Annotated in this window: 53 protein-coding genes and 2 tRNA genes (2 of these 55 only partly in view); 31 read left to right on the forward strand and 24 right to left on the reverse strand. The window is 67.0% G+C overall.

Annotation, left to right across the window (positions count from 1 at the left end; genetic code table 11):
* The 7 genes from SKC41_RS27060 to SKC41_RS27090 form a co-directional block, all read right to left on the reverse strand.
* Positions 1-96: the beginning of a class I SAM-dependent methyltransferase gene (locus tag SKC41_RS27060; protein ID WP_330980772.1), read on the reverse strand. Its footprint begins 624 nt before the window's first position; only the first 96 of its 720 coding nucleotides appear in the window; its start codon is at positions 94-96; the stop codon falls past the left edge of the window.
* A 2-nt stretch (positions 97-98) separates the two neighbouring features.
* Positions 99-410, reverse strand: a complete 312-nt coding sequence (locus SKC41_RS27065; RefSeq protein ID WP_330980773.1) for a lycopene cyclase domain-containing protein — start codon at positions 408-410, stop codon at positions 99-101.
* Positions 407-730: a lycopene cyclase domain-containing protein gene (locus SKC41_RS27070; protein WP_330980774.1), complete on the reverse strand. Its 324-nt coding sequence runs from the start codon at positions 728-730 to the stop codon at positions 407-409. Before SKC41_RS27070 ends, SKC41_RS27065 begins: the two co-directional genes overlap by 4 nt.
* Entirely contained in the window at positions 727-1,680 is a 954-nt protein-coding gene (locus SKC41_RS27075; RefSeq protein WP_330980775.1) for a phytoene/squalene synthase family protein, read from the reverse strand. Before SKC41_RS27075 ends, SKC41_RS27070 begins: the two co-directional genes overlap by 4 nt.
* Positions 1,677-3,203: a phytoene desaturase family protein gene (gene crtI, locus SKC41_RS27080; protein WP_330980776.1), complete on the reverse strand. Its 1,527-nt coding sequence runs from the start codon at positions 3,201-3,203 to the stop codon at positions 1,677-1,679. Before crtI ends, SKC41_RS27075 begins: the two co-directional genes overlap by 4 nt.
* A complete protein-coding gene (locus SKC41_RS27085) occupies positions 3,200-4,246 on the reverse strand; it encodes a polyprenyl synthetase family protein (protein ID WP_330980857.1) in 1,047 nt (348 codons plus the stop codon). The genes crtI and SKC41_RS27085 overlap by 4 nt, the downstream gene beginning before the upstream one ends.
* Positions 4,247-4,632: 386 nt before the next feature.
* Positions 4,633-5,982, reverse strand: a complete 1,350-nt coding sequence (locus SKC41_RS27090) for a TIGR01777 family oxidoreductase (protein ID WP_330980777.1) — start codon at positions 5,980-5,982, stop codon at positions 4,633-4,635.
* A gap of 64 nt (positions 5,983-6,046) precedes the next feature.
* Between SKC41_RS27090 and SKC41_RS27095 the strand changes: the two genes are divergently transcribed.
* Entirely contained in the window at positions 6,047-7,021 is a 975-nt protein-coding gene (locus SKC41_RS27095; protein WP_330980778.1) for an SDR family NAD(P)-dependent oxidoreductase, read from the forward strand.
* A gap of 3 nt (positions 7,022-7,024) precedes the next feature.
* On the opposite strand, the gene SKC41_RS27100 is transcribed toward SKC41_RS27095, so the two are convergent.
* The 3 genes from SKC41_RS27100 to SKC41_RS27110 are packed head-to-tail and all read right to left on the reverse strand — an operon-like array spanning position 7,025 to position 10,685.
* A complete protein-coding gene (locus SKC41_RS27100) occupies positions 7,025-8,269 on the reverse strand; it encodes a glycosyltransferase family 4 protein (RefSeq protein WP_330980779.1) in 1,245 nt (414 codons plus the stop codon).
* Complete coding sequence (locus tag SKC41_RS27105) at positions 8,266-9,861, reverse strand: glycoside hydrolase family 57 protein (protein WP_330980780.1); 1,596 nt, start codon at positions 9,859-9,861, stop codon at positions 8,266-8,268. Before SKC41_RS27105 ends, SKC41_RS27100 begins: the two co-directional genes overlap by 4 nt.
* A complete protein-coding gene (locus SKC41_RS27110; RefSeq protein ID WP_330980781.1) occupies positions 9,858-10,685 on the reverse strand; it encodes a class I SAM-dependent methyltransferase in 828 nt (275 codons plus the stop codon). Before SKC41_RS27110 ends, SKC41_RS27105 begins: the two co-directional genes overlap by 4 nt.
* 228 nt (positions 10,686-10,913) lie before the next feature.
* On the opposite strand from SKC41_RS27110, the gene SKC41_RS27115 reads away from it, so the two are divergent.
* Both SKC41_RS27115 and SKC41_RS27120 read left to right on the forward strand, forming a co-directional pair.
* Entirely contained in the window at positions 10,914-11,705 is a 792-nt protein-coding gene (locus tag SKC41_RS27115; protein WP_330980782.1) for an electron transfer flavoprotein subunit beta/FixA family protein, read from the forward strand.
* 41 nt (positions 11,706-11,746) lie between these two features.
* Positions 11,747-12,703 (forward strand): electron transfer flavoprotein subunit alpha/FixB family protein, encoded by a 957-nt coding sequence (locus tag SKC41_RS27120; protein ID WP_330980783.1) that lies wholly within the window; start codon positions 11,747-11,749, stop codon positions 12,701-12,703.
* 73 nt (positions 12,704-12,776) lie between these two features.
* Here SKC41_RS27120 and SKC41_RS27125 read toward each other — a convergent pair whose 3' ends face one another.
* The 3 genes from SKC41_RS27125 to SKC41_RS27135 form a co-directional block, all read right to left on the reverse strand.
* Positions 12,777-13,028 carry an acyl carrier protein gene (locus tag SKC41_RS27125; protein WP_330980784.1) on the reverse strand — a complete coding sequence of 84 codons (252 nt, stop codon included), beginning with the start codon at positions 13,026-13,028 and terminating at the stop codon, positions 12,777-12,779.
* Positions 13,025-14,686, reverse strand: coding sequence for a fatty acyl-AMP ligase (locus tag SKC41_RS27130; RefSeq protein ID WP_330980785.1), 1,662 nt, complete (start codon positions 14,684-14,686; stop codon positions 13,025-13,027). The genes SKC41_RS27125 and SKC41_RS27130 overlap by 4 nt, the downstream gene beginning before the upstream one ends.
* A 72-nt stretch (positions 14,687-14,758) precedes the next feature.
* The gene (locus SKC41_RS27135; RefSeq protein ID WP_330980786.1) at positions 14,759-16,003 is read right to left on the reverse strand and encodes an aminotransferase class I/II-fold pyridoxal phosphate-dependent enzyme; all 1,245 of its coding nucleotides are present in this window, start codon (positions 16,001-16,003) and stop codon (positions 14,759-14,761) included.
* 296 nt (positions 16,004-16,299) lie between these two features.
* Between SKC41_RS27135 and SKC41_RS27140 the strand changes: the two genes are divergently transcribed.
* The 5 genes from SKC41_RS27140 to SKC41_RS27160 all read left to right on the forward strand — a co-directional run bounded on the left by SKC41_RS27140 (position 16,300) and on the right by SKC41_RS27160 (position 20,667).
* The gene (locus SKC41_RS27140; protein ID WP_330980787.1) at positions 16,300-17,160 is read left to right on the forward strand and encodes a GNAT family N-acetyltransferase; all 861 of its coding nucleotides are present in this window, start codon (positions 16,300-16,302) and stop codon (positions 17,158-17,160) included.
* Positions 17,157-17,987, forward strand: a complete 831-nt coding sequence (locus SKC41_RS27145; RefSeq protein ID WP_330980788.1) for a lysophospholipid acyltransferase family protein — start codon at positions 17,157-17,159, stop codon at positions 17,985-17,987. The genes SKC41_RS27140 and SKC41_RS27145 overlap by 4 nt, the downstream gene beginning before the upstream one ends.
* Positions 17,988-18,021: 34 nt before the next feature.
* Positions 18,022-19,209 carry a cysteine desulfurase family protein gene (locus SKC41_RS27150; RefSeq protein WP_330980789.1) on the forward strand — a complete coding sequence of 396 codons (1,188 nt, stop codon included), beginning with the start codon at positions 18,022-18,024 and terminating at the stop codon, positions 19,207-19,209.
* Entirely contained in the window at positions 19,206-20,282 is a 1,077-nt protein-coding gene (mnmA, locus tag SKC41_RS27155) for a tRNA 2-thiouridine(34) synthase MnmA (protein WP_330980790.1), read from the forward strand. Before SKC41_RS27150 ends, mnmA begins: the two co-directional genes overlap by 4 nt.
* A 109-nt stretch (positions 20,283-20,391) precedes the next feature.
* Positions 20,392-20,667: a DUF4190 domain-containing protein gene (locus SKC41_RS27160; RefSeq protein ID WP_330980791.1), complete on the forward strand. Its 276-nt coding sequence runs from the start codon at positions 20,392-20,394 to the stop codon at positions 20,665-20,667.
* A gap of 33 nt (positions 20,668-20,700) precedes the next feature.
* On the opposite strand, the gene SKC41_RS27165 is transcribed toward SKC41_RS27160, so the two are convergent.
* Positions 20,701-21,309, reverse strand: a complete 609-nt coding sequence (locus SKC41_RS27165; protein WP_330980858.1) for a sensor domain-containing protein — start codon at positions 21,307-21,309, stop codon at positions 20,701-20,703.
* Between the two features lie 136 nt (positions 21,310-21,445).
* Here SKC41_RS27165 and SKC41_RS27170 point away from each other — a divergent pair, with 136 nt between their 5' ends.
* The 5 genes from SKC41_RS27170 (at position 21,446) to SKC41_RS27190 (ending at position 28,781) form a co-directional block, all read left to right on the forward strand.
* Positions 21,446-22,471 (forward strand): methionine synthase, encoded by a 1,026-nt coding sequence (locus SKC41_RS27170; RefSeq protein ID WP_330980792.1) that lies wholly within the window; start codon positions 21,446-21,448, stop codon positions 22,469-22,471.
* Between the two features lie 45 nt (positions 22,472-22,516).
* Entirely contained in the window at positions 22,517-24,613 is a 2,097-nt protein-coding gene (gene ligA, locus SKC41_RS27175; protein WP_330980793.1) for an NAD-dependent DNA ligase LigA, read from the forward strand.
* Between the two features lie 36 nt (positions 24,614-24,649).
* Positions 24,650-25,258 (forward strand): TetR/AcrR family transcriptional regulator, encoded by a 609-nt coding sequence (locus SKC41_RS27180; RefSeq protein ID WP_330980794.1) that lies wholly within the window; start codon positions 24,650-24,652, stop codon positions 25,256-25,258.
* Between the two features lie 164 nt (positions 25,259-25,422).
* Complete coding sequence (locus SKC41_RS27185; protein ID WP_330980795.1) at positions 25,423-25,869, forward strand: MmpS family transport accessory protein; 447 nt, start codon at positions 25,423-25,425, stop codon at positions 25,867-25,869.
* Positions 25,866-28,781, forward strand: coding sequence for an MMPL/RND family transporter (locus SKC41_RS27190; RefSeq protein WP_330980796.1), 2,916 nt, complete (start codon positions 25,866-25,868; stop codon positions 28,779-28,781). Before SKC41_RS27185 ends, SKC41_RS27190 begins: the two co-directional genes overlap by 4 nt.
* 1 nt (position 28,782) lies before the next feature.
* Here the strand turns inward: SKC41_RS27190 and SKC41_RS27195 are convergent, their stop codons facing one another.
* The gene (locus SKC41_RS27195; RefSeq protein ID WP_330980797.1) at positions 28,783-29,439 is read right to left on the reverse strand and encodes an amino acid-binding protein; all 657 of its coding nucleotides are present in this window, start codon (positions 29,437-29,439) and stop codon (positions 28,783-28,785) included.
* Positions 29,440-29,534: 95 nt separating this feature from the next.
* Between SKC41_RS27195 and gatC the strand changes: the two genes are divergently transcribed.
* The 5 genes from gatC (at position 29,535) to gatB (ending at position 35,319) form a co-directional block, all read left to right on the forward strand.
* Complete coding sequence (gatC, locus tag SKC41_RS27200) at positions 29,535-29,834, forward strand: Asp-tRNA(Asn)/Glu-tRNA(Gln) amidotransferase subunit GatC (RefSeq protein ID WP_330980798.1); 300 nt, start codon at positions 29,535-29,537, stop codon at positions 29,832-29,834.
* On the forward strand, positions 29,831-31,318 hold the full coding sequence (gene gatA / locus SKC41_RS27205) for an Asp-tRNA(Asn)/Glu-tRNA(Gln) amidotransferase subunit GatA (protein ID WP_330980799.1): 1,488 nt from the start codon (positions 29,831-29,833) through the stop codon (positions 31,316-31,318). The genes gatC and gatA overlap by 4 nt, the downstream gene beginning before the upstream one ends.
* Positions 31,319-31,372: 54 nt before the next feature.
* On the forward strand, positions 31,373-32,404 hold the full coding sequence (locus SKC41_RS27210; RefSeq protein WP_330980800.1) for an ATP-dependent 6-phosphofructokinase: 1,032 nt from the start codon (positions 31,373-31,375) through the stop codon (positions 32,402-32,404).
* A gap of 136 nt (positions 32,405-32,540) precedes the next feature.
* Entirely contained in the window at positions 32,541-33,728 is a 1,188-nt protein-coding gene (locus SKC41_RS27215; RefSeq protein WP_330980801.1) for a MinD/ParA family ATP-binding protein, read from the forward strand.
* A gap of 73 nt (positions 33,729-33,801) precedes the next feature.
* A complete protein-coding gene (gene gatB / locus SKC41_RS27220) occupies positions 33,802-35,319 on the forward strand; it encodes an Asp-tRNA(Asn)/Glu-tRNA(Gln) amidotransferase subunit GatB (RefSeq protein ID WP_330980802.1) in 1,518 nt (505 codons plus the stop codon).
* A 27-nt stretch (positions 35,320-35,346) separates the two neighbouring features.
* Here gatB and SKC41_RS27225 read toward each other — a convergent pair whose 3' ends face one another.
* Positions 35,347-36,468: a PQQ-dependent sugar dehydrogenase gene (locus SKC41_RS27225; RefSeq protein WP_330980803.1), complete on the reverse strand. Its 1,122-nt coding sequence runs from the start codon at positions 36,466-36,468 to the stop codon at positions 35,347-35,349.
* Positions 36,469-36,709: 241 nt separating this feature from the next.
* Here SKC41_RS27225 and SKC41_RS27230 point away from each other — a divergent pair, with 241 nt between their 5' ends.
* A complete protein-coding gene (locus SKC41_RS27230; protein ID WP_330980804.1) occupies positions 36,710-37,552 on the forward strand; it encodes a DoxX family protein in 843 nt (280 codons plus the stop codon).
* 15 nt (positions 37,553-37,567) lie between these two features.
* Here SKC41_RS27230 and SKC41_RS27235 read toward each other — a convergent pair whose 3' ends face one another.
* Complete coding sequence (locus tag SKC41_RS27235) at positions 37,568-37,906, reverse strand: PH domain-containing protein (RefSeq protein WP_330980805.1); 339 nt, start codon at positions 37,904-37,906, stop codon at positions 37,568-37,570.
* A 380-nt stretch (positions 37,907-38,286) separates the two neighbouring features.
* On the opposite strand from SKC41_RS27235, the gene SKC41_RS27240 reads away from it, so the two are divergent.
* From SKC41_RS27240 to ilvC, 3 genes are all read left to right on the forward strand, one after another.
* Complete coding sequence (locus tag SKC41_RS27240) at positions 38,287-40,155, forward strand: acetolactate synthase large subunit (RefSeq protein WP_330980806.1); 1,869 nt, start codon at positions 38,287-38,289, stop codon at positions 40,153-40,155.
* Positions 40,156-40,239: 84 nt separating this feature from the next.
* Complete coding sequence (gene ilvN / locus SKC41_RS27245; protein ID WP_330980807.1) at positions 40,240-40,746, forward strand: acetolactate synthase small subunit; 507 nt, start codon at positions 40,240-40,242, stop codon at positions 40,744-40,746.
* A 55-nt stretch (positions 40,747-40,801) separates the two neighbouring features.
* Positions 40,802-41,803: a ketol-acid reductoisomerase gene (gene ilvC, locus SKC41_RS27250; RefSeq protein WP_330980859.1), complete on the forward strand. Its 1,002-nt coding sequence runs from the start codon at positions 40,802-40,804 to the stop codon at positions 41,801-41,803.
* A 69-nt stretch (positions 41,804-41,872) separates the two neighbouring features.
* Here ilvC and wrbA read toward each other — a convergent pair whose 3' ends face one another.
* The gene (gene wrbA / locus SKC41_RS27255) at positions 41,873-42,472 is read right to left on the reverse strand and encodes an NAD(P)H:quinone oxidoreductase (protein WP_330980808.1); all 600 of its coding nucleotides are present in this window, start codon (positions 42,470-42,472) and stop codon (positions 41,873-41,875) included.
* Positions 42,473-42,476: 4 nt separating this feature from the next.
* Positions 42,477-43,931 (reverse strand): phytoene desaturase family protein, encoded by a 1,455-nt coding sequence (locus SKC41_RS27260; protein ID WP_330980809.1) that lies wholly within the window; start codon positions 43,929-43,931, stop codon positions 42,477-42,479.
* A gap of 41 nt (positions 43,932-43,972) precedes the next feature.
* On the opposite strand from SKC41_RS27260, the gene serA reads away from it, so the two are divergent.
* Both serA and SKC41_RS27270 read left to right on the forward strand, forming a co-directional pair.
* Complete coding sequence (gene serA, locus SKC41_RS27265) at positions 43,973-45,559, forward strand: phosphoglycerate dehydrogenase (protein ID WP_330980810.1); 1,587 nt, start codon at positions 43,973-43,975, stop codon at positions 45,557-45,559.
* The gene (locus tag SKC41_RS27270; protein ID WP_330980811.1) at positions 45,556-46,566 is read left to right on the forward strand and encodes a 3-isopropylmalate dehydrogenase; all 1,011 of its coding nucleotides are present in this window, start codon (positions 45,556-45,558) and stop codon (positions 46,564-46,566) included. The genes serA and SKC41_RS27270 overlap by 4 nt, the downstream gene beginning before the upstream one ends.
* Here the strand turns inward: SKC41_RS27270 and SKC41_RS27275 are convergent.
* The gene (locus SKC41_RS27275) at positions 46,466-47,782 is read right to left on the reverse strand and encodes an MFS transporter (protein WP_330980812.1); all 1,317 of its coding nucleotides are present in this window, start codon (positions 47,780-47,782) and stop codon (positions 46,466-46,468) included. The two genes, SKC41_RS27270 and SKC41_RS27275, sit on opposite strands and share 101 nt — an antisense overlap.
* A 238-nt stretch (positions 47,783-48,020) precedes the next feature.
* Between SKC41_RS27275 and SKC41_RS27280 the strand changes: the two genes are divergently transcribed.
* From SKC41_RS27280 to SKC41_RS27295, 4 genes are all read left to right on the forward strand, one after another.
* The gene (locus tag SKC41_RS27280) at positions 48,021-48,821 is read left to right on the forward strand and encodes a fumarylacetoacetate hydrolase family protein (RefSeq protein ID WP_330980813.1); all 801 of its coding nucleotides are present in this window, start codon (positions 48,021-48,023) and stop codon (positions 48,819-48,821) included.
* A complete protein-coding gene (gene gltX, locus SKC41_RS27285; RefSeq protein WP_330980814.1) occupies positions 48,818-50,284 on the forward strand; it encodes a glutamate--tRNA ligase in 1,467 nt (488 codons plus the stop codon). Before SKC41_RS27280 ends, gltX begins: the two co-directional genes overlap by 4 nt.
* Positions 50,285-50,410: 126 nt before the next feature.
* Positions 50,411-50,482 (forward strand) — tRNA-Gln (locus tag SKC41_RS27290).
* Positions 50,483-50,566: 84 nt separating this feature from the next.
* Positions 50,567-50,639: transfer RNA gene (locus tag SKC41_RS27295), tRNA-Glu, on the forward strand.
* 5 nt (positions 50,640-50,644) lie between these two features.
* Here the strand turns inward: SKC41_RS27295 and SKC41_RS27300 are convergent.
* Together SKC41_RS27300 and SKC41_RS27305 are read right to left on the reverse strand one after the other, a co-directional pair.
* Positions 50,645-51,157, reverse strand: coding sequence for a pyridoxamine 5'-phosphate oxidase family protein (locus SKC41_RS27300; RefSeq protein ID WP_330980815.1), 513 nt, complete (start codon positions 51,155-51,157; stop codon positions 50,645-50,647).
* Between the two features lie 42 nt (positions 51,158-51,199).
* Positions 51,200-51,901, reverse strand: coding sequence for an IclR family transcriptional regulator (locus tag SKC41_RS27305; RefSeq protein WP_330980816.1), 702 nt, complete (start codon positions 51,899-51,901; stop codon positions 51,200-51,202).
* Between the two features lie 86 nt (positions 51,902-51,987).
* Between SKC41_RS27305 and leuC the strand changes: the two genes are divergently transcribed.
* The 3 genes from leuC to SKC41_RS27320 all read left to right on the forward strand — a co-directional run bounded on the left by leuC (position 51,988) and on the right by SKC41_RS27320 (position 54,891).
* Positions 51,988-53,436 carry a 3-isopropylmalate dehydratase large subunit gene (leuC, locus tag SKC41_RS27310; protein ID WP_330980817.1) on the forward strand — a complete coding sequence of 483 codons (1,449 nt, stop codon included), beginning with the start codon at positions 51,988-51,990 and terminating at the stop codon, positions 53,434-53,436.
* 20 nt (positions 53,437-53,456) lie between these two features.
* Positions 53,457-54,053 (forward strand): 3-isopropylmalate dehydratase small subunit, encoded by a 597-nt coding sequence (gene leuD, locus SKC41_RS27315; protein WP_330980818.1) that lies wholly within the window; start codon positions 53,457-53,459, stop codon positions 54,051-54,053.
* A 214-nt stretch (positions 54,054-54,267) separates the two neighbouring features.
* Positions 54,268-54,891, forward strand: coding sequence for an HU family DNA-binding protein (locus SKC41_RS27320; protein WP_330980819.1), 624 nt, complete (start codon positions 54,268-54,270; stop codon positions 54,889-54,891).
* 67 nt (positions 54,892-54,958) lie between these two features.
* On the opposite strand, the gene SKC41_RS27325 is transcribed toward SKC41_RS27320, so the two are convergent.
* Positions 54,959-55,906, reverse strand: coding sequence for an NUDIX hydrolase (locus tag SKC41_RS27325; RefSeq protein ID WP_330980860.1), 948 nt, complete (start codon positions 55,904-55,906; stop codon positions 54,959-54,961).
* 72 nt (positions 55,907-55,978) lie between these two features.
* Positions 55,979-57,457 carry the 3' portion of an RNA degradosome polyphosphate kinase gene (locus tag SKC41_RS27330; RefSeq protein ID WP_330980820.1) on the reverse strand. The gene runs 693 nt beyond the window's last position, so the window shows 1,479 of its 2,172 coding nt (coding positions 694-2,172); its start codon lies beyond the right edge, outside the window; it ends in the stop codon at positions 55,979-55,981.

The raw sequence follows: 57,457 nt of genomic DNA on the forward strand, positions 1-57,457 counted from the left end.
GTAACCGGGGTTGGCGCCGACCAGCCGGTCGTATGCCGCGGCGCCGACGTCGAAGGCGTCGGGCACGTCGCCGCGGGGCAGGCCTGCTCTATCCATGGTTACCGATTCGCACGCTGACGCTCCCAGAGCAGCAGCACGGCGGTAGCGAGGGCGAACCCGAACAAGAAATCCTCGACCGGGATGTCGAACGGAAAGCGGATGCCGCTGGTCTGCTGGTCGTCGTAGATGACGATCGGCGCACTGCGTTTGGTCAGCCATCCATCAACCGGTATCTGGAAACCCAGGATGATCACCATCGACAGCCAGTAGGCGGGCCGCCGCAACAGCCCGGTGTGCAGCAGCGTGAATTCCAGCGCGCACACCACCGCCACGGCCAGAATCGCCGGCACGGTGTAGCCGAGGCCGGTCATCGGCGCCTGGCCCGATCGAGGATGGCGGTCACCGCGTTGTAGGTCAGCAAGGCGCACAACGGGATCACCACAAAGAACAGCGCCTCCTCGACGGGCACGCCGAACGGGAGGTTGATGCCGGTGATGTAGTCGCCGTTGTAGCCCCATACGCGGGCCGCGATGGCGACCGCATCCCAGACCAGGAACACCGCCGCGACCGGAATCACCGCGCCTATCAGCCGCCGCGGCTGGCGGTACACCCCTGCGCCGAACAACTCCAGCGGTGCGGTGATCACCAGGCACAGGCCGAGCACAATCAGATATTGCCACCGATCGCTCACGTCGCGGCGGCCCTTCGCGACTCGGATCCGCCCGTGCGCAGCCACCAGGAACGCAGCAGCCCGGCGCCGGCGACCTGAAGTCGCCGCGCAGTGCCGACGGTGGCGCGCCGGCTGAACACCGAGAAATCGCTGTCCTCGATGCGATCCAGGATGTCGGAGTAAAGCGTCAACGCCGTCGCTACGCACGGCCGTGAGCGCGGCTCCAGCAAGGCGATCCCGTCGGCGGCGAAACGGTAGATTTCCCGGGTGATTTCGTGCTGAGCTGCCAGCGCGTCACGCACGCGAGCGTCGGTGCGCCGGTGAACATGGCACCACGTCATCAGGTCTCGGTCTACGCCGAAGGCGGCCAGTTCGTCGGCGGGCAGGTAGATCCTGTTGCGGGTCAGATCCTCGCCGACGTCGCGCAGAAAATTGGTCAACTGAAATGCCCGGCCCAATGCTGCCGCGTAGGGGGCGGCATCTTCGGTGACACCTACCGTGCCCAGTATCGGAAGCATTTGCAGGCCAATGACTTCCGCTGAGCCACGCATGTAGCGATTGAGCGCCGCGCGATCGGGATAGTCGGTGACGGTGAGGTCCATGCGCATAGAGGCGAGAAAGTCCTCGAACAAGTCCGCGGCGATCCCGTAACGACGAATGGTGTCTTCGACCGCGGCAAGGACGGGTTCGTCGTGATGGTCACCACCGGCAAAGAAGCGGTCGGACAGGTTCTGAAGCCGTTCGGCCCGGGTGCTGACGTCCAGTGCCGGATTGAGCTCGTCGATGATGTCATCGGCATGACGGGCGAAACCGTACAGCGCGTGCACCGCCGGACGCTGGTCCGGGGCAAGCAGGCGAGTGGCCAGAAAATAGGTGCGCCCGTTCGCGGCGGCGATCTGCCGGCAGCGCCGATATGCCGCGCGCAGGCCCGAATCCGCGATTCCGGCGGCATCCAATTCCGTGCGGATCATCGTGGGCCGGCTTTCAGGTCGAGCGTCGTGATCGCCCGGTCGACGCTCCCGGTGATCCGGTCGGCGGCCAGCCGCCCGGAGATCAGCGTGGTGGGCACACCCACTCCGGGCAGGGTCGACGATCCGGCCAGCACCGCATTGTCGATGTCGCGCACGGTGTTGGCCGGCCGGAAGGGTCCGGTCTGAGCGAAGTTGTGCGCCAAGGCGAACGGCGTACCGGCCATCATCCCCTGACGGGCCCAGTCGGCAGGCGTGTCCAGATGCAGCAGCTGCACGCCGTCACGGACGCCGGGTAACAATCTTTCCTGTACGACATCGAGCAGAGACTCGGCGTACGTTTCACCGATGCGTGACCAGTCGATCGCGCAGCCGGTCAGGTTCGGGGCGGGTGCCAGCACGTAGAGCAGGTCGCGTCCGGCAGGTGCCAAGCTGGGGTCACTCGCGGTCGGTCGGGTGACCAACAGTGAGGGGTCCGACATGAGCCGGCGGTCGCGGATGATGTCGGTAAAAGTCCGATCCCACGAGTCTCCGAAAAGGATTGTGTGATGGGCGTTTCCCGAAGGCACAGCGTGACAACCCGCGTGCAGCACCACGGCCGAGGGCGCCGCGCGCAGCGGGATCACCCGGCGGGGTCGGCGTCCCAGCAGTCGATAAGTCTGGGGCAACTCGGTGGTCAGCACCACCGCGTCGCACGCAATCGGCCCCTGTCCGTCGGTTCGCACCGCGGTGATCCGCTCGCCGGCGCGGTCGAGCGCAGTCACCGTCGACCCGTAATGGAAGCGCACTCCGGCGTCGGCAGCGGCCGCCGCCAGCGCTTCCGGCAGCGCACGCACACCGCCGCGGGGAAAGAACACGCCCGAGACGGTGTCCATGTAGGCGATCACCGCGTAGACGGCCAGGGCGTCTTGCGGCGCGACACCGGCGTAGAGCGACTGGAAGGTGAACACGCGCCGCAACCGGGGGTCGCTGATATGGCGCTTGACCATGGTTTCCCATCGGCGGAATCCGCCGAGCATGGCCAGTCTGACCAGCGCGCCGTTCAGCAGGGACAGTGGGGAGTCGAAGTTCGAGGCAATGAATCCGTCGAATTCGGTGCGGTACAGCAGATTCAGCCAGTCCCGCAGTCGCCGGTAACCGGCCTCTTGTTGCGGGCCGCCGAATTCCCGCACCGCGGCTGCCATCCGATCCGCGTCGCTGTGGACGTCGATCGAGCTGCCGTCGGCGAACATCGCCCGGTACGCCGGGTCCAACTCAAGCAATTCGACTCGCTCGCTGAGGGTTTCACCGACCGCAGCAAACGCCTCGTCGATCAGGTCCGGCATGGTCAGCACGGTCGGACCAGTGTCGATCCGGTAGCCGTCGGAGTCGCGTCGTCCCGCGCGGCCGCCCGGCCACGCATGCTGTTCGACCACCGTGACCTGCCGGCCGCGCCCGGCTAAGTGCAACGCGGCGGCAAGACCCGCGAATCCCGCCCCGACCACCACGACGTGATCGGTTCGCCCCGGTACCGTACGGATGCTCATGCGGCACGCTGGGTGCACAGGCCGGCCATGTCGATCAGCGCGGCGGTCAGTGAATGATCGACCATGGAGCGATCCAGCGCCTTTCGCGCTTCCTCGACGCGGCTGCCGATGAGTTCTTCGATCCACTGCACTGCCCCGGTGGCGACAATCAGGGTCCGACAGTGGTCAAGCGCGGCGTCGTCGAGCCGATCGCCGGTCATCAGTTGGCGCAGTTGGCGGCGGGTCGGCGCGTCGGCCAACTCGTGCGCCGCCACCACCACACTGGTGGCCTTCTGCTCGATCAGATCCCCACTATTGGGTTTGCCGGTCTGCGCGGGAGATCCGAAAATGCCGAGGACATCGTCGCGCAACTGGAACGCCTCACCGATGGCGGAACCGTATTCGCCGAGCGCGGCCAGCACCCGCTCGTCGCATCCGGCCATCGCGGCGCCGATCTCCAAGGGCCGGCGCACCGTGTAGTTCCCCGACTTCCGCCGGGCCACCTCGAGCACGGCGTCCAACGAGGGTAGGTTGCGCACATCGATTGCCAGATCGGCGAATTGGCCCACCGCGAGCTCGGTGCGCATCGCGTCGTAGCGGGGCCATGCTCGGGCCAGATGGTGGCGCTGCAGGCCACTATCGCGCAACATCTGTTCGGCCCAGATCAAGCACAGGTCGCCGAGCAAGATGGCAGCCGATTCACCGAATCGGCGTGAGGAACCGGACAGCCCATGCTGTCGATGCCAGCGCTCGAATTGAATGTGCGCGGCGGGGCGGCCCCGTCGCGATGGCGATTCGTCCATCACGTCGTCGTGCAGCAGTGCGAACGCGTGCAGCAGCTCCAGGCTCGCAGTGGCCGACAGGGCGGCGTCGCTGGCCGGCGCTGCACACAACCAGCCCAGGTACATAAACGTCGACCGCAGGCATTTACCGCCGTCGACGAAATTCACCAAGATGTCCGCGGCGACGTCGACGCCGCAGGCACCTAGCTCTGCGGCGCACCGCCCGGCGACGAATGTCGCGACGCGTGCGAGAACCGACTCCCGCAATTCGGCGTGCCACATCGGGAATTGGTTCGAATCCGGTGGAAAAACCGGGACAGCGGCGGTCTCGTCGAAACGCACGGCTGTGAAGGTGTCCACGGCTCCCGCCTGAGGTTCAATGGCAATGTTGCTCAGCCGCTGGCTCGAATGCCTCAGATTCATTCGATGGTACCCCTTCAACGAGAAAACAAGCACTGTGAAATTGCGGACGTGCTTGCGCCGTTCGCTCAGGCCAACCTTGGCTCAGTTAAGTAATTGAAACATTAATTTACTGAATCATCGACCGATGCGCCAGCGGTGCCGCTTAAAGGCCGCCGGTAGTGCTCCGCACGGCGATGAATCGATCCGATGACCGGAAGTGATGTAAGTCGACTCCGCCTGTTACCCGATGGGTCGCTCGCAAGACCTCAGCGGTTACGCCCGAGCAGATGACGCAGGGCAGCATCCAGGTCGGGCTGGCGGAACCGGTGTCCCGCTTCCACGAGCCGTTGCGGGGCGACGCGCTGACTCGCGCACGCCAGTTCGCGGGCGCCCTGTTCGCCGAGCAATATTCGCGGCCCCACCGGCGGAACGGGCAGCACCGCGGGGCGGCGCAGCACGTGGGCCAGCGTGCGGGTGTACTCGCTGTTGCGAACCGGTTGCGGGGCAACGGCATTCACCGGACCAGACAGCGTAGTGTCCCAGAGCGCCCGGTGATAAACGTCGATCAGGTCATCAATCCCTATCCAGGACAACCACTGTCGGCCATTGCCGAGCCGGCCGCCGAGACCGGCGGCGAACAGCGGGCGCATCAATTTCAGCGTGCCGCCGCGGGGTGATTGCACGATGCCGGTCCGCACCTGCACCACCCGGGCCCCGGCCTGTGCGGCCGGCGCGGTCGCGTCCTCCCAGTCGGCGACGACGTCGGCAAGAAAGCCGTCGCCACGCTCGCTTGCCTCGGTGAGTTCTTCGTCGCCGCGGTCGTAGCCGTAGTAGCCGATCGCGGAGGCCGAGATCAGCAGGCCGGTCTTGGCACGTGCCACCAGTTCGGCCAGCTGACGGGTCGGACCGATCCGGCTGTCGCGCACCGCTTTCCGGTGCCCCTCGGTGAACCGTCCGGCGATCGAGGCGCCGGCCAGGTGGATGACCGCGTCAATGCCGGTCAGCAGCTCCGGGTCGGGGTCATCGGGATTCCACTGTCGTTCATCCTTGCCGCGTGCGCTGTGGCGGACGAGTTGGACGACCCGATGCCCGCCGGTGCGCAAGAACGCCGACAGCGCCGAACCGACCAGTCCCGACGACCCGGTGACCGCCACGGTCACCGGCGCCAGACCGTGCCGGGCGGCCAGTTGGTGGGCGGCCAAATCGTCGGCCAGCTGGCGGTGCCGGTAGACGAACATCGGGCGCAGCGCGGCGCCGGGCACGGGTGTCTGGACGCGGTCGATCACCTCGGTCCGGTTGCCGCCGAGGTCGTCGAATTCGTGGATGTGTCGCCACCGCACCGCGATGCGGGCCGGTAGCGACGCCAGCCCGTCGCTGCCGATCGCGTCGACGAAGCGGCGCGGCGGGTCATAGCCCTCGGCCTGGTGCTGGGCCACCCAGCGCAGCCCACCCGGGAGGGCGAGTTCGGCCCGCCCGTCGCGCAGCGACGACGCTTCCGAGACCAGTCGCATCGGCGACCATGGCGGCGACAGCCGCTCGAAAGCACCCGGGCGTGCATGCCAGGCGAACACGTCATCGCGCGGCGCATCGACCACGCTAGAAAATTCCAGTCCCATCGTTCGATATGTACCCTATGACGACGAGAGCATGCCTTGCGCCGGCGTGGGTAAGTAAGGACGCATGAGTATCAACACCCACCTGCGGTCCCTGCTCGACACCGCTCTCGACCGGTCGATCGTCGGAGGCTATACCCGCATCGGCTATCAACTGCGCAGCTCGGGATGGCCCGACGACCCGCAGCCGCATGCGCTGAAGGGAAAAACGGCGCTCGTCACCGGTGCGAACCGGGGCATCGGCAAGGCCATTGCGAAGGGCCTGGCGCAGTTGGGCGCGAGCGTGCTGTTGACGGTTCGCGACGAGGCGAGCGGCGAAGCCGCGCGCAACGAGATCGTCGACGCCAATCCCGAGGCCGACGTGCAGGTGGAGGTGTGCGACGTCTCCGACCTCTCCGCGGTGCGTGCCTTCGCGGCCGACTTGTCCGCCCGGGTATGGGAATTGGATGTGCTGATCCACAACGCCGGGGTGTTACCGCCGGAGCGGGCCGAGACCGCCGATCGGCATGAGGTCACGCTGGCCACCCACGTACTGGGGCCGGTGCTGTTGACCGAGTGCTTGCTTCCGGTCCTGCGCGGCGCCGAGAACCCGCGGGTGATCTTCATGTCCTCGGGCGGGATGTACACGCAGTCGCTGCCTACCGACGACCCCGAATACGTCGACGAGCCGTACAGCGGGGTCACCGCGTACGCGCGGACCAAACGCATGCAGGTGGCGCTGGCACCCATCCTGTGCCGCCACTGGGCCGACGACGGTATCCGCGTCTACGCGATGCACCCCGGGTGGGCCGATACTCCCGGGGTGGCCACGTCGCTCCCCGGTTTCCGGGCGCTCACCGGCCCGCTGCTGCGCACGCCCGAACAGGGAGCCGACACCGCGATCTGGCTGGCCGCCACCGAACCGCCGCCACCCAGCGGCGGTTTCTGGCATGACCGGCGGCCCCGCCCGGAGCACTATCTGCCGTTGACCAGACACGGCGAGCGTGAGCGGGAACGCCTTTGGCGCTATTGCGCCTATTCGATCGGCATCGACAATGCGTGAGGCTCAGCGGTCGGGCAGCGCGTGCTCGGTGATCGGCAGCCGGGGCAACTGCTGACGCTCGCCACGCTTGGCCGCCACATACACCTGCGCGGTCTGGCCGGCGACCGTGCGCCAATCGAAGTCTGAGGTGAGCCGCTCGCGGGCCGCGCGGGCGCGTTGTTGCGCGGCGTCTGGATCGTCGAGCACGGTGCGCACCGCCGCGGCCAGGCCGGCCACGTCGCGCGGCGGGCACGACACCCCGGTCTGCCCGTTGATCACCGCTTCGCCGAGGCCGCCGATATTGGAGGTCACCAACGGAGCGCCGGCCGCGGCGGCCTCCAGGGCGACGAGCCCGAACGGCTCGTAGTGGCTGGGGAACACCGCCGCGTCGGCCCGGTGCAGCGCGGCCAGCAGTTCGTCGTGGTGCAGGTGCCCGACGAAGCGAGTTGCCTTGAGTACCCGATGTTTACGGGCCTGCTCGACGAGCCAGTCCTGCTGGGTTCCGTCGCCGGCGATGGTCAGGGTGGTGCCCGGGTTGGTGCGCCTGATCCGCGGCAGCGCGGCGATCAGGTCGTGCACACCCTTCTCGTACTCCAGCCGCCCGACGTACAGGAGTTCGGCGGGCCCGGTGCGTGGCCGCCGCGGCGCGAACGGCCAACGCGCCGCGTCGATTCCGTTGCGGATCACGGTGGTTTCGGCCAGGCCGGGACCGAACAGTTCGGTGATCTCGTCGCTCATCGACGCCGAACATGTGATCAGCGAATCGGATTCACGCACCAGCCACGATTCGACCGCGTGCACCTGACGGCTGATCGCTCCGGACACCCAGCCCGAATGCCTGCCGGCCTCGGTCGCGTGGATCGTGGAAACCATTGGTACGTCATAGTATTGGGCGAGCGTGATGGCGGAATGGGCAACCAGCCAATCGTGGGCGTGCACAACGTCGGGACGCCACAGTCGCTCAACGCCCGGTTTCTTGAGCATGAGCCCGGCGCGAATCATCGCGTGGCCCATGGCCAGGGTCCAGGCCATCATGTCTGTGCCGAAAGTGAATTCGTGCGGATCCTGGGCGGCGGCGATCACCCGCACGCCCTCGCTGATCTCGTCAGACGACGGGTGCGTGCTGGGGTCGGTACCGGTGGGGCGCCGCGACAGCACCACCACGTCGTGGCCGGCGGCCGCCAGCGCGGTCGACAGGTGATGCACGTGCCGGCCCAGCCCGCCGATCACGACCGGCGGGTACTCCCACGACATCATCAGGATCTTCATCGGGGCAGCCTTCGGGCATCCAGCGCGCCGAACAGACCGTCGGCGCGGTTCCAGCCGTCGGCAAGCCGCTGCGCGGTGTCGCGGCGGCCCGAGGCCAGCGCCCCGGCGATCTCGCGGGTGGCGTGCGCGTGCAGGTGCGCGCGGTAGCGGGCGTAGTCGGCGGCGGAGTCCTTGCTGACCATGAACGGCCAGTCGCTGGACACGGTCAGCAGCGTCTCGCGCAGGATCTGGTCGGCGACGCGGTCGCGCGGCGGCGACCCGTTCAGGGCGGACGTGGCCTGTGACAGCGCCTTGTCCACGGTGCTCAGCGCGGTATCGACGACCTCGGTGTTGAGCTGGACCAGGTCGGCCACCTTCTCGCCGGCCCACACCTGCCAGTCCTTGCCCGAGCCCCACGAACTGGGCGGCAGCGCCACCGCCTCGCCGACGAATCCGCAGTCCAGCGCGTCGCTGAGCGTGCCGACCCGCACCCCGGCGGCGGGCAACGCCCGCAGTACCCGGGCCAGCCACGTCGGGCCCTCGTACCACCAGTGGCCGAACAGCTCGGTGTCGAAGGCGGCGATGACGTGAGCCGGGCGACCGATGCGCTCGGACTCGCTCGACAGCCGGCTGCGCACGACGTCGACGAAGTCGGCGACATGGACGTCGACCGCGCGGTCGGCGCGCTCGGGGTCATACGGCGCCTTGGCGTCCGAGGACACGTTGCGCCCGGTGACCCGGGCCGGCTTGAGCCCGGTCAGGTGGTCATAGGTGTGGAAGTCGCGGTACGCGGCGTGCCCGGGGTAGCCGGATTTCGGCGACCACACCCGGTAGCTGACCTGCAGGTCGCGCCCGAACGCCACGACATTCGTGTCGCCGACGGGCCGTCCCAGCGCGGTGTCGCCGTGCAGTGAGGGACCGTCGACCATGAAGTGGGTGATCCCCGCGCCGGCGTAGTCGCGTTCCATGCCCGGGTCGTAGGCGCACTCGGGCGCCCAGATGCCGCCGGAGCTTTGTCCTTTTCGGGCCCCCAGGCGGTGCTGGGCGTCCGCCAGGCCCTCGCGCAGCGCGAATTCCCGCAGCCGCGGGGCGAGCAACGGCTGGAACGGGTGGGCCAGCGGGCCGCCGAGCAACTCCACGGTCCCGGCATCGATCAGGCTGCGCAGCAGCGGGCTGCCACCGTGCTGCCACAGCGTGGCGAAGTCCTCGAGCGACTGGTCCGCCTCGGCGCATTCGCGAATCCCGAACTCCCGCAACGCTTCTGGCGTGCAGGATTGGTAGCCGGCCGACTTCGACTTGGGGATCGACCGGACGCTGGCGGCCTCGGCCGCCCGCAGCCGCCAGTTCGCCAGCCAGTGGTGCATGCCGTCCAGGCAGTAGGGGTCGTCCAGTTGGGCATTGACCACCGGGGTGACGCCGAGGGTGATCAAGCGCTGCCGATCCTCGTCCGCCAGCGTGCGCAGCACCTTGATCAGCGGCAGATAGGCGGCCGCCCACGACTGGTAGAGCCATTCCTCACCGACCGGCCAGCGGCCGTGGTGGGCCAGCCACGGCAGATGGGTGTGCAACACCAGCGTGAACATGCCGGGTACCGGTGTTGCGGAATTGCTCACGGCCGCACCGCGATCGCGATCAGATCCAGGCTCTCCGCAATAGGATGCGTGTCGCGATCGCCGGCGGCGATCAGCTCGAAGTCGTCGATCGTGACCGCGGCCACGTCGGCGGCCAGCTGCGGCGGCCACGGTGCTCCCTCGTCGCCGGCCACCGCCAGCGCGATCTGCGCGTCGATGATCGAACCGCCGTGACGGGCATCCATTTCACGCAGGCGCGGGCCGTGGAACAGGCCGCTGACGGCAACGTCGGTGAAACCCGCGTCCACTAGCAGCTCGGTCAGCTCGTCGGCGTTCAATTCCCGGGTGTGAAACGGGTTGATCGGGGTGTCGCGGCCTGGAGAGAAGGTGATGCGGTTGGGCGTGGACATCATCAGCAGCCCCGAGGGACGCAGCACCCGCGCGCATTCCTTGACGAATTGGCTCTGATCCCACAGGTGCTCGATGACCTGGAAGTTCACCACGACGTCCATTGAGGCGTCCGGCAGCGGCAGCTCGGCCAGGTTGGCCCGCATGACTTCCACTCTCGGGTAGCGGCTGCGGACATGGGCCACCGCCGCCTCGTCGTAATCCACCGCGACCACCCGTCGGGCGTCCGCGGCGATCAAATCGGCGCCGTAACCTTCGCCACATCCGGCCTCGAGCACGTCACGGCCCACACAGTGGGTTGCCAGTCGCTGGTACACCACTTGGTGGCGGCGGAACCAGTAGTTCTCGATGTCCAGGTCAGGGATCGTGCGCTCGCCCGTCAGCGTCAACACCGCATCAACCGCCGGTGAAGTGCCGTCGGGGCTGCGGTGGGGAACGTCGGGGACGAATGCGCTCATTGCATAGGGAGGCTAACGCGAAGTGTCGGATTCGCGAACCGCTCAGCGGGTAGGCCCCGGTCGCGGGGGGAGGCGGGCCTGCAAGAACCTGCAGTACGACCCGCTATGGTGTGAAGGCAGGCCGCACAAAGTTACCGAGTAGTAACACGACCGTGCGCTGCAAAACGCGTACTGAAAGTCTTGTAGCTGACTGCTGCGAGACTCCTTCAAGGAGGACGAACCACACTCATGACGAACATCGTGGTCCTGATCAAGCAGGTCCCAGACACCTGGTCGGAGCGCAAGCTGACTGACGGCGATTTCACGCTGGATCGGGACGCCGCCGACGCCGTGCTGGACGAGATCAACGAGCGCGCCGTCGAAGAGGCCCTGCAAATCCGTGAGCGCGAAGGCGGCGAGGGGTCGGTGACCGTGTTGACCGCCGGACCGGAGCGCGCCACCGAGGCCATCCGCAAGGCCCTCTCGATGGGCGCCGACAAGGCGGTCCACCTCAAGGACGACGGCCTGCACGGCTCGGACGTCATCCAGACCGGATGGGCGCTGGCGCGCGCCCTGGGCACCATTGAGGGCACCGAGCTGGTCATCGCCGGCAACGAGGCCACCGACGGCACCGGCGGTGCGGTCCCGGCCGTCATCGCCGAATACCTGGGTCTGCCGCAGCTGACCCACCTGCGCAAGCTGTCCATCGAGGGCGACAAGGTCACCGGCGAGCGGGAAACCGACGACGGTGTCTTCACCCTGGAAGCGACCCTGCCCGCGGTGGTCAGCGTCACCGAGAAGATCAACGAGCCGCGCTTCCCGTCCTTCAAGGGCATCATGGCCGCCAAGAAGAAAGAGGTCACGGTGCTGACCCTGGCCGAGATCGGCGTCGAGCCTGACGAGGTCGGTCTGGCCAATGCCGGGTCGACCGTGCTGTCGTCGACGCCGAAGCCGCCGAAGACCGCGGGTGAGAAGGTCGCTGACGAGGGTGAGGGCGGCAATGAGATCGCCAAGTACCTGGTCGGCCAGAAGATCATCTAAGACGAGCACAAACCCCATACACGAGAAGAGCGATATAACCCATGGCTGAAGTATTGGTGCTCGTCGAGCACGCCGAAGGCGCGGTGAAGAAAGTCACCGCCGAATTGATCACTGCCGCCCGTGCTTTGGGCGAGCCGTCCGCCGTCGTGGTCGGTGCGCCGGGCACGGCGGCGCCGCTGGCCGACGCGCTGAAGGAAGCCGGTGCCGCCAAGATCTACGTCGCCGAGTCCGACGACGTCGACAAGTACCTGATCACCCCCGTCGTCGACGTTCTGGCGTCGCTGGTCGAATCCGCTTCTCCGGCAGCGGTTTTGCTCTCCGCCAATGCCGACGGCAAGGAAATCGCCGGCCGGCTCGCGGCCCGGCTCGGTTCCGGACTGCTGGTCGACGTGGTCGAGGTCAAGGAAGGCAATAAGGCGATCTACTCCATCTTCGGTGGGGCGTTCACGGTCGAGGCGCAGGCCAACGGCGACACCCCGATCATCACGGTGCGCGCGGGTGCCGTCGACGCCGAGCCACAGGCCGGTGCGGGTGAAGAGGTCACCGTCGAGGTGCCCGCGCCCGCCGAGAACGCCACCAAGGTCACCGCGCGTGAGCCCGCGGTCGCCGGTGACCGCCCAGAACTGACCGAGGCCACCATCGTGGTCTCCGGTGGCCGCGGCGTCGGCAGCGCGGAGAACTTCAATGTGGTTGAGGCGCTGGCGGACTCGCTGGGCGCGGCCGTCGGCGCGTCGCGTGCCGCCGTCGACTCCGGCTACTACCCGGGCCAGTTCCAGGTCGGCCAGACCGGTAAGACGGTCTCGCCCCAGCTCTACATCGCGCTGGGCATCTCGGGCGCGATCCAGCACCGGGCGGGTATGCAGACCTCGAAGACCATCGTCGCGGTCAACAAGGATGAAGAGGCGCCGATCTTTGAGATCGCCGACTACGGCGTGGTGGGCGACCTGTTCAAGGTTGCGCCTCAGCTGACCGACGCGGTCAAGGCTCGCAAGGGCTGATCTTCGCTTAACGCAAACGCCCCCGCGTGCACGTCACGTCGGGGGCGTTTGCGTTGTCGCCCTTAAGAGTTGGCTAGTCGGCTACCGCCTGGTCGGCGATGTTGGCGTTGACCCAGTCGACGACCTCGCGCACCGTGTCGATCGGCGTCTCGGGGTCTTTGAGCCGCATCTTGAGGTGGCTTTCCAGGGTTGCGACGAGTTCCATCTTGCGGGGCGAGTCATAGCCCAGGTCGTCGACGAGATGCGAGTCGCCGGTCACCGGAGCCATCCGGTCCGGAGCCAGCCGGGTGACGATCGACACGACGGAATCATTGACGCTACTCACAGTGCTCCGACCTCTCCTAAGACCTCTCCGAATATTTCTTTGGCCGCGACGTGGCGGATCTTGCCCGACGGTGTCTTCGGAACCTTGCCCTTGCCGACCAGCAGCACCGTCGGGCTCAATCCCGTTGCGCTGCGCACCTTTCGGCCGATTTGGCGACGGATCTCGTGCGCGTCGTCGCCCGGATCCTCCTGGACGGTTTCGGCGACGATCCGGATCTCCTCGCGCTGATCGGCGAGCGTGACCCCGAACGCGACGACCCCACCGCGCCTGATGCCGTCGACCGAGGCGGCCAGTCGCTCGATGTCGGAGGGGAAGATGTTGCGGCCGGCGACGATGATGACGTTCTTGCGGCGCCCGCACACCACGATCTCGCCGTCGTCGGTGAGATAGCCGAGGTCGCCCGTGTAGAACCAGCCGTACGCGTCGGTGGCGGCCACCTCGCCGTCCACCGTGAGGTAGTGCCGCGTCACCGCGTCACCCCGGATGGCGACCTCGCCCATGTGGCGCGCCGGGCGGGTGCCCCGGTCCTCGTCGGCGATGCGGACCTCAACCCCGGGCATCGGCCGCCCCAGCAGGACGAATTCCTTCTTGGGCGCCCCGCAGACGCACCCGGTGACCGCCCGGCCTTGGGTTTCCAGTTCGTCGGCGCACACGTTCTCGACCGCCAGCGGTCGATCCACCCGGGAGAACGACACCGCTACCGTCGCCTCGGCGAGACCGTAGGCCGCGCCGATCGCCGAAACCCGCATCCCGAAGCGTGCGGCCTGCTGGGCGAACTCGTACATCGTGAGCGGGTCGATGGGCTCGGCGCCGGACACCACGCAGCGCAGCGCGCTCAGGTCGTAGGCGCCGTCGCTGACCGCCCTGAGCCTGCGGCTGACGATCGAATAGGCGAAATTGGGTGCCGCGGTGACGGTGGCCCGCTGCTCGGTGAGGATTTGCAGCCAGGCCAGCGGCGACCGCACGAACTCGGTCGCCGGAATGTAGACCGCCGCGTTGCCGGCGAACATCGGCGACAGCAGGTAGGCGATCAGGCCCATGTCATGCGAGAGCGGGAGCCAGCTCATCGTGACGTCGATGTCGGGATCGATCTGTACCTCGGCCACCATGGCGGCGATGTCGGCGTGGAGGTTGCGGTGAGTGATCGCCACGGCCTTGGGGTCGCCGGTCGATCCCGAGGTGAGTTGATAGATGGCGACGTCGTCCTCGTCTGTCGGCTCCTCGACCCCGTCGGCGCCGGTCCACGTGTCGGGCACCTCGATGACGCGGAAACCTGACGCGCGCAGTGCGTCGGCAACCGCGACGAACGGCCGTCCCACCAGGACGCAATGCGCACCGAGCAGGCTCAGCGCGCGCAGGGTGCCCTCGTGCCACTCGCTGAGGTCGGCCTGCGACGTGGGTTGTTGCAGCATCGTCATCGCCGCGCCCAACTTCCAGATGCCCTGGACGACCGGTGCGACATCTTCGGCGTGGGCGGCCAGCACACCCACCCGGCTGCCTCGGGTGACTCCTTCGCCGGCCAGTCGGCCGGCGACCTTGCCCGCCGACTGATTGATGTCGTGCCAGCTAGCGAAATGCAGATTGCCGGCGGTGCCAAAGCGAAGGCCCAGGGTGGAATCCGCGGCCACCTTCGCGATGCGGTCAGTAAACCTACTCATAGCCGTGCGCTGTCCTCACTGCAGACTGAATTCGTAAATGACCGGGCGCCAATAACATTCGGGAAACGCCTGTCAGTCGTCTTTGGCGTTTAGCACGGCCGAGGCGATCACATCGACGGCCCGGTCGATCTGCGCCGGCGTGTGTGTGGCGCAAACACAGCAGCGCATCAGGGCGTCGTTCTCACCGACCGCGGGTGCCACCGCCAGTGAGCAGAAGACGCCGTTGTCGAATGCCTCGTTCCAGGCCGCGATCGCGCGCGCTTCCGGACCGATCCACACCGAAACATGCGGGGCCACTACGTGTGCGCCGTCGGCACGGACGATTCCCGCCCGCACCTGCAGACCCTGTGACACCAGGCCGTCGCGCAGGGCGCGGGCGTTGGCCAGGACCGCTTCGGCACGCTGGGCCCCCTCGAGGCCGCGAATGATCGCAATCCCGGCGATGCTTGCCGCCATCGCCGCCGGAGCCCCGGTGGCGGTGAACATGTGCTGGCTGGACCGCAATCTGAGCACATCGATCAGGTCGCGCGATCCGACGATGAAGCCGCCGGTGGAGGCGATCGCTTTCGACATGCTGCCCATCAACACGTCGACGTCCTTGGCGCAGCCGAACTCCTCGGCGATCCCGGTTCGGTTGGGCCCGAAGACGCCGAGGCTGTGTGCCTCGTCGACGTAGAGCGCGACGTTGTATTTGTTGGCCAGCGCGACAATGCTTTCCATCGGCGCCACGTCGCCCTGCATCGAGTAGAGCCCGTCGATCACGATCAGCTTGGTGCCGCCGCGCTCGGCGGTGCGGATCAGGTTGCGTTCCAGCGAATCCAGGTCGTTGTGCGCGAAATACCGCGAACTGGCCCCCGAGAGCCGGATGCCGTCATGCAGCGACATGTGGGCCTCGCTATCGGGGAACGCGAGATCGGCTGCACCCAATAACGCCGTGATCGCACCGACATTGGCCAGGTAGCCGCTGTTGAACACCAGCGCCGCCTCGGTGCCGTACCAGTCGGCCAACAACTCTTCGAGCTCGACTTTGACGCGCAGCGTGCCGCAGTGCGGAGGCGCACCCCCACAGGCCGGCCCGTACAGTTCGGTGGCCCGGTTGGCCGCCTCGATCAACCGGCGATCACCGCACAGCCCCAGAGAATTGTTCGACCCGAACATGATTCGGGTTTGTCCTTCGATGACGGAGGTCGGTCCGGGAGCGGATTCGACGCTCCTGAAGAACGGCAGTCGGTTGCACGCGGCGTAGTAGCGCAGGCTGGCCAGCCGGCTGTCTTGTTGCGCGCGCGCTTGGATATTCAGCTTCGAGGTCTGCAGCACGCCTACATCAAACAGTGCGTCCCGGTATCCGGCATCCGATTCGCTCTAAATTGGCGAGCACGTTAATAGCGATTGACGTGCGGGTGTTTATTGCGTTGCCGCTCTTGCGAATACGCGGACCCAATCCGCTTAGCGGTTGATTGTGTGGACACTATCTCGGGGGTATTACGTACGGGTGAGCGGCAGCGTTATGTACGACACACTTCACCGTGGGAACACATTTCGTCATCTTGCGTGCACCAACACGTCATAGCGTCGATGCCGATTCGCTCCTCGATTACGCCACGTTGTTTCCCATGAGCATTGCTTCTGTCCTGATACCGAGTGATACTCCGGACGGAGCCGCGACCAGCTCGCCTGGGCCGCGTTACTCGCTGTTGCTGTCCACCGACCCCAGTTTGGTCGAGGCAGCGCAGCGGCTCCGGTACGACGTATTCACCAGCACGCCCGGTTTCGCGTTGCCGGAATCGGGTGCCGGGGACCGGGACGTGGACCGCTTCGACGAGTTCTGTGATCACCTGCTGGTTCGCGACGACGACACCGGGGAGCTGGTGGGGTGTTACCGCATGCTGGCGCCGGCGGGTGCGATTGCCGCCGGCGGCCTGTATACCGCGACGGAATTCGATCTCGGCGCGCTCGACCCGTTGCGGCCGTCGCTGGTGGAGATGGGCCGCGCCGTGGTCCGCGACGGGCACCGCAACGGTGCCGTCGTGCTGTTGATGTGGGCGGGAATCCTGGCCTACCTGGACCGCTACGGCTACGACTACGTGATCGGGTGTGTGTCGGTGCCGATCGGCAGCGTGACAGACGAAGATGCGCCCGGCAGTCAGCTTCGGGGCGTGCGCGACTTCGTCCGCAGCCGGCACGCCGCGCCGCCGGAGTATCGCGTGTACCCGCACCGGCCGGTGGTGGTGGACGGCAAAAGCCTCGACGAGATCGCACCGCCGCCGCGCCCCTCGGTTCCGGCGCTGATGCGTGGTTACCTGCGGCTGGGTGCGAAATGCTGCGGCGAACCCGCGTTGGACCCGGACTTCGGTGTCGGCGACTTCTGCGTGCTGCTGGACAAACGCCAGGCCGACACCCGATATCTGCGAAGACTGCGGTCGGTATCGGCGGCCGCGCTGATGAGCGGCGAGATGGCGGGCGGCGCACGATGAACGCTCCCGCGGTCACCACCGACCACGCTTGGCTGCCGCGCGCGACCTGCGACAGCAGCTGTGTAGGTGTGGCCCCCGCGTCGTCGCGGTGGCTGGTGGTGCTGCGGGTGACGCTTCGCCTGATGCTGGTGCTGTTACTGCTGCTGGGGGCGCCGTTGGCGCTGGTGCCATGGCCGGGGCAGATGCGGGTGCGGCAGTTCTACTGCCGGATGGTGCTGCGCGTTTTCGGGGTCCGGATCAGTGTGTCGGGGGCCCCGATCCGCAACCTGCGCGGGGTCCTGGTGGTCGGTCCGCATATGTCCTGGCTGGACGTCTTCGCCATCGGTGCGGTGCTGCCCGGCTGGTACGTCGCCCGCTCGGACATGTTCGGCGAGCTCGCGCAGCGCCTACTGAAGATCATTCCGATCGAACGGTCCAGCCTGCGGCGGCTGCCCGGCGTGGTGGAGACGGTCGCGGACCGGCTGCGTGGCGGCGAAACCGTGGTGGCCTTTCCCGAGGGCACCACGTGGTGCGGGGTGGCCTGCGGCTCGTTCTACCCGGCGATGTTCCAGGCCGCGATCGACGCCGGTCGCCCGGTCCAGCCACTGAGGCTGACATATCACCACGTCGACGGCCTGATCTCGACCGCTCCGGCCTTCGTCGGGGAGGACACCCTGGTGGCGGCGATGTGCCGGATGATCGCCCAGCGCCGCACCCTGGCGCATGTTCACGTCGAGTCTCTGCAGCTGCCGGGCGCCGACCGGCGGGGGCTGGCGCGCCGCTGCCAGCGGGCGGTGGGCGTCGGAGTGGCGCGGCGCCCAGGTCAACGCCACGTGCTGGCCGCTTAAGGGAACCCGGCGGCCCGGTATCGTGGGGCGCGTCATGGTCTACCTCGATCACGCCGCCACCACCCCGATGCACCCCGCCGCCATCGAGGCGATGACGGCCGTCTTCGGCACGGTCGGCAACGCGTCGTCACTGCACACCAGCGGCCGCACGGCCCGGCGCCGCATCGAGGAGTCCCGTGAGCTGATCGCGGACAAGCTGGGCGCGCGACCGTCCGAGGTGATTTTCACCGCGGGTGGCACCGAAAGCGACAACCTGGCCGTCAAGGGCATCTATCGCGCCCGCCGCGACGCCGACCCGCGCCGGCTGCGCATCATCACCAGCCAGGTGGAACATCACGCGGTGCTGGATTCGGTCGACTGGCTGGTCGAGCACGAGGGCGCCCAGGTGAGTTGGCTGCCCACCGCCTCCGACGGATCGGTGTCGGCGTCCGCGCTGCGGGAGCTGTTGGAGAGCCGCGCTGAGGTCGGCGACGTCGCGCTGGTCTCGGTGATGTGGGCCAACAACGAGGTCGGCACCATCATGCCCGTCGCCGAACTGGCGGCCGTCGCCGCCGAATTCGGCGTCCCGATGCACAGCGATGCCGTGCAGGCGGTTGGGCAGCTGCCCGTCGACTTCACCGTCAGCGGGCTGTCGGCGATGAGCGTCGCCGCGCACAAGTTCGGCGGCCCGCAGGCGGTCGGTGCGCTGTTGTTGCGCCGCGACGTGGCCTGTGCGCCGCTGCTGCACGGCGGCGGTCAGGAGCGCGATATCCGTTCCGGCACTCCGGATGTCGCCGGTGCCGTCGGAATGGCCGCCGCGATGCGGCTCGCCGTGGACGGTCTGGAGGCCAACGGCGCACGGCTGCGCGCGCTGCGCGATCGTCTGGTCGAGGGTGTGCTGACCGAGATCGACGACGTCCGTTTCAACGGGTCGCGCGAGTCGCGGCTTCCGGGCAACGCCCACTTCACTTTTCGTGGTTGTGAAGGCGACGCTCTGTTGATGTTGTTGGATGCCAACGGAATCGAATGCTCAACCGGGTCGGCGTGCACCGCCGGCGTCCCGCAGGCCTCGCATGTGTTGATCGCGATGGGCGACGATGCCGCCACCGCGCGGGGATCGCTGCGTCTGTCGTTGGGTCACACCAGTGTTGACGCCGACGTCGACGAGGTGCTGCGGGTGCTGCCGGCTGCGGTGGATCGGGCCAGGCGCGCGGCGCTGGCCGCTGCGGGGGCGTCGGGGTGAAAGTTCTTGCCGCAATGAGCGGAGGCGTCGATTCGTCGGTCGCCGCCGCTCGGATGGTCGATGCCGGGCACGACGTGGTCGGTGTGCACCTGGCGCTGTCGTCGGCGCCCGGCACGCTGCGCACCGGTTCGCGGGGCTGCTGCTCGAAAGAGGACGCCTCAGACGCGCGCCGTGTGGCAGACGTCCTCGGAATCCCGTTCTATGTTTGGGATTTCGCGGAGAAGTTCGCCGAAGACGTGATCGACGATTTCGTTTCGTCGTACGCACGCGGCGAGACGCCCAACCCGTGCGTGCGCTGCAACCAGCGCATCAAGTTCGCAGCGCTTTCTGCGCGCGCCCTGGCATTGGGTTTCGACACGGTCGTCACCGGACACTACGCCCGGCTGTCTCAGGGTCGGCTGCGCCGCGCCGTCGACCACGACAAGGATCAGTCGTACGTGCTGGCCGTGCTGACCGCAGAGCAGTTGCGCCACGCCGCTTTTCCGATCGGGGACACCCCGAAGCCGCAGATCCGTGCGGAGGCGGCTCGTCGCGGCCTCGCCGTCGCCGACAAGCCGGACAGCCATGACATCTGCTTCATCCCGTCGGGGGACACCCGTGCCTTTCTCGGGGAGCGCATCGCCGTTCGCCGCGGGAACGTGGTGGGTGCCGACGGTGCGGTGCTGGCGAACCACGACGGCGTGCACGGATTCACGATCGGTCAGCGCAAGGGCTTGGGCATTGCCGGTCCCGGGCCGGATGGTCTGCCGCGCTACGTGACGGCCATCGATGCCGACACCGCGACGGTGCACGTGGGCGGTGCCGCCGATCTCGAGGTGCATGCGTTGACGGGACGGGACCCGGTCTTCACCGCCGGAACCGCACCGCAGGGCCCAATCGAGTGCGACGTGCAGGTGCGGGCCCACGGCGAAACCGCGAGTGCGGTGGCCGAATTGGTCGGCGACGAGCTTTGCGTGCGATTGCGCGTCCCGCTGCGGGGGGTGGCGTGCGGCCAGACCGTCGTGCTGTATCGCCCGGATTCGGCCGGCGACGAGGTACTCGGCAGCGCCACCATCGCCGGCACGTCGCGCTGATTCCCGCTGCTCAGCGACATCGCCGCCGCTTCCAAGGATTCTCCAAGAGCTTGCGGACACCATTCGTCTCGTAATCGGCTGACTACCGATCGGGAAGGAATGAATGACGATGAGCGAGAACCAGATCACCCAGCAGGATGTGCGGACCAACGGCCTTGCCGTTGCCGCTTTCGTGCTCAGCATCATGGGCATGTACGCCAGCCCGATCCTGAGCGGCATTCTCGCCCTCGTCGGTATGTGGCAGGTCAAGCAGCGCGGCGAGCAGGGTTTCGCTTTCGCGATCACCGCGCTGGCGGTCTCGGCGGCCGTCACCGCCCTGCACGTCGCGATGTGGATCCAGTGCGGGCACGCCGATTTCGAATTGGAGACCACGGCACACTGGTGACAAGCCGTTGCCGCGCAAGCAGAGTCGCGAAAGCTATCGCGGGAAGTTGGCGACGATGTTCGTCATCACGATGTCGGACACCGATTGCGGGAAGCCACAGAAGGTGACCTCCACCAACGCCACCGACAGCACCCGGTAGTCGCGGCCGCAGCCGCCCGGCCCCAGATGCAGCGAGGCGGCATCGGCCTTCCAGTCGCCGACGAACACCTGACCGGCCGAGCCATTGGCGCAGTCGGTGACGGTCGAAACCAGAGCGGTGAAGGCATGCTGCGCGGTCGCACCATCGCGATAGGCCGCGGCGCCCTCAGAGATCAGGGCGCCGTCGGGCGGATCCTGGAACGTGGTCTTGTGGAACTCTTCGATCTCGGGGCCAAACGTCGCTGTCTCGGCGAACAGGAAGCGGCAGGCGCGCGGCGTGGTGTCGGCGAGCGTGTCGATGTCGACCGGGGTGCGCCCATCCATCGAGGGAATGATCGACAGGTGCTCACCGGCGCCGGTGATCGCCTGCATCCGCGACTGGTCCAGCAGGATCGTGTCGACATTGACCCCGTTGATACCCCTGGCGCCGCCGGTAAACCCCGGCAGTGCCGTGCCGTCCACCACCCGGGTGCACGCCGCAGTCAGCACCACCGCGCCACACATCAGCAGCGGCCACCCGAATCTTGCCTTGCGCCACACCGTTTTGCACCCCTCTAGACCGTCGAGCCTAGCCGTGTTGGCCGACCGCAACACACCCCTGGCCACCCGGCCTTGAAGTGCGGTCGAATACGGTTGCCGGGTGAGTGTTTTCGCCTCTCCCTTCGCGACGGCCAGCGGCGTGGGTTCTTGGCCCGGCACCGCGATACGTCCGTCGACTGAGGTCGTCGTCGGTGAGTTGGCGGCCGCGATGGCTCACCTTGTCGAGCTGCCCGCCAGGGGAGTGGGCGCCGACCTGCTGGGGCGAGCCGGGGCGCTGCTGATCGATGCGGCGATCGACACCGTGCCGCGCGGTTACCGCATCGCCGCCCGGCCCGGCGCGGTGACTCGCCGGGCCGTCAGCCTCCTCGACGAGGACATGGATGCCCTCGAGGAAGCCTGGGAGACGGCCGGCCTGCGTGGTGGCGGACGGGTGGTCAAGGTGCAGGCGCCGGGCCCGATCACGCTGGCCGCCGGGTTGGAGCTGCCCAACGGCCACCGGGCGATCACCGACCCGGGCGCGTTGCGCGACCTGACGGCGTCGCTGGCCGAAGGCGTTGCCGGCCATCGTGCCGCGCTGTCTCGCCGCCTCGACACACCGGTAGTCGTGCAACTCGACGAGCCGTCGTTGCCCGCCGCGCTGGGTGGGCAGCTGAGCGGCGTCACCGCGCTGAGTCCGGTTGCCGCACTCGACGAGTCGGTGGCTCAGGGCCTGCTCGACACCTGCACGCAGACGGTGGGCGCCGAGGTGGTGCTGCACAGTTGCGCGGCCGGATTGCCGTGGGACCTGTTGTTGCGCAGCGCAATCAGCGCGATATCGATCGACGCCGCAACACTGCGGGCCACCGATCTGGAAGGGCTCGCGGCGTTTGTCGAATCGGGTCGCGCGGTGATGCTGGGCGTGGTGGCCGCCACCGCCCCGGAACGCCGGCCCGCTGCCGAGGAGGTGGCCGCGGCCGTCGTCGCGGTAACCGATCGGCTCGGATTCGGCCGCTCGGCGCTGCGCGAGCGCATCGGCGTCACCCCGGCATGTGGTCTGGCCAACGCGACGCCACAATGGGCCCGCACCGCGATCGAGTTGGCCCGCAAGGCCGCCGCGGTGTTCGCCGAAGACCCCGACGCCATCTAGGCGGCGCGACGAAGGCGTGTCGGGCGCCTTCGATAGCCTGCCAAGGTGAGTTCGCCAGAAGCTGACCCTGTGCCGCCCGAGGTTCGGCGTCAATGGCGTGAATTGGCCGACGAGGTGCGTGAGCACCAGTTCCGCTACTACGTGCGCGATGCGCCGGTCATCTCCGACGCGGAATTCGACGACCTCCTCAAGCGGCTGGGCGCGCTCGAGGAGCAGCATCCCGAGCTGCGCACCCCCGATTCGCCGACGCAGCTGGTCGGCGGCGCGGGATTCGCCACCGATTTCACCTCGGCCGAGCACCTGGAACGGATGCTGTCGCTGGACAACGTGTTCAGCACCGAGGAATTCGACGGGTGGGCCAGCCGCATCCATGCCGAGGTGGGCGGCTCCGGTTCGCAAGACGTGGCCTTCCTGTGTGAGCTCAAGATCGATGGCGTCGCGCTGGCTCTGGTGTACCGCGGTGGCCGGCTGGTCCGCGCGGCCACCCGCGGTGACGGCCGTACCGGCGAGGACGTCACGTTGAACGCGCGCACCATCGAGGATGTCCCGGAACGGCTGACGGCCAGCGGCGACTATCCGATCCCCGACGTCCTCGAGGTCCGCGGCGAGGTGTTCTTCCGGGTCGCCGACTTCGAGGCACTCAACGCCGCGCTGGTCGAGGACGGCAAGGTCCCGTTCGCCAACCCGCGCAACAGCGCCGCGGGCTCGCTGCGCCAGAAGGATCCCGCGGTCACCGCTCGCCGCAAGTTGCGGATGATCTGCCACGGCGTCGGGTACGCCCAGGGATTTCGGCCGGCCAGCCTGCACGACGCCTACCTGGCACTGGGCGCTTGGGGGCTGCCCGTCTCCGACCACACCGCCCGGGTCGAAAACGCCGGCGGTGCGTTGGAACGGATCGCCTATTGGGGCGAGCACCGCCACGACGTCGATCACGAAATCGACGGTGTTGTAGTCAAAATCGACGACGTCGCACTGCAGCGCAGGCTGGGGTCGACCTCGCGAGCGCCGCGCTGGGCGATCGCCTACAAGTACCCGCCGCAAGAGGTGCAGACCACGCTGCTGGATATCCGGGTGAATGTCGGGCGGACCGGACGCGTCACACCGTTCGCCGTCATGGTGCCCGTCAAGGTCGCGGGTTCGACGGTCGAAATGGCCACCCTGCACAACGCCACCGAAGTCAAGCGCAAGGGCGTGCTGATCGGCGACACCGTGGTGATCCGCAAGGCCGGCGACGTGATTCCCGAAGTGCTCGGCCCGGTCGCCGATCTGCGCGACGGCACCCAACGCGAATTCGTGATGCCCACACACTGTCCCGAATGCGGCACCGAGCTGGCCCCGGCAAAGGAGGGCGACGCCGACATCCGCTGCCCCAACTCCCGAGCCTGCCCAGCGCAGTTGCGGGAGAGGGTGTTTCACGTCGCAGGCCGCGGCGCCTTCGACATCGAAGGGCTGGGCTACGAGGCCGCCACCGCGTTGCTGCAGGCCGAGGTGATCACCGACGAGGGAGACCTGTTCACCCTTACCGAAGACGACCTTTTGCGCACCGAACTGTTCACCACCAAGGCCGGCACACTGTCGGCCAACGGTAAGCGGCTGCTGGCCAACCTCGACAAGGCCAAGGCGCAGCCGCTGTGGCGAGTGCTGGTGGCGCTGTCGATCCGGCATGTCGGCCCGACCGCCGCGCGCGCCCTGGCAACCGAATTCGGCAGCCTCGACGCGATCACGTCGGCGTCGACCGAGGAGCTGGCCGCGGTCGAGGGCGTCGGGCCGACCATCGCCGCCGCGGTCACCGAATGGTTCACCGTCGACTGGCACCGCGCGATCGTCGACAAGTGGCGGGCGGCCGGCGTGCGGATGGCCGACGAGCGCGACGCGAGCACGCCGCGCACGCTGGCCGGGCTGAGCATCGTGGTCACCGGATCGTTGAACGGGTTCTCGCGCGACGAGGCCAAGGAGGCCATCGTGTCGCGTGGCGGCAAGGCCGCGGGTTCGGTGTCGAAGAACACCGCCTACGTCGTGGCCGGCGATTCGCCGGGCTCGAAGTACGACAAAGCGGTCGAGTTGGGTGTGCCCATCCTCGACGAGGACGGCTTTCGCCGCCTGCTGGCCGAGGGGCCGACGGCCGACAGCGCAACCGATTAACAGCGCAGTACTAGTCCGTACCGGTATTGCGGCTCTATGGTGGGCGCTATGACGCAGACGGCCGATCAGTACACGGAGCCATCGCCGTGGTCTCCGCGCGAGGCCGAATTGCTGGCGGTGACGTTGGAGCTACTGCAAGAACACGGCTATGACCAATTGACGATCGACGCGGTCGCCAGTGCTGCGCACGCCAGCAAGGCCACGGTGTACCGGCGCTGGCCCTCGAAGGCCGAACTGGTGCTGGCCGCCTTCATCGAAGGTGTCCGCCAGGTTGCGGTCGTACCGAATACGGGCAGCCTGCGTGGCGATTTGATCAGCCTCGGCGAGGCGTGCGGCGAGCACGGACGCCAGCACGCCAGCACCATTCGCGCGGTGATGGTTGAGGTATCGCGTCATCCGGCGCTCAACGAGGCCCTGCAGGATCAATTCCTCAAGCAGCGCAAGGCCTTGATCAAGCACGTCATGCAACGGGCGGTCGATCGTGGCGAGATCGCCAAAGATGCCTTCGTTGACGAACTTTGGGACCTGCTACCCGGCTATCTCATCTTCCGGTCCATCATTCCCGACCGGCCACCCACTCGCCAGACGGTGCAGCTGCTGGTCGACCGGTTTCTGATGCCGGGTCTGACGCGGACCGCCGGGTAACGCGGCAGCCACCTTGCGTCCAGCTGTTGAAAAATGTGTACGGTCGCGTCTCTTGTTCAGTACGGTCCAGTACCGTACTGTGAAGTCCGTCCGTTCGCGCTTGTGCGGGCCAACGGTCGTAGTCATAGAGTGATCGAGAACGCCCGAGCATCGAAAGGCCGAGGGTGAAGGCGATTTCCGTGTCCAACCTGCTTCGGCAGGGCTGGATAGTGTTGGTCGCGCTACTCGTCGTCGCCGTCGCGGCATTCGGCATCTACCGTCTGCACGGAATCTTCGGCTCGAACTACAAGACCTCGGCGAACAGCGGCCTGTCCAACGAGATCGTCCCGTTCAACCCCAAGCAGGTGGTGCTCGAGGTCTTCGGCGCACCGGGTGCGGTGGCGACGATCAACTACCTCGACGTCAACGCCCAGCCGCAACAGGTCAAGAACGCGCCGCTGCCGTGGTCGTTCACGATCACCACGACGGAGCCCGCGGTCATCGGCAACGTTGTGGCACAAGGTAACGGAGACACCCTCGGTTGCCGCATCACCGTCAACGGTCAAGTCAAAGACGAACGCACCGTCAACAAGGTCGACGCCTACACCTTCTGTCTGGATAAGTCGGGATGAGCAACCAAACCAACGAACAGCAGACGCGGCCCGCTGTGCCGCGCAACATCCGACGGCTCGCGCTGCCGATCCTGCTTTTCTGGGTCGCGCTGGCCGCCATCACGAACATTGCGGTACCGCAGCTGGAAGAGGTGGGCAAGACCCACAACGTGGCGCTGAACTCTCCAGATGCCCCGTCGCTCAAGGCAATTAAGCAAATCGGCCAGGCGTTCCATGAGTTCGACACCGACAGCTCGGCCATGATCGTGCTGGAAGGTGACAAACCGCTCGGCGCGGACGCCCACCGCTTCTACGACGAGATGATCCGCAGGCTGGAGCAGGACAAAAAGCACGTCGAGCACGTCCAGGACTACTGGGGCGACACGCTGACCGCGGCGGGATCGCAAAGTACCGATGGCAAGGCCGCTTATGTTCAGGTGAACCTCGCCGGTAATCAGGGCTCGGCGTTGGCCAACGAGGGCGTCGGCGCCATCCGCGACATCATCGACCAGATGAAGCCGCCACCGGGCGTCAAGACCTATGTGACGGGCGCCGCGCCGCTGATCTCCGATCAGTTCGACGTCGGCAGCAAGGGGACCGCGAAGGTCACCGCGATCACCATCGGGGTGATCGCGCTGATGTTGTTCTTCGTCTACCGCTCGGTACTGACCACGCTGCTGGTTCTCGCCACGGTCCTGATCGAAATGTCAGCTGCCCGAGGCCTTGTCGCCTTCCTCGGCAGCGAGGGAATCATCGGCCTGTCGACCTACGCGACGAATATCCTGACGCTGTTGGTGATCGCCGCCGGAACGGACTACGCGATATTCTTCGTGGGCCGCTACCAGGAAGCGCGCGGTACCGGTGAAGACCGCGAAAACGCGTTTTACACCATGTATCACGGCACCACTCACGTGGTGTTGGGATCCGGGCTCACCGTTGCCGGTGCGGTGGCCTGTCTGAGCTTCACCCGGCTGCCGTACTTCCAAAGTCTTGGGATCCCAGCCGCATTGGGCATCCTGGTGGCGCTGCTCGCGGCGCTGACACTGGGTCCCGCGATTCTCACCCTGGGGGCCAAGGCCGGCATCTTCGACCCCAAGCGGGCGATACGAACGCGCGGCTGGCGGCGGATCGGCACCGCCATCGTCCGCTGGCCCGGCGCCGTGCTCGCGGCCGCGAGCGCGCTGGCCCTGGTAGGTCTGATCGCCCTGCCCGGATACAAGACCAGCTACGACACTCGGCCCTACATGCCCGCCGATGCTCCGGCCAATGTCGGTTACACCGCCGCCGAGAAACACTTCTCGCGGGCCCGGCTGGAGCCGGAATTGCTGATGGTCGAATCGGATCACGACATGCGTAATCCGGCCAGCATGCTGATCCTGGACAAGGTGGCCAAGGCCGTGTTTCACGTCCCCGGGGTCGCCCAGGTGCAGACCATCACCCGGCCGTTGGGCACCCCGCTAGTGCACAGCTCACTCGCGTTCGTGGTCAGCAATTCCAGCGCTGCCCAGCAGCAAAACCTGACCTACCAACGGGATCGGGCCGACGACGCCCTCAAGCAGGCCAACGAACTGTCGAAGACGATCGACATTTTGCGACAGCAGTTCGTCCTGCAGCAGCAATTGGCCGGCACCACCCACGACGAGACCGAAAGCTTTCGCGACACGCTCGCTACGATCAAGGACCTGCGCGACAAGATCGCGAATTTCGACGACTTCTTCCGGCCCATTCGCAGCTATTTCTATTGGGAGAAGCACTGTTACGACATTCCTGCCTGCTTCGCGTTCAGATCTCTGTTCGACGCGCTCGACGGCATCGACCAGCTGACCGAAAAATTCGAGAACCTGACGGCTTCGCTGGATAAGCTCGACGCGCTGCAACCGAAGCTGGTGGCGTTGATACCGCCCCAGATTCAAAGCCAGGAGACCAATCGCGATCTGACACTGGCGAATTACGCCACGCTGTCCGGCATCTACGCCCAGAACGCGCGTGCGCTGGAGAACTCGACGGCGTTGGGGCAGGCGTTTGACGCGGCCAAGAACGACGACACCTTCTATCTGCCGCCAGAGGTGTTCGACAACCCCGACTTCAAACGCGGCCTCAAACTGTTTCTCTCACCCGACGGTAAGGCAGCTCGCATGATCGTCACGCATGACGGCGATCCCGCTACCACCGAAGGTATTTCGCACATCGACCCGATCGCGAAGGCCGCGCACGAAGCCTTGAAGGGCACGCCGATGGCGAACGCGGGGATCTATCTCGGCGGCACCGCCGCGACGTACAAGGACATCCAAGAGGGTGCCAAGTACGACCTGATGATCGTGGCATTCGCCGCGTTGAGCCTCATCCTGCTGATCATGATGATCATCACGCGCAGCCTGATCGCCGCGCTCGTCATCGTCGGTACCGTCGCGCTATCCCTGGGCGCCTCGTTCGGTCTGTCAGTTCTGGTGTGGCAGTACATGTTTGGTATTGAGTTGTATTGGGTCGTGCTCGCACTGGCGGTGATCCTGCTGCTGGCCGTCGGCTCGGACTACAACCTGCTGTTGATCTCCCGGTTCAAGGAAGAAATCGACGCCGGCCTCAATACCGGCATCATCCGTGCGATGGCCGGCTCCGGCTCGGTGGTCACCTCGGCCGGCATTGTTTTCGCCGTCACCATGTGTGCGTTTGTTTTCAGTGGTTTTCAAGTGCTCGGTCAGATCGGGACGACGATCGGGCTGGGCTTGCTGTTCGACACGCTGATCGTGCGGTCATTCATGACGCCTTCTATCGCAAGGCTTCTCGGGCGCTGGTTCTGGTGGCCGCAACGGGTGCGTCCGCGTCCGGCCAGCACGATGCTGCGGCCCTACGGTACGCGCTCGGCGGTCCGTCAGCTGCTGCTGTGGGAGGACGGCGATGCGGCGGCGCCGAAGCCCACGGTGGCCGCACGCTGATTCAGCGCAGCATGGTGGCCACGATCCCGGACAGGTAGCCCAGGCGGGCCACCTCCGACGGCCGGAATTCGGGACCCGGACGGCCCAGCACCACCGCGGTCTGCGGGTCGCCCAGCGGCGCCGCGACCATCGTGATGTCCATGTCGCGCCAGGCCTGCGGCACCCACTCGGCGGTGCCGTCCAGCGTCGCGGCCTCCTGGATCGGCAGCCAGGGAGCCGACACGGCGCGGGTTTCCGGCGAGCCGGGGCTGGCGGCGAGGCGCCGCAGCTCGCCCTCGGCGCGCTGCAACACCGTGCACCAGCTCACCCGCAGCACCCGGGGCGCCTCGTCGGCCAGCACCTGCAGCCGCGCCGGCTTGTCCTTGGCCGCCGCGACGTGGTCGAGCAGTTCCAGCTCGCGGTGCGCTTCCAGCAGGCCGGTGTGCGGCCGCACGCTGTCCACCCGCACACCGTTCAGCGACTCGGCCGCGGTGATCAAAGTGTCGGGCATCGCCCCGGCGGGCAGTTCGATGACCAGGTCGTCGGTCGCGTACCCCGCGCTGCGTTCGACGACGTCGAGCGACAGGATGTCGGCGCCCACCGAACCGAGCGCAACCGCCAGCGCACCCAAGCTTCCGGGGCGGTCGACGAGCTCGATGCGCAACAGATACGACGGCACGCGCCCACTGTCGCACAGAGCCGCGCGTCCGGCATTTCCGCAGGATGGGTGCCAGCTGCACGCGCGTGGCCGCAGCACCGATAGGCTTTTCGCTCGTGTCCCAGATCTCCCGCGACGAGGTCGCGCACCTGGCCAGGCTGTCCCGACTGGCGTTGACCGATACCGAGTTGGACGGCTACGCCGGCCAACTCGACGCCATCCTGACCCACGTCAGCCAGATCCAGGCGGTCGACGTCACCGGCGTCGAGCCGACCGACAACCCGCTCAAGGACGTCAACGTCACCCGCCCGGACGAGATCAGGCCGTGCCTGACGCAGGAGGAGGCGCTGGCCGCGGCGCCCGCAGCCGTGGACGGCCGCTTCGCCGTCCCGCAGATCCTCGGAGACAGCGAGTGAACGAGATCATCCGGTCCGACGCCGCGACGCTGGCCGCCAAGGTCGCCGCCGGGGAGCTGTCGTCGGTCGAGATCACCCAGGCCTTCCTGGACCGGATCGCGGCGACCGACGACCGGTACAGCGCGTTTCTGCACGTCGCCGCCGACGAGGCGCTGTCGGCGGCGGCCGCGGTCGACGAGGCGGTGGCGGCCGGGGAGCGGCTGCCCTCGGCGCTGGCCGGCGTTCCGCTGGCGCTCAAAGACGTGTTCACGACCGTCGATATGCCCACCACCTGCGGATCCAAGATCCTCGAGGGCTGGCGGTCGCCATACGACGCCACCGTCACGGCCCGGCTGCGCGCGGCGGGCATCCCGATCCTGGGCAAGACCAACATGGACGAGTTCGCGATGGGCTCGTCGACGGAGAACTCGGCCTACGGCCCCACCCGCAACCCGTGGGACCTCGAGCGGGTGCCCGGCGGCTCCGGCGGTGGCAGCGCCGCGGCGCTGGCCTCCTTCCAGGCGCCGCTGGCCATCGGCACCGACACCGGGGGCTCGATCCGCCAGCCGGCCGCGCTGACCGCGACCGTCGGGGTCAAGCCCACCTACGGCACGGTGTCGCGCTACGGCCTGGTGGCCTGCGCGTCGTCGCTGGATCAGGGCGGCCCCTGCGCGCGCACCGTGCTCGACACCGCGTTGCTGCATGCGGTGATCGCCGGCCACGACCAGATGGACTCGACCTCCATCGATGCCGCGGTGCCCGACGTGGTCGGCGCCGCCAAGGCCGGTGCCGCAGGCGATCTGAGCGGCGTGCGGATCGGCGTGGTGTCCCAGTTGCGCGGCGAGGGCTATCAGCCCGGAGTGCTGTCGTCGTTCGAGGAGGCGGTCAAGCAGCTGACCGCGCTGGGTGCCGAGGTGAGCGAAGTCGATTGCCCGCACTTCGATTACGCCCTGGCGGCCTACTACCTGATCCTGCCGTCGGAGGTGTCGAGCAACCTGGCGCGCTTCGACGCGATGCGTTACGGACTGCGGGTCGGTGACGACGGCAACCACAGCGCCGAGGAAGTGATGGCGCTGACCCGGGCCGCCGGATTCGGTCCAGAAGTAAAGCGCCGCATCATGATTGGTGCCTATGCGCTCTCGGCGGGCTACTACGACGCCTACTACAACCAGGCGCAGAAAGTTCGCACCCTGATCGCCCGTGATCTCGACGACGCATACAAATCCGTCGACGTGCTGGTGTCGCCGGCCACCCCGACCACCGCGTTCCGGCTGGGGGAGAAGGTCGACGATCCGCTGGCCATGTACCTGTTCGACTTGTGCACGTTGCCGCTGAACCTGGCCGGGCACTGCGGAATGTCGGTGCCGTCCGGGCTCTCGCCGGACGACCGGTTGCCGGTGGGGCTGCAGATCATGGCGCCCGCGCTGGCCGACGATCGCCTTTATCGCGTCGGTGCCGCCTACGAAGCGGCGCGTGGACCGTTGCCGGCCGCGCCGACCGTCTAGCCGCACGCCGCCCCGATTTGCCCCGATGGCGGCCCAGACAGGCAAGATAAGAGGATGCGGATCGGAATTCTCACCGGGGGCGGTGACTGTCCGGGGCTCAACGCCGTCATCCGGGCGGTGGTACGCACCTGCGACGCCCGGTACGGCTCGTCGGTGGTCGGCTTCCAGGACGGGTGGCGCGGGCTGCTGGAGAACCGGCGCATCCAGCTGCAGAACGACGATCGCAATGACCGGCTGCTGGCCAAGGGTGGGACCGTGCTGGGCACCGCTCGCGTGCATCCCGACAAGTTGCGGGCCGGGCTGGACCAGATCAAGCAGACCCTGGACGACAACGGCATCGACGTGCTCATCCCGATCGGTGGCGAGGGTACGCTGACGGCCGCACACTGGCTGTCGGATGAGAACGTTCCGGTGGTCGGAGTGCCCAAGACGATCGACAACGACATCGACTGCACGGACGTGACTTTCGGTCACGACACCGCGCTGACCGTGGCCACCGACGCCATCGACCGTTTGCACAGCACCGCCGAGTCACACCAGCGGGTGATGCTGGTAGAGGTGATGGGCCGCCACGCCGGCTGGATCGCGCTGAACGCCGGGCTGGCGTCCGGGGCGCACATGACGCTGATTCCCGAGCAGCCCTTCGATATCGAGGATGTGTGCCGGCTCGTCAAACGCCGCTTCCAGCGCGGGGATTCGCACTTCATCTGCGTGGTGGCCGAAGGGGCCAAGCCGATCCCCGGCTCGATTCCGTTGCGGGAGGGCGGGATCGACGAATTCGGCCACGAGAAATTCACCGGCATCGCTCAGCAGTTGGGCATCGCCGTGGAGAAGCGAATCAACAAGGACGTGCGAGTGACCGTGCTGGGCCACGTCCAGCGGGGCGGCACCCCGACGGCGTATGACCGCGTGCTGGCCACCCGGTTCGGCGTCAACGCCGCCGACGCCGCGCACGCCGGCGAATACGGCCAGATGGTGTCGCTGCGCGGGCAGGACATCGGCCGTGTCTCGCTGGCCGACGCCACGCGCCACCTCAAACTGGTGCCCGACGCACGCCACGATGAGGCCGCCGCTTTCTTCGGCTGAGGACCCCGCGGCGGGCAAACGGCCGATGGCAGCAGCCTGACGAGCGTCTGAATTCGCCGGCTCAGCCGGCCAGCACTCACGCAGGGGCGGAATTTCCTGGTTTAACCACCAGCTCGAAACGGTTACACCAGCCGTTATGAGCAACCGCGAGGGGGTTCGCGGAGTCAATGCCTTATCTGCTGCTCCGGCATATCCGTCGGGCTCCGCCAAGCCCGCGTCTTCGGTGCCGAGCTGGCGAGCCAATGCCGACCCGACGGCGGCCACGGTGCCCGAGCCGCGCCTGCCCGCGAAACCGGCCAGGTCAAGCGGGCCCGCGACGCCCAACCGGCTGGCGCGGACACGGCGAGCCGCGGCCCCATATCGTCGTGAGCTGACACTGGGCGGGACCGCCCTCGACGGCCTGGACTTCGGGGACGCCTCGGGGCCGAGCAGGTTCAACTGGCGAGAGGTGATCCACCGGGTGACCGGAATCGACCTCGGCCCCGGCAAACACGCCGCATACGAGCGGGAGCTGCGCGAGCGCATCGGTGCGCCGATCGGCGGTGCGTTTCCGATCGCGGTGCTGAACTTCAAGGGCGGCGTCGGCAAGACCGCGGTGGTCGAGGCGCTCGGCTCGACGCTGGCCGAGGCGCGCGGCGACCGGGTCATCGCCGTCGACATCGACGCCGGCGATCTGGCGGAGCGCCACGGTCGCCGCAACCCGCTGGGCCTGGCCGACCTGCTCGCGCGCGATTCGGTGACCCAGTATGCGCAGGTGCGCGCGCATACCCACATGAACAGTTTCGGCCTCGAAGTGCTCGGGCTGCCCGACTACGGCCACACCGACTGGCGGCTGGAGCGCCAGGACATCTCCAAGGCATTTTCGATTCTGCGCAAGCATTATTCGGTGCTGCTGGTGGATTGCGTCAAGGCGATCAACTCCACCGTGATGGATGCGGTTCTGCCGGAGGCGCGCGCTCTCGTCGTGGTCTCCGGCACCTCGATCGACGCGGTGCGTAAGACCAGGACAACGCTGGAGTGGTTGTCCAACAACGGACATCGCCGCTTGCTGAAGTCGACGGTCCTCGCGATGAACTACACGGAGCCGGCCAAGCTGGACGGCGTGGTCACCAAGGAATTCGAGGCGCTGTCGGCCCGCGTCGCGGCCACGGTGATGTTGCCATTCGATCGGCACGTGCGCGAGGGCAAAGAGCTCGGGCTGGACCGGTTGAGCAAGCAAAGCCGGCGCGCCTACCTGGAGATGGCCGCCGCGCTGGGCGACATCGCCGCCGGCCGGCCGGTGGGGCGCCAGGAGGACGAAGCCGCGCAGCGGTCCTGGCGCTAACGCCGCTTGATCCCGAGCCCGGGCCGTTATGCCCGACCCTGCGGTTGGCTCGGCCACCATTAGGATCGTTGCCATGACTGTTACTTCCGGTGCGGCCGAGCTGCTGGATTACGACGACGTCATCGCGCGTTTCGATCCGGTGCTCGGGCTGGAAGTTCACGTCGAGCTGTCCACCGCGACCAAGATGTTCTGCGGCTGCTCCACCACATTCGGCGCCGAACCCAACACCCAGGTGTGCCCGGTGTGCCTGGGGCTGCCCGGTTCGCTGCCCGTGCTCAACCAGAAGGCGGTGGAGTCGGCGATCCGCATCGGACTGGCGCTGAATTGCGAGATCGTGCCGTGGTGCCGCTTCGCCCGGAAAAATTACTTCTATCCGGACATGCCGAAGAACTACCAGATCTCGCAGTACGACGAGCCGATCGCCATCAACGGCTACCTCGAGGCGCCGCTGGAAGACGGCACCACCTGGCGGGTCGAGATCGAACGTGCCCACATGGAAGAGGACACCGGCAAGCTCACCCACCTGGGCGGCGAGACGGGCCGCATCCATGGGGCCACGACGTCGCTGATCGACTACAACCGTGCCGGCGTGCCGCTGATCGAGATCGTCACCAAGCCCATCGAGGGAGCCGGGGCCCGGGCCCCGCAGATTGCCCGGGCTTACGTGACGGCATTGCGAGACTTGTTGCGCGCCTTGGAAGTATCCGATGTTCGGATGGATCAGGGCTCGATGCGGTGTGACTCCAACGTCTCGTTGAAGCCCACCGGTGCGACCCAGTTCGGCACCCGGACCGAGACCAAGAACGTCAACTCGCTGAAAAGCGTCGAGGTCGCGGTGCGGTACGAAATGCAGCGCCAGGCCGCCGTTTTGGTCTCCGGTGGCTCAATCATGCAGGAAACCAGGCACTTTCAGGAGGGTTCCGGCACCACCAGTGCGGGCCGCGCCAAAGAAACGGCGCAGGATTATCGCTATTTCCCCGAGCCCGACCTGGAACCCGTCGCGCCCAGCCGTGAGCTGGTCGAGCAATTGCGCGAGACCATCCCCGAGCTTCCCTGGTTGAGCCGCAAGCGGATTCAGGAAGAGTGGGGCGTTTCCGACGAGGTGATGCGCGATCTCGTCAACGCGGGCGCGGTCGAATTGGTCACCGCGACCATCCAGCACGGCGCGTCCAGCACCCAGGCGCGCTCCTGGTGGGGAAACTTCCTGGTGCAGAAGGCCAATGAGGCGAACATCGAATTGGACGAGCTGGCCATCACGCCCGCTCAGGTCGCCGCGGTGATCGCACTGGTCGACGAGGGCAAGTTGTCCAACAAGCTGGCCCGCCAGGTTGTCGAAGGTGTGCTGGCCGGAGAAGGCGAACCCGAGCAGGTGATGACCGCGCGTGGCCTGGCGCTGGTGCGCGACGACTCGGTCACCCAGGCCGCCGTCGACGAGGCCCTGGCCGCCAATCCCGACGTGGCGGAAAAGATCCGCGGCGGCAAGGTTCAAGCCGCCGGCGCGATCGTGGGCGCGGTCATGAAGGCCACCCGTGGTCAGGCGGACGCCGCCCGGGTGCGCGAGCTGGTGCTGGCCGCCTGCGGGCAGTCCTAGCCCGAATCAGCGGGCCCGGCGCGCCGCCTAGGCCTTGTCGTCGTTGTTGCGCGGGAAGCCGCCGCCCTGCGGGAACAGCGGGAACACCACGTCGTCCAGCTTTTCGGCATCGCCGGCGGTCTTGTTGATGGTGGCGCCCCAGACGTTTCCGTCCGGCGACATCCGCAGCGCCCACGCGTGGGCGTGCGTGTCCTTGCGGACAACGTCGGGCTCACCGGTGACCGCACCCGATTTCGGATCAAGCCGCACCGCCACCGTCATTTTGGTGTTGACCAGGTTGACCATCACGGTCCCGTCCATCGCCGCGCATCCGGCCACGCCCGGCTTGTCCGGCCACGTCCACACCGTGGAGACCTCCGAGGCTTTGGTGATGCGTTGCAACCGATCCGCGGTCGGAGTGCGGTCGGCGACGTACAGCGAGCCGTCCACTGGATCGACGCACAACCCGCCGCCCGAGCCGACGCCGGACAGTGCGGTGGTTGGTGGCGCCTGACCGACCGTGGTCGGCTGCTCGATACGCAGCACCTTGCCCGCCAACGACTTCGGATCGGCGGCCATGGCAGGGTTGCCCGCGTCGCCGGTCAGCACCAGCAGCGTGGTCGGGCTGGTGAACAGCAGCGCTCCGCTGTTCCCGTTGGCGCCCTTGGGAATCCCGGTCAGGATGTCCTTGGGGATATCGCCGTCGGCGATGCGGATGACCCGGTTATCCGTCGGGGTGCTGATGTAGGCGTACATCAAGCGGTCCTGGGAGTAGGTCGGCGACAGCACGATATCCATCAAGCCGCCATCCCCGGATCCGTCGACCGGGATGACCAGCTTCACCTTCGGCTCGGCGCTGACGGAGATCTCCTTGACCGCGCCGGTGGTGCGCTCGGCGACCAATGCGGTTTTGCTGTCGGGCCCCATGATCAGCCCGCTGGTGCTCTCCAGACAGCCCTGCATCACCCCGGGGGCCGGGCAGGCCTTGGGGAACGGCGTGGGCGGCAGCGGCGGTGGCGGGGGAGGCGTCGAACTCGGCTGCGGCTTGAGTTCGGGCGCGGTGGTGAACGGCGCGGAGGCGGCGTCGTTGAACCGCGCGCAGCCCGTCGCGACCAGCATGGCCGCGCACAGCGCAGCGAGCCCGCACCGAACCGGCCACCCCAAACGCATGATCGACAGGCTACGGATAGGGCGGGCACCGGCGCCACAGGCGTGCCCGCGAGGGCGCCGGGACGTCAATCGCATCGCCGGCGGCGAGGTCGGTTTTTCAGCGCGCGTTGACCATTTCGCAACCCCGCCGAGCCCATTTGGAGTCAATCTCGGCCTGTTTAATGGTCTAGCCGCCGATTGCACCGCGAAAGCGCCGCTCAAATCCCCAATTCGAGGCCTAAATGCCCTTACCCTGTCACCCGTGACCGGTCATTCGAATGACGCATCTTGGCAGCGGCCCGGCGAAGCTCCGGAGCAGGTAGCGGGACGCCCCGCCGCAGCGCGGTTGGTCGACCCCGAAGATGACCTGACCCCCGTCGGGTATCCGGGCGACTTCGGAACCACTTCCGTTATCCCCTACCAAGACCCGAATCACATCGCCAGCCCCGCCGGCCCGTCCTACAACGTCCTCGACCAGCAGGAGCCGCTGCCCTACGTGCAGCCCCAGCCGGCACCGCGTCACTTGGCGGCCGAACCCGCCGAGATCGATCCGAGCGAGGATTACGAACGGCAGCGCGCGATCGGCCGGCGCGGCACCCAGAATCTCGGTTTGCTGGTGCTGCGGGTCGGCCTCGGGGTGGTGCTCGGCGCGCACGGGCTGCAGAAGCTGTTCGGCTGGTGGGGCGGTCAGGGCCTGACCAGTTTCAAGAACTCACTGTCCGACGTCGGCTACCAGCATGCCGACATCCTGTCTTACGTCAGCGCCGGCGGCGAGATCGTTTCGGGCGTGCTGCTGGTCCTGGGGTTGTTCACCCCGATTGCCGCCGCAGGAGCGCTGGCGTTCCTGATCAACGGCATGCTGGCCACCGTGTCGGCGCAACCGCACACGTTCACGTTCTTCCTGCCGCAGGGCCACGAATACCAGATCACGCTGATCGTGATGGCCGTCGCGGTCGTGCTGAGCGGACCCGGCCGTTACGGCCTGGACGCCAACAGGGGATGGGCGCACCGGCCCTTCATCGGGTCTTTTGTGGCCCTGCTCGCCGGCATCGCCGCCGGTATCGCGGTGTGGGTGCTGCTCAACGGCGTCAACCCGATCGCCTGAACCGGCCGCCAGCGGTCACCGGTAGGGATTGGGCACCCGCCCCGCACTGGCCGCCGTCAGCAGCGGCAGTGTCGCGAAAGTGACCGCCGGCAAGCGCAGGTCCGCGCCGCTCTTGAGCTTCGCGCGTGCCCACGAACCGCGGTGGAAGCGCAGCCCGTCGATGTCGTCCCAGGCGACCGCTTGGCTGTTCACCAGGTTTCGCACCGTCACACCCCGGTTGTCGGCCACGGTGCGCAGCCGGATGATCAATGCGGACAACAGCACCGGGATCAGCAGCAGTGGGGTCGACAGCGGCCAGGCCAGCACCGGGATCAGCAGTCCGAGCGTCAGGAATCCCACGGCGAGGTGCGCCATCGGTGAGATCTTGATCACTACGGGCGCGGGTGTTGGGGCTGCAGAACCAGAGGCCACCCGAGCATCATTTCACCCCGGGTTGCGCCGATGACCGCGTGCCGCCGCGGGTGGCTATCCGCAAGGCCGTGATCGGTGCCCGCCGCACCGGATTTGACGGTTGAGCAGTGCGAAGGCTACCGTCGGGGGCTATGGAGACCACCGGAAAGCCCGGGCTGCTCGTAGTAATTAGCCGCGCGTTGGTGCGCGACTAGTTCCTTCAGTATGTGAAGCGATCCGGCACCAACGCGCAACCCTCGATCAGCGAGAGCTGACGGGGGTTTTTTCGTGCGTATCAACGAAACTTCCACAGCCAAATCACGACTAAGAGGACAATCACCAGAGTGAGCGCACCCACCAGGTCACAGACACCCAAGTCGCACAATGGCGACGACTGGGCGCCGGGCGCCGCGGAAGACGCCGCAAAAGTTCCGGCCAAGCAAACGAAACATGTTGCACCACAACAAGTTACCGGCGCTCAGTCGGTAATCCGGTCGTTGGAAGAACTCGACGTCGAGATCATCTTCGGGATCCCCGGCGGTGCCGTGCTGCCGGTCTACGACCCGCTGTTCGACTCGAAAAAGCTGCGGCACGTGCTGGTTCGGCACGAGCAGGGTGCCGGTCACGCGGCAAGTGGCTATGCGCACGCCACCGGCAAGGTCGGCGTCATGATGGCCACGTCGGGGCCCGGCGCCACCAATCTGGTGACCCCCCTGGCGGATGCGCAGATGGACTCGATCCCCGTCGTCGCGGTCACCGGGCAGGTCGGGCGGTCGCTGATCGGGACCGACGCCTTCCAAGAGGCCGACATCTCGGGTATCACCATGCCGATCACCAAGCACAACTTCCTGGTTCGCTCCGGTGATGAGATTCCGCGGGTGATGGCCGAGGCCTTCCACATCGCCGCTTCGGGGCGGCCGGGAGCGGTGCTCGTCGACATCCCGAAGGACGTGCTGCAGGGTCAGTGCACGTTCAGCTGGCCGCCGAAAATGGATCTGCCCGGTTACAAGCCGAACACCAAGCCGCACAGCCGGCAGATCCGTGAGGCCGCCAAGCTGGTCGCGCGGGCCCGCAAACCGGTGCTGTACGTCGGCGGCGGCGTCATCCGCGGCGAGGCGACCGAGCAACTGCGGGATTTGGCTGAGCTGACCGGGATTCCGGTGGTCACCACGCTGATGGCACGGGGTGCCTTCCCGGACAGCCACCGGCAGAACCTGGGCATGCCGGGCATGCACGGCACGGTGGCAGCGGTGGCGGCGCTGCAACGCAGCGATCTGCTGATCGCGCTGGGCACCCGCTTCGACGACCGGGTGACCGGAAAGCTCGATTCCTTCGCACCCGAGGCGAAGGTCATCCACGCCGACATCGACCCGGCCGAGATCGGCAAGAACCGAGTCGCCGACGTGCCGATCGTGGGCGACGTCAAGAACGTCATCACCGACCTCATCGCGATGCTGCGCCAGTACGAAACCCCGGGCAAGATCGACATGACCGCCTGGTGGGCATATCTGGACGAGGTGCAGTCGACCTATCCGCTGAGCTACGGCCCGCAGAGCGACGGCAGCCTGAGCCCGGAATACGTGATCGAGCAGCTCGGCAAGATCGCCGGGCCCGACGCGATCTACGTCGCCGGCGTGGGGCAGCACCAGATGTGGGCGGCCCAGTTCATCTCCTACGAGAAGCCGCGCACCTGGCTCAACTCCGGCGGGCTGGGCACCATGGGCTTCGCCATCCCAGCGGCCATGGGCGCCAAGGTCGCTCGCCCCGAGGCCGAGGTCTGGGCGATCGACGGTGATGGGTGCTTCCAGATGACCAATCAGGAGTTGGCCACCTGCGCGATCGAGCGCGTGCCGATCAAGGTGGCGCTGATCAACAACGGCAACCTGGGCATGGTGCGGCAGTGGCAGAGCCTGTTCTACGAGGAGCGCTACTCGCAGACCGACCTGGCCACGCACTCGCACCGCATCCCGGACTTTGTGAAGCTGGCCGAGGCCCTGGGTTGTGTCGGAATCCGTTGTGAGCGTGAGGAAGACGTCATCGACGCGATCAACCAGGCGCGCGCGATCAACGACCGCCCAGTGGTGATCGACTTCATCGTCGGCGCGGATGCACAGGTGTGGCCAATGGTGGCCGCCGGAACGAGCAACGACGAGATTCAGCACGCCCGCGGAATTCGGCCGCTGTTCGACGACGAAACCGAAGGGCACGCCTAGATGTACGCCGACGACGATGCAGTGGGGGCGCCCCCAGCCGCCGAGCGGCGAGGGGGACGTAGCGATGAGAAGGAGCGGCGCTAGATGTACGCCAAGACGCACACGCTTTCGGTGTTGGTCGAAGACAAGCCGGGTGTGCTCGCACGCGTCGCGGCACTGTTTTCGCGGCGTGGATTCAACATCGAGTCGCTGGCTGTGGGTGCCACCGAGCAGAAGGACATGTCGCGGATGACCATCGTGGTTTCCGCCGAGGAGACTCCGCTCGAGCAGGTCACCAAGCAGCTCAACAAGCTGATCAATGTCATCAAAATTGTCGAGCAGGACGAGGACAACTCGGTGGCTCGCGAGCTGGCGCTGATCAAGGTGCGGGCCGATCCCGGTACCCGCAGCCAGGTAATCGAAGCGGCAAACCTGTTCCGCGCCAAGGTAGTCGACGTATCGCTGGATTCGCTGACCGTCGAGGCGACCGGTACCCGCGGCAAGCTCGAAGCGCTGCTGCGAGTGCTGGAACCGTTCGGTATCCGCGAGATCGTTCAATCGGGAGTGGTGTCGCTATCCCGTGGGCCGCGTGGAATCGGCACCGCCAAATAAGCGATACACATTCCAAAAGTCCAATAAGAAAGAGAGATTCACCGTGCCATTAGAGATGTTCTACGACGACGACGCTGACCTGTCGATTATCCAGGGTCGCAAGGTCGGCGTGATCGGATACGGCAGCCAGGGGCATGCGCACTCGCTGAGCCTGCGCGACTCCGGTGTGCAGGTGCGCGTCGGACTCAAGGAGGGTTCGAAGTCGCGGGCCAAGGTCTCCGAGCAGGGTCTGGAAGTAGACACTCCCGCCGAGGTCGCCAAGTGGGCCGACGTCATCATGCTGCTGGCACCCGACACCGCCCAGGCCGACATCTTCAAGAACGACATCGAGCCCAACCTGAACGACGGCGACGCACTGTTCTTCGGTCACGGTCTCAACATCCACTTCGATCTGATCAAGCCGCCCGGCAACGTCACGATCGCGATGGTCGCCCCGAAGGGGCCCGGGCACCTGGTGCGCCGGCAGTTCGTCGACGGCAAGGGCGTGCCGTGTCTGATCGCCGTCGACCAGGACCCGACCGGCGAGGGCGAGGCGCTGGCGCTGTCCTACGCCAAGGCCATCGGCGGCACCCGGGCCGGCGTCATCAAGACCACGTTCAAGGACGAGACCGAGACCGACCTGTTCGGTGAGCAGGCCGTGTTATGCGGTGGCACAGAGGAATTGGTGAAGACCGGTTTCGACGTGATGGTCGAGGCGGGCTACCCGCCGGAGATGGCGTACTTCGAGGTGCTGCACGAGCTGAAGCTGATCGTCGACCTGATGTATGAGGGCGGCATCGCCCGGATGAACTACTCGGTGTCCGACACCGCGGAGTTCGGTGGCTACCTGTCGGGCCCGCGGGTCATCGACGCCGGCACCAAGGAGCGGATGCGAGAGATCCTGCGCGACATCCAGAATGGCGACTTCACCAAGAAGCTGGTCGCCAATGTCGAGGGCGGCAACCAGCAACTCGAGCAGCTGCGCAAGGAGAACGCCGAGCACCCCATCGAGGTCGTCGGCAAGCGCCTGCGCGACTTGATGAGCTGGGTCGACCGCCCGATCACCGAAACCGCGTAGTTCTTTCGCTCCGAACGCCCGCCTGGCCGGGCGCGCGGCCTCCCGCGCCCGCCTGGCCGGGCATCGGGCCTACTTCGTCAGTCGATCCGCCACCGACACCACCCGGCGGGCCAGGTGGTCCAACGCGTTGCCGGTGACGTCGCCGATGTCCTCGATGTTGTCGTGCGTGGTGACCAGGCTGGCCCCGTAGGGGTTGCCGTCGACGAACTTGCACGGATCGGTGTAGCCCGGCGGCACCAGGATCCCGCCGAAGTGCATCAGCGTGAGGTACAGCGCGACGAGCGTGGTCTCCTGACCGCCGTGCACGGTGTTCGAGGATGTGAAGCCCGCGTACACCTTGTCGGCCAGCTTGCCGTCGGCCCACAGCCCGCCGAGCGAGTCCAGGAAGTTCCGCAGCTGCGACGCCGGTGAACCGAACCGGGTGGGCGAGCCGAAGATCACGGCGTCGGCCCACACGATGTCGTCGCCGGTGGCCGCGGGCAGCTCCTTGGTGGCGTCGTAGTTCGCCGTCCAGGCGGGGTTCTGCGCGAAGGATTCCGGATCGCGCGTCTCGGCGACGGGACGCACCCGGACCTCGGCGCCGGCGGCCCGCCCCGCCGCGGCGACACGGTTGGCCATCGTGGTGCCGTGGCCGGTGGCCGAGTAGTAGATGATCGCGAGTTTGGTCACGCGATCAGCGTAGGCCCGGCAGCGGCCCCAAAAAGGGCATCTCGGCGATGCCGAACTCGCGGCGCAGCAGGCTACGCGCGGCGAAGTAACCGGCCATGCCGTGCACGCCGCCGCCCGGCGGGGTGGCCGCCGAACACAGGTACGCCTTGGGAATCGGTGTGCGCCAAGGGTCTAACCGCGGGGTGGGGCCGACGATCGCGCGCCATGCCGAATTTGCGCCCATCCCGATGTCGCCGCCGACGTAGTTGGCGTTGTGGTCGCTCAGCTGGGCGGCGGGTATCGCGCGGGCGGCGACCACGACGTCGCGAAAGCCGGGGGCGAACCGCTCGATGGTCGCGGTGACGGCCTCGGTCGCATCGAGGGTCGAACCCGACGGGACGTGTGCATACGTCCAGAACGGGCGGCGACCCTGGTGGTCGATGCGGCCGGGATCGGCGATGTGCGGTGCGGCGGCCAGCACCATCGGCCACTGCGCGTGCCGGCCGGCCGCGATCTCCTTTTCGGCCAGCGCCATCTGCTCCCGGCTGCCGCCGAGATGCAGGGTAGGAGCCTGGTTCAGCCGCGGATCCGACCACGGGATCTCGTCGCCGAGCACGAAGTCGACCTTGGCGACCCCGGGCCCATAACGGTAGCGGCGCAATGCTTTTGCGTAGCGTTCCGGTAGCGCTGCACCGTATATCCGCAGCAGCGCGGTCGGTGCCGTATCGAACACGACGACCGAGGCCGGCGGCCCAGGCGGGGAAGTGATTTCGACGCCGGTGGTCACCTCGCCGCCGTGGGCGCGCAGGTCGGCGAGCAGCGCGTCGGTGATCGCCTGGCTGCCGCCCACCGGGATCGGCCAGCCGACCGCATGGCCGAGCGTCGCCAGCATCATCCCGGCCCCGGCCGCCGTCAAGGACGGCATCCGCGAAAGCACATGAGCGGCAACGCCGGTGAACAATGCGCGGCCGTCGTCACCGCCCAACGAGCCCCACGCCGGCGTGCCCTGAGTCAGCATCCGCAGCCCCAGGCGCAGCGCAGCGGGCAACGACGGGGGCGCCGAACGTTTGTCGCCGAGCAGCAGTGCCACGACGTCTTGCCAGTCGGTCACCAGCGGGCCCAGTAGCCGCCGCCAGGACGCACCGTCGGACAACTCGGCACAGGTGCGCTCAAGGTCGCGGTAGGCGATCGCCGCGGGCCGGCCCGGTAGTGGGTTGCCGTAGGCGATGTCGCAGACCTCCAGCTGCACGCCGCGCGCGGGCAGGTCGAACTCCGCGAAGAAGGGCGACGCCAGCGCCAGCGGATGCACCGCCGAGCAGATGTCGTGTTCGACTCCGGGAAATTCTGGGTCGGCCAGGGTGCGGGCACCGCCGCCCAAAGTGGGCTGCGCCTCGACGACCTGCACTTTGAGTCCGGCGCGGGCGCAGATCACGGCCGCCGAAAGCCCGTTGGGTCCGCTGCCGACGACGATGACGTCCATCGGACAATTACAGCCCAGACGCCGGCCTATAACCTGATCGGGTGAACTTGCCTGTTGTGTTAATCGCCGACAAACTCGCTCAATCAACTGTCGCCGCCCTGGGCGACCAGGTCGAGGTGCGCTGGGTAGACGGTCCGGATCGGGAGAAGCTGCTGGCAGCGGTGCCCGAGGCCGACGCGCTGCTGGTGCGTTCCGCGACCACCGTCGACGCCGATGTACTCGCGGCCGCCCCCAAACTCAAGATCGTCGCCCGCGCCGGGGTGGGTCTGGACAACGTCGACGTCGACGCGGCCACCGCGCGCGGCGTCCTGGTGGTCAACGCCCCGACGTCGAACATCCACAGCGCCGCCGAGCATGCGCTGGCGCTGTTGCTGTCGGCGGCCCGGCAGATCCCGGCGGCCGACGCGTCGCTGCGCGAACACGCCTGGAAGCGGTCGTCCTTCAACGGCACCGAGATTTTCGGCAAGACCGTCGGAGTGGTGGGGCTGGGGCGGATCGGCCAGCTGGTGGCCCAGCGGATCGCCGCGTTCGGCACCCACATCGTGGCCTACGACCCGTACGTCTCGCCGGCCCGTGCGGCGCAGCTCGGCATCGAATTGCTTTCCCTCGATGACCTGTTGGCCCGTGCCGACTTCATCTCGGTGCACCTGCCCAAGACCGCCGAGACGGCGGGTCTGATCGACAAGGAGGCGCTGGCCAAGACCAAGCCCGGCGTCATCATCGTCAATGCCGCGCGCGGCGGCCTGGTGGACGAGGCCGCGCTGGCCGAGGCGATCACCAGCGGACATGTGCGTGCGGCCGGGCTCGACGTGTACTCCAAGGAGCCGTGCACCGACAGCCCGCTGTTCGAGCTGCCGCAGGTGGTGGTGACGCCGCACCTGGGCGCGTCCACCACCGAGGCGCAGGACCGGGCCGGCACGGATGTCGCCGAAAGCGTGCGGCTGGCGCTGGCGGGGGAGTTCGTGCCCGACGCGGTCAACGTCGGCGGCGGCGTGGTCAACGAGGAGGTGGCGCCCTGGCTGGACCTGGCGCGCAAGCTCGGGGTGCTGGCCGCCGCGCTGGCCGATGGCCTGCCGGCGTCGCTGTCGGTTCAGGTCCGCGGCGAGCTGGCGGCCGAAGACGTTGAGGTGCTGAAGCTTTCGGTCCTGCGCGGTCTGTTCTCGGCGATCATCGAGGACCCGGTCACGTTCGTCAACGCGCCGGCGTTGGCTGCCGAGCGCGGCGTGACCGCCGAAATCAGCACGGCCACCGAGAGTCCCAACCATCGCAGCGTGCTGGACGTGCGCGCCGTCGCCCACGACGGCTCGAGCGTCAACGTCGCCGGCACGCTGTCGGGTCCGCAGTTGGTCGAGAAGGTCGTTCAGATCAACGGCCGCAACTTCGACCTGCGCGCTCAGGGCAAGAACCTGGTGATCAACTACATCGATCAGCCCGGAGCGCTGGGCAAGATAGGTACCCTGCTGGGTGCGGCCGGGGTGAACATCCAAGCCGCCCAGCTCTCCGAGGACGCCGAGGGTCCGAGCGCGACGATCCTGCTGCGGCTCGACCAGGACGTGCCCGCCGACGTGCGCTCGGCGATCTCGCAGGCGGTCGGCGCCAACAAGCTGGAAGTGGTTGATCTGTCGTGAAATTGGCGATCATCGGCGGCGACGGGATCGGGCCGGAGGTAGTCGCCGAGGCGGTCAAGATCCTTGATGCGGTCTATCCGGGCGTCCAGAAGACCGAATACGACCTGGGCGCACGGCGTTTCCACGCCACCGGCGAACTGCTGCCGGAATCGGCGCTCGCCGAGCTGCGCCAGCACGACGCGATCCTGCTCGGGGCGATCGGTGACCCGTCGGTGCCCAGCGGCGTGCTGGAGCGAGGGTTGTTGTTGCGCTTGCGCTTTGAGCTAGACCATCACGTCAACTTGCGTCCGGCCCGGCTTTACAAAGGCGTGAGTGGCCCGCTCGCGGGAAACCCCGACATCGATTTCGTCGTGGTGCGCGAGGGGACCGAGGGTCCCTACACCGGCAACGGTGGCGCGATCCGGGCCGGAACCGTCCACGAGGTGGCCACCGAGGTCAGCGTCAACACCGCGTTCGGGGTGCGTCGCGTCGTGGCCGATGCGTTCGAGCGCGCCCGGCAGCGCCGCAAGCATCTGACGTTGGTGCACAAGAACAATGTGCTGACCTTCGCCGGGAAACTGTGGTCGCGCGTCTTCGCCGAGGTCGGTGCGGACTATCCCGACGTCGAGGTGGCCTATCAACACGTCGATGCCGCCACCATCTTCCTGGTCACCGACCCCGGACGCTTCGACGTGATCGTCACCGACAACCTGTTCGGTGACATCATCACCGATCTGGCCGCCGCGGTGACGGGCGGAATTGGCTTGGCCGCCAGTGGAAATATCGATGCCACCCGGACCAACCCGTCGATGTTCGAACCGGTGCACGGCAGCGCGCCCGACATCGCCGGCAAGGGTATCGCCGATCCGACCGCCGCCATCGTGTCGGTCGGATTGCTGCTTGCCCACCTTGGTGAGGCCGAAGCCGCTAGTCGGGTGGACCGAGCGGTCGAGACGTATCTGGCATCTCGGGGGGACGAACGGCGCTCCACCGCCGAAGTCGGCGAGCGGATCGCAGCCGCGCTGTAGCTGCTGCCCTGGATTCCAGGCCCGGCGGCAACAGCTTGGCCGGCACCAACGGTATTGCCGCCAAAGGAAACAACCCGCACAATGCCCAGGCGGTTGGATATTTGGCCGCCTCGATCAGCACACCGAACAGCGGGGCGCCCGCGGCCGCGATCAGGCGCTGGGTGGTGTTCTGGATTCCCAGCGCCCGTCCGCTCCAGAAGGGCCCGGCGAATTCGGTGATCGCCGTTGCCTCCAATCCGTTGTCGAGCACCGCGATCACCGAGACGACGATCATCACCGGCACTTCGAAACCCCAGTCGCCGTCGTCGGCGAGCGTGAGCAGCAACAAGCTCAACGTCGCGGCGACGGCGATGATGCGCACCGGGCGCATCCTGGAGCCCACCCGGTCCGACCACCGGCCGACCGCGACGCGGCCCAGCGCCCCAAGGACCTGCGAGAGGGTAATCACACCGCCGGCTTCGGCGACGGTCCAGCCATGGTGCCTCATCAACCACACCAGCATGAACGTCACGGTCACGGTCTGCGGCATCATCAGCAGGCCGGCCACCGCGTGGATTCGCCACAGCGTCAGTGACTCCCGGTACGGGCTGGCCAATTCTTGCGGGGTAGCGACTTTGCGGTGTTTGCGCGGCGGGTCGACGATCCCGATCGCGCTGGTTACGGCGGCTGCCGAGCAGGCGATCGCCGGAAACATCAGCCCGCCCTGCAGGCCGTGTTGGGCTAGCTCGGGCATCACCAGTGCGCCCGCGGCAATACCCAATGGCGCGGCGGTCTGGCGGATGCCCATCGCCAGGCCGCGCTGGTGCGCCGGGAACCACGCCGACACCAGCCGGCCCCCGGCGGCGTTACAACTGGCTGCCGCCATGCCGCCCAGAAACAGGTAGGCGCCGACCACGACGAGCGCGTGGGCCGACGCGGCGGCATAAGCCGCTGCCGCGGTGAGCGCCGAGCCCAACGTCAGCACCACCCGCTCGCCGACGCGGTCGAGCACATAGCCCCACCCGATCAACGTCGTGACCATGCCCCAGCTGGGCATCGATGACAACAGACTGGCCTGGGTCAGCGGAATTCCGCGGTCGGCCTCGAGTTCGGGGATCAAGAACGCAACGCCGTTGACGAACAGGAACGAACTCGCCGTTGCCCACAGCGCGATGATGAGGATTCGCCAGCGTTTGACGTCGCTGCGTTGGCCCGTGACTTCCGGGTCCGTGGGCATTCCTCATCGTGGCATATGCATCGTCACGCCCGGCTTCGCCGCGCTCGCGACCGTCACTGGGCACTATGGTGACGGCCCGTCACGCCCGGCTTCGCCGCGCTCGCGACCGTCACTAGGCACTATGGTGACGGCCCGCAGCGCCCGGCTTCGCCGCGCTCGCGACCGTCACTGGGCACTATGGTGACGGCCCGCAGCGCCCGGCTTCGCCGCGCTCGCGACCGTCACTAGGCTTTGGTGAATGCGCCTAGGTCGAATCGCCAGTCCGGATGGTGTCTCCTTCGTCAGCATCGAGGGTCCGCTGGAGGATCCCAGCGCGATGACTGCCCGTGAGATCGCCGAGCACCCGTTCGGCACCCCGACGTTCACCGGCCGCTCATGGCCGGTCGCCGACGTCCGGCTGCTGGCACCGATGCTGGCCGGCAAGGTGGTGTGCGTCGGCAAGAACTACACCGACCACATCGCCGAAATGGCAAGCTTCGCAACGGGCCCGGCCGCGGCCGATCCGATCATCTTCCTCAAGCCCAACACCTCCATCATCGGACCGAACGTGCCGATTCGCTTGCCCGCCAACGCATCACCCGTGCACTTCGAAGGGGAGCTGGCTGTGGTCATCGGCCGGCCGTGCAAGGACGTGCCCGCCGCCCAGGCCGCCGACAACATCTTGGGCTACACAATCGCCAATGACGTGTCGGCGCGCGATCAGCAGCAGGCCGACGGTCAGTGGACTCGCGCCAAGGGTCACGACACCTTCTGCCCGGTGGGTCCCTGGGTCGTCACCGATGTCGACCCGGCCGACCTCGCGTTGCGCACCGAGGTCAACGGCCAAGTCAAGCAGGACAGTCGCACCTCGCTGATGATTCACGACGTCGGCGCCATCGTGGAATGGATCTCTGCGGTGATGACCCTGCTGCCCGGTGACCTCATCCTCACCGGGACGCCGGCCGGCGTCGGCCCCATCGACGACGGCGACACCGTGGCCGTTTCCATCGAGGGCATCGGCACCTTGTCCAATCCCGTGGTCCGCAAAGGAAAGTCGTGACCGCGCCGGGGACTGTCCGGGTTCGCTTCTGCCCGTCGCCCACCGGCATCCCGCACGTCGGGATGGTCCGCACCGCGTTGTTCAACTGGGCCTACGCCCGGCACACCGGCGGCACCTTCGTCTTTCGCATCGAGGACACCGACGCCGAGCGCGACAGCGAGGAAAGCTATCTGGCGCTGCTCGACGCGTTGCGTTGGCTCGGGCTGGATTGGGACGAGGGGCCCGAGGTCGGTGGACCCCACGCCCCGTACCGGCAGTCGCAGCGCAGTGACATCTACCGCGAGGTGGTGGACAAGCTGCTCGCCGCGGGTGAGGCCTACCATGCGTTTTCGACGCCCGAGGAGGTCGAAGCCAGACATGTCGCCGCCGGTCGCAATCCCAAACTGGGCTACGACAACTACGACCGCGAGCTGACCGCGGAGCAGCGCGCGGCGTATCTGGCCGAGGGCCGTAAGCCGGTGGTGCGGCTGCGCATGCCCGACAAAGACCTCGCGTGGGATGACCTGGTGCGCGGGCCCACCACCTTCGCGGCGGGCTCGGTGCCCGATTTCGCACTGACCCGCGCCAGCGGAGATCCCTTATATACCTTGGTCAACCCGTGCGACGACGCGCTGATGAAGATCACCCATGTGCTGCGCGGCGAGGACCTGCTGCCGTCGACGCCGCGTCAGCTGGCGTTGCACCAGGCGTTGATCCGGATCGGGGTTGCCGAACGCGTCCCGGAATTCGCGCACCTGCCAACGGTATTGGGGGAGGGCACGAAAAAGCTGTCCAAGCGTGACCCGCAGTCCAATCTCTTCGCCCACCGCGACCGCGGCTTCATCCCCGAGGGACTGCTGAATTACCTTGCGCTGCTGGGCTGGGCGATCGCCGACGATCACGACCTGTTCAGCCTCGACGAAATGGTGGCCGCGTTCGACGTCGTCGACGTCAACTCCAACCCGGCCCGCTTCGATCAGAAGAAGGCCGACGCGCTCAACGCCGAACATATCCGGATGCTCGACGTGGCCGACTTCACCGGCAGGCTGCGTGACTACTTCGCCGTGCACGGTCACCGCCTGGGGCTCGACGAGGCGGAATTCGCCTTCGCGGCCGAGCTGGTGCAAACCCGCATCGTGGTGCTCGGCGACGCGTGGGACTTGCTGAAGTTTCTCAACGACGACGAATACGCGATCGACCCCAAGGCCGCCGCCAAGGAGCTGGGTCCGGATGCGGGCGCGGTGCTGGACGCCGCGCTGACGGCGCTGCAGGGAGTGACGGACTGGACCGTGGCCGCGATCGAGGAGGCGCTCAAGACCGCGCTGATCGACGGGCTGGCGCTCAAACCGCGCAAGGCGTTCGGCCCGATCCGGGTCGCCGCGACCGGGACGACGATCAGCCCGCCGCTGTTCGAGTCGCTGCAGCTGCTCGGTCGTGACCGGAGCCTGGGGCGGCTGGGGGCGGCGCGGCAAGAGGCGGTCTAAATCTTTGGTAGTCTGCACTGCGGTTTGCAAAGGCCGACAACGGCTGGCGGCGGCGGACTCCCAGGCTGGTGACAGCCGTTGAAGAAGTACGGGAAACCGCTCTGAACAGCGGTTTTAGGCAGCCAATGGGGTATGGTGTAATTGGCAACACAGCTGATTCTGGTTCAGCCATTCTAGGTTCGAGTCCTGGTACCCCAGCGAAATCCGTCGGGCTGTAAGCAGATGCCGAGTGATTAGGTGGCCCCCGTCGGGTGAGCTATGCTGGCAGCTCGGATCGGTTCTGGCCCCGTCGTCTAGCGGCCTAGGACGCCGCCCTCTCACGGCGGTAGCGTGGGTTCGAATCCCATCGGGGCTACATATTTACTGGCCGGTCCCCAGCGCGGCCGGTGCGGTGGAACCACCCACCGGCATCGGCGGCAATCCCAGTTTGCGGTGATCCCACGAGCGCGCGCGCCGCGCGACGATGCGCACGCAGACGCGCTTGTTCATCATCTGCTCGACGAACGGCTTCATCTCGTCGGTGTAGGGGCCGGTGTAGCGCTCCCACACGCTGACGCCGACCCGGTGCGCGACGTCCGGATCGTCGACGATCTCCGCCACGCCTTCGAAGGACACCCCGCGCAGCGTGTCGTAGGTGTCGCCGTCCTCGATCAAAAACGTCACCCGCGGGTCCCGCGTCAGGTTGACCGCCTTCTGCGACTTGGCCTTGGTCTCGATCCAGATCTCGCCGTCGACGACGGCGTACCACATGGCGGTCAGGTGCGGCTGGCCGTCGCGTCCGATGGTGGCCATCGTTCCGGTGCGGCTCTTGACGACGAAGTCAGCGATCTCGTCCTCCGACATGACGATGCTCGCGCGCTGATTGGTTCCCATCGCGTCAGTGTTGCAGGTCGGATTTCGATCTGCACCGGCGCCTTACAGACGGCGAGCGATGGCGTCGGCGGCCGAGAGAAGGTCGGCGGCCCAGCGCGCCCCTGGGCGCCGGCCGATGCGGTCGATGGGCCCCGACACCGAGATGGCGGCGACGACCACGCCGCGACCGTCGCGCACCGGCGCCGAGACGCTCGCGACTCCCGGCTCGCGCTCCGCAACGCTTTGCGCCCAACCGCGCCGGCGTACTTCCGCCAGCGTCCGGTCGGTGAACTTCGCCGCCGGCAGCACCGCTTGTTGAGTGGCGACATCGCTGTGTGCCAGCAAGACTTTGGCCCCCGAGCCCGCCGTCATCGGCAGCCGCGCGCCGACCGGAACCGTATCGCGAAGGCCCGCAGACGGTTCCAGGGCGGCCACACAAACCCGCGACGTGCCCTCGCGTCGGTACAGCTGCACGCTTTCGCCGGTGGTCTCGCGCAATTGGGCCAGTACCGCGGCACCGGCCGCCAGCAACGGGTCGTTGACGTGCGCGGCGAGTTCGCTCAGCGCGGGACCCAGCTGCCAGCGCCCTTCGTCGTCACGCGCCAGCAGGCGATGTACCTCCAGCGCGGCGGCCAGCCGGTAGGTGGTGGCCCGCGGAAATCCGGTTCGCTCGCACAGTTCGGCTAACCCGCAGGGAGATTCCGCGACCGTTTGCAGCACATCCACGGCTTTATCCAGAACGCCGATACCGCTATGCTGTCTCATAAAGAGATACTAGCGTCTCGCATTATGAGAGCACAGCCCAAGTTGACGGCGAGCCGCGAATGAGGCGAATAGAGGCGAATTTCACAATGGGAACCACCGCACCCGGCGGTAAGCCGCGCACCCTGGCCGAAAAGGTTTGGGACGACCACGTTGTGGTATCCGGCTCGACGGGCTCGACAGGTGAGGGGGCCGGCGCACCCGACTTGATTTACATCGACCTGCATTTGGTGCACGAGGTCACCAGCCCGCAGGCGTTTGACGGCCTGCGTCTGGCCGGCCGCCCAGTGCATCGGCCAGATCTGACGCTGGCCACCGAGGACCACAACGTGCCGACCGTCGACATCGACAAGCCGATCGCCGACCCGGTATCGCGCACTCAGGTCGAGACATTGCGGCGCAACTGCGCCGAATTCGGTGTGCGGTTGCATCCGATGGGCGACATCGACCAGGGCATCGTGCATGTCGTCGGACCCCAATTGGGGCTGACCCAACCGGGAATGACGATTGTCTGTGGGGACAGTCACACGTCCACCCATGGAGCATTTGGCGCGTTGGCGATGGGCATCGGCACCTCGGAGGTCGAGCATGTGCTGGCCACCCAGACATTGCCGTTGCGCCCCTTCAAAACAATGGCGGTCAACGTCGACGGTGAATTACAGCCCGGTGTTACGGCCAAGGACATCATCCTCGCGCTGATCGCCAAGATCGGCACCGGCGGTGGGCAAGGCCATGTCATCGAATACCGGGGCAGCGCGATCGAATCGCTGTCCATGGAAGGCCGGATGACGGTCTGCAACATGAGTATCGAAGCCGGAGCGCGGGCCGGAATGGTGGCACCGGACGAGACCACCTACGAATTCCTGCGGGGGCGCCCGCACGCGCCGACCGGTGCGCAGTGGGACGCCGCGCTGCACTATTGGCGACAGCTTCGCACGGACGACGGTGCCGTCTTCGACACCGAGGTCTATCTGGACGCGGAGTCGTTGACCCCGTTCGTCACCTGGGGCACCAATCCGGGCCAGGGCGTGCCGTTGAGTGCGGCGGTGCCGGACCCCGAATTGATGACCAACGACGACGAGCGGCAGGCCGCCGAGAAAGCGTTGGCGTATATGGACCTTCGGCCGGGCATGCCGATGCGCGAGATCGCCGTCGATGCGGTGTTCGTCGGGTCCTGTACCAACGGTCGTATCGAAGATCTGCGGGTGGTGGCCGACGTGCTGCGCGGTCGCACGGTGGCCCAGGGCGTGCGAATGCTGGTGGTGCCGGGCTCGATGCGGGTGCGCGCGCAAGCCGAAGCCGAAGGCCTCGGTGAGGTATTCACCGCCGCCGGCGCGGAATGGCGGCAGGCCGGCTGTTCGATGTGCCTGGGCATGAACCCCGATCAGCTTGCGCCCGGCGAGCGTTGCGCCGCGACGTCCAACCGCAACTTCGAAGGGCGGCAGGGCAAAGGCGGCCGTACGCATTTGGTATCGCCGGCCGTCGCGGCGGCAACCGCGGTCCGCGGCACATTGTCTACCCCGGCCGACTTGAACTGAAAACGAAATCGAGGACGAAGATGGAAGCCTTTCACACCCACACCGGGATTGGCGTGCCGCTGCGGCGCTCCAATGTCGACACCGACCAGATCATTCCCGCGGTCTATTTGAAGCGCGTCACCCGAACCGGTTTCGACGACGGCTTGTTCGCGACGTGGCGCTCGGATCCGTCATTCGTGCTCAACCTCAGTCCATTTGACCGAGGTTCGGTCTTGGTTGCCGGACCCGACTTCGGGACCGGATCATCGCGCGAGCACGCGGTGTGGGCGTTGATGGACTACGGGTTCCGGGTAGTCATCTCATCTCGATTCGGTGACATTTTTCGGGGCAACGCGGGCAAGGCGGGGCTGCTGGCGGCCGAAGTCAGCCAAGACGGTGTCGAACTGCTTTGGAAGCTGATCGAGCAGAGTCCAGGACTGGAAATCACTGCCAATCTTCAAGATCGAAATATCACCGCGGGAACGACGGTGTTGCCGTTCAAGATTGACGACCACACCGCGTGGCGACTGCTCGAAGGACTCGACGATATAGGCCTTACGCTGCAGAAACTCGACCAGATCGAATCTTTTGAATCGGCCCGTCCGGACTGGAAACCGCGCACGCTACCCGCCCCGTGAACGGTTGATCGGGGTGTGAATTCACCCCGATCGCCTTAGGAAGCAAGGCTTATTATTCGCCTGCGTCACCGACCAAGGGCGGCAAGCAGATTCCGGAATTTCCTGTCGTATAGCCGTGAAATTGCGCGTGGCGCTTGGCAATTTGCTGGGTGAGGGTTTACCGTGTTCGCTAGTCGGTTCCCAAAATGGGACCACTGGCTTCGGAGGGTTTTGGATGAACAAAGCAGAGCTCATAGATGTGCTCACACAGAAATTGGGCTCGGACCGTCGGCAGGCGACCGCCGCCGTCGAGAATGTTGTCGACACCATTGTGCGTGCGGTGCACAAGGGCGACAGCGTGACCATCACCGGGTTCGGTGTGTTCGAACAACGGCGCCGCGCAGCGCGTGTCGCCCGCAACCCGCGTACCGGTGAGACGGTGAAGGTAAAGCCGACGTCCGTCCCCGCGTTCCGCCCGGGTGCTCAATTCAAAGCGGTTGTTGCTGGCGCACAGCGCCTCCCGTCGGAAGGACCGGCCGTGAAACGTGGTGTTGTCGCAGGAGCAGCCAAGAAGGTTGCCAAGAAGGCTCCCGCCAAGAAGGCTGCGGTGAAGAAGGCCGCGACCAAGGCTCCCGCCAAGAAGGCCGCTACCAAGGCGCCGGCTAAGAAGGCCGTGACCAAGGCTCCGGTCAAGAAGGCCGCTACCAAGGCCCCGGTCAAGAAGGCCGCGACCAAGGCTCCGGTCAAGAAGGCCGCGACCAAGGCTCCGGTGCGCAAGGCCGCAACCAAGGCCCCGGCCAAGAAGGTCGCGAAGAAGGCTCCGGCCAAGAAGGCCGCCGCCAAGCGCGGTCGCAAGTAAGTCAACCGAGTTCAAACGCGAATACCCTTCGGGGCGGCATTGCTGCCCCCGAAGGGTATTTCGTGTGTCAGGCCCGAACGTTGGCGGCCAGCGCGCCGCCGATGTGGTCGGCCGCCACCAGACGGCCGTTGGACAGCGACAGCACCCAGGTGCTGCCTTTGTGATTGCGTGACTTGTCCGGATCCACTCCGTCGCGTTCGCACCACCACGTGATCAGGTCCGGAATTACCTTGCCCTGCGTACAGATCACCGGTGTGCCCTCGTGTTCGGCGATGCGCAGCATCCGGTGCCGGCCCCGTTTGGGACTCTTGGCGTAAGCCTCTTCGGTGAGCGTGGACTCGCTCTCGATGCTCACACCCAGTTCCTCGGCGAGTGGTTCAACCGTCTGGTGGCAGCGCACCCGATCGGCGGCATACACGTCGGTGGCGCCGAACGCCATCAGCTGGGCGACCAACGCCTCGGCTTGCGCACGTCCTCTTTTGTCCAACGGTCGCTCGGTGTCGTCTCCGGAAAAGCGTGACTTCCGGCCTGCGGTGCCGTGCCGCACCACCAACAGGGTACGTGTGTCTGCAGGTTGTTTTGTAAAGCGCCGCAACACGTTTCGGTCCTGGGCGTAGTCGAGCTTCTTCATCGCGGCGTCGACGGGCAACCAGATCAATTCGTCGACCTCTTTGCCCGGTACGAATTTGCCACCAGTGCTGCGCGCCGCCCAGTAGTACACCTTTTTGACACCCGCGTCGATCGGATAGCTCACCTTGGCCAGCCGCCGGCCCAGGACGGCGTGGTGCCCGGTCTCCTCCAGTACTTCGCGTACCGCGGCCACGGGTGCCGTTTCGCCGGGGTCCACTTTGCCCTTGGGCAACGACCAGTCGTCGTAGCGGGGACGGTGGATGAGAGCGATCTCGAGCTCGGGGTTGTCCGAATCAGCACTGCTGTGTCGCCACAGCACCGCGCCCGCGGCGTAGACGATCCGCTTTCCTGAACGCCGACCGCCTGACGAGTTCTGGTCCGACACCACACTCCTGCAGGTCAATTCGGCCAGCGCCACGCCGGCCATTGGGTGGCCTGGAAAATTACCACATGGGCGTTAGGCGCCCCGGTGCCGCTCCATCAGCGACTCCTGGTGGTCGCGCACGGAGTGACCTTCCCGTGGCGACGCGATCCACTGCCCGTCGGACTCGAGTTCCCAGCACCGCGTGGACGGGTCCAGTGCCGAGTCGAACAAGTCGTTCAGATAGGAGGTGAGCTTCGGGTCCTTGACCTGAACCAGCGCCTCGACGCGACGGTCGAGATTGCGGTGCATCATGTCGGCGCTGCCGATCCAGAACTCGTTGATGCGATTGAAATGCATGATCCGCGAGTGCTCCAGGTACCGGCCGAGGATCGAGCGCACGGAGATGTTCTCCGAGAAGCCTTGCGTGCGCGGGCGCAGCGCGCAGATTCCGCGCACCACCACCTCGACTTGCACACCGGCCCGCGACGCGCGATACAACGCGTCGATCACCTGCTCGTCGACCAGAGCGTTCATCTTCATCCGGATCCGGCCGCCGCCGTGTTCGCGGTGCGCCGCGATCTCGAGATCGACGCGTTCGATGATGCCCTTCCGAATGCTGTGCGGGGCAACCAAGAGATTGCGGTAGGAAACCTTGCGCGAGTAGCCGGTCAGCGAATTGAACAAGTCGGTCAGGTCGGCTCCGATCTCGGGAGACGCCGTGAGCAGACCGACGTCCTCGTAGAGCCGCGCGGTCTTTCCGTTGTAGTTGCCGGTCCCAATGTGGCAGTAGCGCCGAATGGTTGAACCTTCGCGGCGCACCACCAGGCAGGTCTTGCAGTGCGTCTTGAGCCCGACGTAGCCGTAGACGACGTGCACGCCCGATTGCTCAAGGGTGCGTGCCCAGCGGATGTTGGCCTGCTCGTCGAAGCGTGCCTTGATCTCCACCATTGCCACGACTTGCTTTCCGGCCTCGGCGGCTTGGATCAGCGCCCGAACGATCGGCGAGTCACCGGAGGTGCGGTACAGCGTTTGCTTGATCGCCAGCACGTTGGGGTCGGCGGCGGCCTGCTCGATGAATCGCTGCACGCTCGTGGAGAACGACTCATACGGATGGTGAAGCAGCACATCGCCTTCGCGCAGCGTTGCGAAGATGCTCTTGGGTGTTTCCTTGTCGGCGAACGCTGGACTGGTGGCCGGAACGAAGGTCCAGTCCTTGAGCGCCGGCCGGTCGATGCCGTAGATCTGCCACAGCGACGAGAGGTCCAGCAGCCCGGGAACTTCGATGACATCGCTGGGATTTACGTCGAGTTCGCGCAGCAGCAGCTCCAACATGCTCTCGGTCATGTCGTCGGCGATCTCGAGTCGCACCGGCGAGCCGAACCGCCGGCGCGCCAATTCTCGTTCCAGCGCCTGCAATAGGTCTTCGTCGCGGTCCTCTTCAACCTCATAGTCGGCGTTGCGGGTAATGCGGAACGCGTGGTGCTCGACGATTTCCATGCCGGGGAACAGCTCCGGGAGGAACGCCGCGATCAGCTCTTCCGTCGGCAGGTAGCGAACGACGGCGTTGCCCTC

This window comes from Mycobacterium sp. 050128 (assembly GCF_036409155.1).
GTDB lineage: Bacteria > Actinomycetota > Actinomycetes > Mycobacteriales > Mycobacteriaceae > Mycobacterium.

Coding starts and splice junctions, on each gene's coding strand:
- SKC41_RS27090 (WP_330980777.1), bottom strand. CDS start 5,982: ATGGGACTGGAATTTTCTAGCGTGGTCGATGCGCCGCGCGATGACGTG.
- SKC41_RS27210 (WP_330980800.1), top strand. CDS start 31,373: ATGCGGATCGGAATTCTCACCGGGGGCGGTGACTGTCCGGGGCTCAAC.
- SKC41_RS27160 (WP_330980791.1), top strand. CDS start 20,392: ATGAGCGAGAACCAGATCACCCAGCAGGATGTGCGGACCAACGGCCTT.
- leuC (WP_330980817.1), top strand. CDS start 51,988: ATGGGAACCACCGCACCCGGCGGTAAGCCGCGCACCCTGGCCGAAAAG.
- SKC41_RS27085 (WP_330980857.1), bottom strand. CDS start 4,246: ATGTGGCACGCCGAATTGCGGGAGTCGGTTCTCGCACGCGTCGCGACA.
- ilvC (WP_330980859.1), top strand. CDS start 40,802: ATGTTCTACGACGACGACGCTGACCTGTCGATTATCCAGGGTCGCAAG.
- SKC41_RS27145 (WP_330980788.1), top strand. CDS start 17,157: ATGAACGCTCCCGCGGTCACCACCGACCACGCTTGGCTGCCGCGCGCG.
- SKC41_RS27075 (WP_330980775.1), bottom strand. CDS start 1,680: ATGATCCGCACGGAATTGGATGCCGCCGGAATCGCGGATTCGGGCCTG.
- SKC41_RS27100 (WP_330980779.1), bottom strand. CDS start 8,269: ATGAAGATCCTGATGATGTCGTGGGAGTACCCGCCGGTCGTGATCGGC.
- SKC41_RS27180 (WP_330980794.1), top strand. CDS start 24,650: ATGGTGGGCGCTATGACGCAGACGGCCGATCAGTACACGGAGCCATCG.
- SKC41_RS27260 (WP_330980809.1), bottom strand. CDS start 43,931: ATGGACGTCATCGTCGTCGGCAGCGGACCCAACGGGCTTTCGGCGGCC.
- gatB (WP_330980802.1), top strand. CDS start 33,802: ATGACTGTTACTTCCGGTGCGGCCGAGCTGCTGGATTACGACGACGTC.
- SKC41_RS27320 (WP_330980819.1), top strand. CDS start 54,268: ATGAACAAAGCAGAGCTCATAGATGTGCTCACACAGAAATTGGGCTCG.
- SKC41_RS27215 (WP_330980801.1), top strand. CDS start 32,541: ATGAGCAACCGCGAGGGGGTTCGCGGAGTCAATGCCTTATCTGCTGCT.
- SKC41_RS27275 (WP_330980812.1), bottom strand. CDS start 47,782: ATGCCCACGGACCCGGAAGTCACGGGCCAACGCAGCGACGTCAAACGC.
- SKC41_RS27165 (WP_330980858.1), bottom strand. CDS start 21,309: ATGTGTGGCGCGGTGGTGCTGACTGCGGCGTGCACCCGGGTGGTGGAC.
- SKC41_RS27140 (WP_330980787.1), top strand. CDS start 16,300: ATGAGCATTGCTTCTGTCCTGATACCGAGTGATACTCCGGACGGAGCC.
- SKC41_RS27130 (WP_330980785.1), bottom strand. CDS start 14,686: ATGAGTAGGTTTACTGACCGCATCGCGAAGGTGGCCGCGGATTCCACC.
- crtI (WP_330980776.1), bottom strand. CDS start 3,203: ATGAGCATCCGTACGGTACCGGGGCGAACCGATCACGTCGTGGTGGTC.
- SKC41_RS27190 (WP_330980796.1), top strand. CDS start 25,866: ATGAGCAACCAAACCAACGAACAGCAGACGCGGCCCGCTGTGCCGCGC.
- SKC41_RS27300 (WP_330980815.1), bottom strand. CDS start 51,157: ATGGGAACCAATCAGCGCGCGAGCATCGTCATGTCGGAGGACGAGATC.
- SKC41_RS27120 (WP_330980783.1), top strand. CDS start 11,747: ATGGCTGAAGTATTGGTGCTCGTCGAGCACGCCGAAGGCGCGGTGAAG.
- SKC41_RS27110 (WP_330980781.1), bottom strand. CDS start 10,685: ATGAGCGCATTCGTCCCCGACGTTCCCCACCGCAGCCCCGACGGCACT.
- ilvN (WP_330980807.1), top strand. CDS start 40,240: ATGTACGCCAAGACGCACACGCTTTCGGTGTTGGTCGAAGACAAGCCG.
- SKC41_RS27095 (WP_330980778.1), top strand. CDS start 6,047: ATGAGTATCAACACCCACCTGCGGTCCCTGCTCGACACCGCTCTCGAC.
- SKC41_RS27280 (WP_330980813.1), top strand. CDS start 48,021: ATGCGCCTAGGTCGAATCGCCAGTCCGGATGGTGTCTCCTTCGTCAGC.
- SKC41_RS27065 (WP_330980773.1), bottom strand. CDS start 410: ATGACCGGCCTCGGCTACACCGTGCCGGCGATTCTGGCCGTGGCGGTG.
- SKC41_RS27305 (WP_330980816.1), bottom strand. CDS start 51,901: ATGAGACAGCATAGCGGTATCGGCGTTCTGGATAAAGCCGTGGATGTG.
- SKC41_RS27150 (WP_330980789.1), top strand. CDS start 18,022: ATGGTCTACCTCGATCACGCCGCCACCACCCCGATGCACCCCGCCGCC.
- leuD (WP_330980818.1), top strand. CDS start 53,457: ATGGAAGCCTTTCACACCCACACCGGGATTGGCGTGCCGCTGCGGCGC.
- SKC41_RS27235 (WP_330980805.1), bottom strand. CDS start 37,906: ATGGCGCACCTCGCCGTGGGATTCCTGACGCTCGGACTGCTGATCCCG.
- SKC41_RS27225 (WP_330980803.1), bottom strand. CDS start 36,468: ATGCGTTTGGGGTGGCCGGTTCGGTGCGGGCTCGCTGCGCTGTGCGCG.
- SKC41_RS27115 (WP_330980782.1), top strand. CDS start 10,914: ATGACGAACATCGTGGTCCTGATCAAGCAGGTCCCAGACACCTGGTCG.